Here is a 54,654-nt window from a genome sequence, read left to right as displayed (position 1 = left end):
CAGCAGTGGGTGATCACGGCCCTGCTGGCGTCACGGCCGCGGCCGGTGTCGCACCACAGCGGTGACGCACTGCCGGGGCACGTCGCCGCGGTCGACCCGGACCCGGCGCGGTTGCTGGTCGCCGCGTGCGGAATCGCCGACCAGATCCTCGCGCACGCCGTCACCGGCAGGAACCGCGTCAACTGGCTCGGCCTCGAGCTCGTCGACGACCAGCACTGGACCGTGCAGGCACTCGGCGCCGGTCTGTCCAACGGTTACACGGGCGTGGCGCTGTTCCTGGCCGAGCTCGGCGCGTTGACCGGCGCGGCCAGGTACGTCGACTTCGCCCACGACGCGCTGCGCCCGTTGCCCGCGCTGCTCGAGATGTTCGCCGCGGAACCAGAACTCGTCGAGGCGGCGGGCGGCGGGGTGCACGGCCTGGGCGGCATCTGTTACGGCCTCAAGCGTCTGACCACGCTGCTCGGCCTCGACCCGTCGCTGCTGGAACGCGCGGTGTCGGTGATGCCGCGCGAGGACTCGGTCCCCGGCGTCGTGGACGGCCTCGCGGGGTCGCTGGCCGCCATGCTCGCCGTCGGCACGCCCGCGTCACTCGCCCTCGCGGACCACTACGCCGCCGTTCTGCGCACCGCCCGGTGCAGCGCGAACGGCTTCGCGCGCGGCCAGTCCGGAATCGGATGGGCCCTGCGGCGTTACGCGGCAACGGTTCGCGACGAGTTAACGGGTGTGGCAGCAGAAGCGTTCCTGGAGAGCGACGCCATCGACCCGACGGATGCCGGGTGGTGCGCGGGGCTCTCGGGTGCTGCACTGGCACGCGACGACGAACGACTGGCCGGTCTGCTGGCGTCACGGGAACCGTTGCGGGACATGAGTCTCTGCCACGGTGAACTGGGCGTCGTCGAAGCACTGGCCGCCCACCACCCCAGCGCCGCGACCCGCCGCACGGCGTTGTTGCTGGGAGCACTGGACGAGCACGGCGCACGGTGCGCCACACCGGGTGGCGTTGCGTCGCCCGGCCTGCTCACGGGTCTGGCCGGCATCGGCCACGGCCTGCTGCGCCAGGGCTTTCCGGTGCCTTCAGTCCTGCAGCTCGAACCCGATCCGACACACTGAGGAGTGCACCCGATGAACGAGTCCCTGCACCGCACGGCCGCCCAGCCCGAGCCGGCCGAGCACGTGATCGGGGAGATGGAGCTCGCCCCGAAGACCCGCGCGGGAGCGAGGGCGCGAGCGTTGATGGGCCTGACCCTCGCGATGAGCGCGGTCTCGGCGATCACGCCCACGCTGGCCGAGACGACCGTCAGCGCCAGGTGATCCATTCGGCCTGAATGCGTCTGTGCAGCCGACACGGAGGGCTTCACACGGCCGTTAGGGTCCAGGAATGCAGACCCGAGCGCCCCACGTGGTCGGCCGCGACCGAGAGGTCGCGGCCATCACCGGGGCACTCGGACACATCCGTGAATCCCGTGGTGGCGCCCTCTTCCTGACGGGTGAGGCCGGCATCGGCAAATCCAGGCTCGCGCGGTACGCGGCGGGCCAGGCGTTCGACGAGGGCATGCGGGTGCTCAAGGGACGCGGCACGACGATCGGGCCGATGGTGCCGTTTCGTCCAATCGCGGAAGCCCTTCTGGGTCTCTTCCGCGGCGAACCACCGGACGACTCCGCGCTCGGGCCCTACAAACCCGTGCTGGGCACGCTGATCCCGGAGTGGCACGACCACCGGTCCACCACGGAGTCGGTCGTGGTGCTCGCCGAGGCGGTGCTGCGGCTGCTCGCGTCCGTCGCGCGCAAGACGCCGTGCCTGCTCGTCCTCGAAGACCTGCACGAGGCGGACGCCGAGACGCTCGCCGTCGTCGAGTACCTCGCGGACAACCTGGAGGACCAGCCGGTCCTGCTGCTCGCGACGATCCGCACCGAACCCGGCCACGCGTGGGAGCTCGTCCAGCGGATCGTGCAGCGCGGTTCCGCCGTCCTGCTCGAACTGCACCGGCTCTCGCAGGCCGAGGTCGGGCAGATGACCGCCGCCTGTCTGGAGAGCGCGCAGGTCCCGCGGGAGCTGACCGATCGCTTGTGGACGGACAGCGCCGGAAACCCGTTCCTGGTCGAGGAACTGCTGCACAGCATGGTGAGCAGCGGGCTCCTGCTGTCCGGCGAGCACGGCTGGCAGGTGCTCGGCGAGCTCAAGCTGCCGGTGCCGGCGGCGTTCGTGCGCAGCGTCGCGCACCGCACGGACAGGCTCGGTCCGCAGGGCCGCGAGGTGCTGTCGATCGCCGCGGTGCTGGGCCACCGCTTCCCGCTCTCGGTGGTGCAGAAGGTGACCGGCACCGACGACCGCCGCCTGCTCAGCCACCTGCACGCGGGTGTCGCCGCTCAGCTCGTGACGCCGGACGAGCCCGCTCCCGACTGGTACGCGTTCCGGCACCCGCTCACCGCGGATGCGTTGCTCGCCCAGCTGACGCCCGCCGAACGTGCGGACCTGTCCCAGCGCACCGCCGACGTGATCGAGGAACTGCACCCCGGACTGCCCAGCGACTGGTGCCCGCTCGTCGCGAAGCTGCGGTCCGACGCCGGATCCCCCACCCAGGCAGGCCTTCTGTTCGCCGAGGCGGGCAAACGGGCGCTGGCGGGCGGCGCGGCGGGCTCGGCCGTCACGTTGCTCGACCGCGCGCAACGCCTGCTGGCGGACGACATCACCGCACGCGCGGACGTCCTGGACACGCTCCTTCCCGCGCTGGCCGAGACGGGCGACTTCGAACGGGCGTTCGCGCTGGACGTGCCCGGGCTGCACGGCCTGGAGGGCTCACGCCGCGCCAGGCTCCACACGCGACTCGCCCGCGTCGCCCACATCGCCGGGTGGTTCACCGAAGGCGTGGAACAGGTGCGCATCGCCCGCACGCTGCTCGGACCGGACGCGCCCGACGAGCTGACCGCGCAGCTCGACGTGAACTCGGCCTACCTCACGCTGAACATCCCGAGCCCCGACCGGATCTCCTCGGCAGCGGGACTCGCGCGGCAGGCTGCTCTCGCGGCGGACCGGGCGCACCTGCCGGCGGTCGCGTGCGAGGCGTGGCAGCTCCTCGGGGTCATCGCACGCGAACAGGACCTCCACGAGGCCAACGCGTGCTTCGGCAAGGCACTCGCGCTCGCGGACACCCACCGGATGCCGATCCAGCACGTCTACGCGCTGGTGCGCCTGGCGGGCAACGACTGGCTCGAACACGGCAGCACCGCAGCGCTGGGCCGCACGCACGCCGAGGCGTACCGGGCGGGTGCGATCACGGTGGCGCACAACGTGGACGCGATCCTGGCGTTGCAGTCCGTGCTCACCGGCGACTACGCGGTGGCCGCCGAGCAGATCGACCGGTGCCTGCACACGACCACGCGCCTGCGGCTGCACGTCCTGACCCGGTACCTGTTGATGGCGAAGGCGACGCTGGCCGCGCACCGCGGCGACCGCGCCGGAACCGATGACGCCATCAGGGAGTTCGAAGCGGTCGCGAAGAGCGGCACGCAGGAGTTCCCGCTCTGCTACGGACTCGCGAGCGCGTTCTGCGCCCTCCTCGAAGAGAACCACGCGCTGGCAACGCAGGAGCTCGACCGGGCGCGCGCCCTGGAGTCGCAGAACCCCACGACGTTCCACCTCTCCGGCACGCACGGCATGGACGTGCTCCTCGGGGTGCTCGACGGCCGGTTCGACTGGCACGACTACGTCGTGCTGGCCAAGGGTTCGCCCGCCGGCATGCGGTGGAACCGGCAGTTCGCCGAACTCGCGCACGCCGTGTTGCTCGGCCGCGACAACCGGTGCAGCGAGGCCCTGGAGGCCTTCCAGCGCGCCCAGGACGCCGCGGCCATCTACCCGATGGCACGGCACCTCGGCCTGCGGCTGGTCGCACCGGAGGCCGCCGCGTGGGGCGATCCGGTGTCCTGGCTGCGTTCGGCCGAGGAGTACTTCCACCAGGCGTCGATCCCCGCGGTGGCGTCGGCGTGCCGGGGCCTGCTCAGGCAGGCCGGCGCACCCGTCCAGCAACGCCGCACCGGCACCGAACAGGTGCCGCAGCAGCTGCGCGGGCACGGCGTGACGGTGCGCGAGTTCGAGGTGTTCGTGCTGCTGGCGGACCGGATGGGCAACAAGGCCATCGGGACCCGGCTGCACATCTCGCCGCGCACGGTGGAGAAGCACGTCGCGTCGCTGATCGCCAAGACGGGTCAGCCCGACCGGGAGTCCCTCTCCGCGTACGCCGCCGCGCTGAGCCGCTGACGTTCGCGCTTGAGCCGTGCCTCGTACTCGTGGCGCCTGCCGTTGCCCAGGGCCTCCCGCGTCGCGCGTTCCACGTCACGGAAGACGTCGTAGTAGGTGTCGTCGTACTGCTCGACAACTTCGAACGTCCACCGCCCCGGCAGCACGTTGCGGCCGAGCAGCTCCCGTTGCACCCGGTCCGCGTGCTCGTGGTGGCCCGCCTCGCGCAGTGCCTCGATCGCCTCGTCCAGCATGAAGTCGGCCGATCCGGTGAGCTGGTGGAACGAGTAGAGGTGGCCGCGCGCCCGTTCGGTGGTCTCCAGCGCCTTGCTCAGCTTGCCCAGGGCTTCGATCGTCTGGTCGTCCATGCCGGAACGAATACCCCGCGGGCGTTTGCCCCTACCCTTCCCGGGTAGCCGGTGATCGACCACGTCACGACCAAACCACGAGGTGAGTTCGATGGTCGACGTCACCACCCGCACGCGGGTCCAGCAGGCCGCACTCGTCGTCGCAGCGGTGTTCGCGCTGGTCGGCGTGCTCGGATTCATCCCGGGCATCACGACGGACTACGACCAGATGACCTTCGCGGGTCACGAGTCCGGCGCGATGCTCCTCGGCGTCTTCATGGTGTCGATCCTGCACAACATCGTGCACCTCCTGTTCGGCGTCGCGGGCTTCCTGGCCGCGCGCACACCGGCGGGCGCACGGGCGTTCCTGATCGGCGGCGGCGCGATCTACCTCGTGCTGTGGCTGTACGGACTCGTGATCGACAAGACGAGCGACGCGAACTTCGTGCCGCTCAACTCCGCGGACGACTGGCTGCACTTCGTCCTCGGCCTCGGCATGATCGGACTGGGAGTCGCACTTGGCCGACGTGCCGCAGTGCGCTGACACCGTTGGCGTAGAAGAAGAGTTCCTTCTCGTCGACACGGCGTCCGGACGCACCTCGGTGCGGGCGGACGCCGTGCTGGCGCGTGTCCAGGACAGCGAGCTCACCAGGTTCCACGCCGAGCTCGCGGGCACGCAGGTCGAGGCGGCGACCGGTCCGTGCACCTCGGTCGCCGACCTGGGCGAGGCGTTGCGGCAGGCCCGCACGGCGCTCGAGAAGGCGGCCGAGGAGGTCGGTCTGGGGCTGCTTTCCCGCGGCACACCGCAGAAACCGTCGAAGCGGGAGATCGTCAGCCGCGGCAACCCGCGGTTCCGCCACGTGCTGGACACCTACGCGGGAGTCGTCGAGCACTACGAGGCCTGCGGGTGCCACGTTCACGTCGGTGTGCCCGACCGCGAGACCGGCGTGCGTGTGCTGAACCACGTCCGGCCGTGGCTGCCGACGCTGCTCGCCTTGTCCGCCAACTCACCGGACAACGGCTACGCGAGCTGGCGGATGGTGGAGCAGTCGCGCTTCCCCGGTTCCGGCGTGCCTCCGGTCTTCTCCGGCGCCGCCGAGTACGACGCCGCCGTCGCCAGGATGGTCGCTTGCGGAACGCTCGTGGACCGCGCCCAGTCGTTCTGGCTCGCCCGCCTGTCGCCGAAGCTGCCGACCGTGGAGTTCCGCGCGGCGGACGCGGCGGCGACGGTCGAGGACGCGGTCCTGCAAGCGGCCCTGTCGCGCGCTCTGGTGCACACGGCGTGCCACGGGGTGGAGTCACCCCCGGTGCGGGACGACGTGTGCGCAGCGGCCGTCTGGGCGGCTTCCCGGTACGGTCTGGACGGTGCGGCGGTCGATCCGTGGCGGGAGTGCCGGGTGCCGGCGACCGCTCTGCTCGAACGCCTGGTGGAGCACGTGACACCGGCGCTGGAGGACCGCGGCGAGCTCGCGCTCGTGCATGACCTCGTCGACCGGCGGGTATGACACCGTGGTGAAGCTTCCCCCGCCCCGAGGCCCGCTCTCGGAGACCGTCATCAGCACGCTGAGCGGCGACCCGGACGGCCGCCCGATCCCGTTCACCGACGCCGACCCTTACGGCGAGGACCTGACCATCGCGCTGCACGTGCTGTACGAGCTGCACTACTGCGGTTTCGACGGCGTGCACCCCGCCTGGGAGTGGGATCCGCAGCTGCTCGCCCTGCGCGCCCAGGCCGAGATCGTCTTCCTCGCCGCGCTGCGGTCCGATGTGGACGGCGGAGAGGACCTCGACGCGGAGTTGGACGCGTTGCTGGTCGAACACGTGCCCGGCAGCGGGGTGTCGCACCACCTGCGGGACAACGGGACCTGGGACGAGATGCGCGAGTACTTCGCGCACAGGTCTGTGTACCACCACAAGGAAGCCGACCCGCACGCGTGGGTGATCCCGAGGCTGCGCGGCAGGGCCAAGGCGGCGCTGGTGGCGGTGGAGTTCGACGAGTTCGGCGGCGGCAAGGCCGACCGGATGCACTCGCGCCTCTACGCCGACCTGCTCGAAGGCGCCGGAATGTCGTCGGGCTACCTGCACTACCTCGACGACGTGCCGGCACCGGCCATCGCGATCGTCAACATGATGTCGTTGTTCGGCCTGCACCGGTCGTTGCGCGGCGCGCTGGTCGGCCACTTCGCCGCCGCGGAGATCACCACGGCACCGAGCGCGCAACGGATGGCGCAGGCGTTGGACCGGCTCGGCGCCGATCCGCGGTGCGTCGAGTTCTTCACCGAGCACATCGAGGCCGACGCCGTGCACGAGCAGATCATGCGCCGCGACGTCATCGGGTCACTGCTGGAGCAGGAGCCGGAGCTCAAGGGGGACGTGGTGTTCGGCATCCAGGCCACGGAACTGCTGGAGGCGCGGCTCGCGGATCATCTGCTGTCGAGCTGGCGTTCCGGCGAGTCGTCGCTGCGCACGCGCTTGCGGTGGCTGGTGTCGCAGAACGGGTAGCGCTTGCTGCGGCGGCACGCGCACACCGCGACCACGAACCGGTCGCTGGTGTGCGTCACACCGTCGTCGGTGACGAGCTCGACCGGACCCTCAACGAGCACCGGACCGTTCGGCACCACCGTCACCCTGCGGGCGTTCTGGCCGGTCACCGCGGATCACCACCAGTTCCTCTTGCCGCTGACCGGGCGCGATCAGCCCGTGCCTCTCGAGAAAGTCGATCCTGCCGTTCATCACCGGGCCGAACGGCACCCAGCGCCGTTGCACGACCGCCGCTTTCAGGCCGTTGTCCCGCAGCTGCCGCACCGTCGTGTCCACTCCGCACAGTGCCGAGTGGACGATCAGCACGACCCCTCCCGGCACCAGGAGGTCGAACGTCCTGGCGCACAAAGGGTCCAGCAGCTGACGTCCGTCCACACCCGCGTCCCACGCCCGTGCCGGACCGCTCGCCGCGCAAGGGTTGGCAGCAGGCACGTAGGGCGGATTGGCGAGCACCAGGTCGAAACGCTCGTCCGCGATGACGTCCAGCGCGTTGCCGAGCCGGACCCGCATCGGCAGCCGGTGCAGGGCGGCGTTGATCCGTGCGGTCCACACCGCACGCCGGGAGACGTCCACCCCGGTCACCTCGGCGGCTCCGGCGCGGATCGCGGCGATGGCCAGCGCACCGGTGCCGGTGCCGATGTCGAGCACGCGGACACCCGCCGGGATCGCCGCGGCGCGCATCGCCTCGACGAGGAGCGCGGTGTCGTCCTGGGGCGCGTACACGCCCGGAGCTCTGAGCAGCCTCACCCCGTGAGAATCCCCCGCCGGAAGACCTTGAAACACGGCGTTTTTCCAGGCTTTTCGCGGGTACACGGGGATGTGCTGACGACTGTCTTCCGCCTGCTCGCCAAGGCCAGGCACGACCGCGCCCTGCACCCGCGGGGCCTCCAGACGACCGGCGAGCTGAGCGGCACCGACCCCTTCCCCCACAACGCCACCGTGACCGTGCGGCTCTCCAAGGGCGCGGGCACACCGCCCGGCAAGCCGGACGTGCTCGGCATCGCGCTGCGCGTGCCCACCGAGTCGGGCGACTGGGACCTGCTGATGTCCAGCACCGGCACGGGCGAGCGGACTCGGATGCTGCCGAAGTTCGTGCGGCACTGGCGCGACGCCCGGCTCGGCACGCTGGCGCCGTACCGCTACCGCGGCGAGCTGGTGTGGTTCATGGCCGTGCCGGACGACGGCGAGCCGCCGGCGCGGTTCACGATCCACTCGTCCGGGAAGGACGCCGACTGGCGCGAGGTCGCCACCGTGTCGCTGAACCCTCCGAACGGTGACTCCGCGCCGCTGGCGTTCAACCCCGTCCACAACCGGCACGCGGAGATGGAGCTGGCGCCGCGCTGGCTCGCCCTGCTGCGCGAGCAGGCCTACGAGGGGAGCAGGCGCGGCCGCCAGGAGTCATGACTTCAGCTTGTCGTACGCCAGGTTCAGCGCGTCCGAGGCCGCGACGGCGGTCAACGCGGTCGCGACGAGACGGGTGACCCTCGGTGCGAACACGAGACCGGCGGTGAGCCCGCTCGCGATCCACACCCCCGCGCAGAACGGGCACGTGAGCAGCTCGCCCACCGCGTGCTGCGCCGGGTGGTCGTCGCGAGGGCTCTCCTTGAGCTCCGCGTGGCCCGCCGGTGCCTCGTACCGGGTGAACGGAGCCCGCAGCGGACTCGTCACCGCCTCCTTGGTCAGCAACCGGCTCGCCTTGTGCGTCGCCACGCCGACGAGCGCGGTGTCGCGCAGCGAGAACCGCTCGGGCAGCCGGACGCCGGTGAGGCGCCCGGCCACCGAAACGGCGCCGGCCAGAGCCGCGTAGCTGCCGATGGCGAGGAGGTAGCCGGGCAGCGGCCTGCCCTCGCCGTAGGCCTGCCAGATCTTCCTCACGCCTTCGTTACCTCCGCGCTGACAGCGTTCGGGCCGTTGTAGTCGCGCTCCGGCAGACGCTCCAGCGCCGCCAGCACGTCCTCGCCCGCGCCGTTCTCACTGGCCTTGTCCAGCAGGTTCTGCTTGGTCACCGGGTAGTCCACGCCGGAGAGGTACTTCTGGATCTCGATGGGGTTCGGTTGGCTCATGGCGCGCGAGTACCCGTCAGGAGTCGGCTGAACCGGGCTCGGTCATGGTGCGCATCATCTTCGCCTTCACCGGATCCGGTGCGACCTTGCCCGCGACCGCCTGGACCTTGTTCTTCAGCGAACCCGCGACCACGTGGTCGTCGCCCTTCATCAGCGCGTCGAAGCCCTGCTGCGCCACCTTCGCCGGGTCGTCCTTGTCCCCCGTGGCGACCTTGGTGTCCTGCATGCCCGCACGCTCGAAGAACTCGGTGTCCGTCGGACCCGGCATGAGCGTCGTGACGGTGACGCCGGTGTCGCGCAGCTCCTCGCGCAGGCCCTGGGCGAACGACGCCAGGAACGCCTTCGAGGCCGCGTAGACCGAGTGGAACGGGCCGGGCGCGGTGGCGGCGATCGACGAGGTGAACAGGACCTTGCCCTCCTTGCGGTCCACCATGTCGCTGATCAGGCGGTGCGCGAGGTGCACGGCGGAGCGGACGTTCAGGTCCACGATCTCCAGGTTGTCGTCCACCGACGTGTCGCGCACGAAATCGCCGCCGACGCCGACGCCCGCGTTGATCGCGAGCACGTCCACCGGCCGTCCCATCGCCCGGACGTGGGCCACGAGCGCCTCCACGCCGTCATAACCACGCAGGTCGACGCGCACCGGTTCCACCCGCACGCCACCGCTGCGCAGGCTCAGCTGCGCGGCCGCGTCGGCGATCTTCTCGTTCTCCGCGGCGACGACGACGTCGAAGCCGTTGTCCGCGAGGACTTTCGCGAGTTCGTAACCTATTCCACTCGAAGCACCGGTTACGACGGCAAGCGCATTCACAGGTCTTCTCCTTCCGGTCAACACACCGGATACCCGTGGCCACCAGGTCGATGCGACATCGGCCGAAAGTCCGATGCAACCTCCCGGACCGATCAGGTGTCCTTATCGGTAGGTTGGTTGAAACGACATGGGGGACATTCGTGCGCAAAATCGTTCTCGCGCCGCTGTGCGCGCTGGTCACGGTCGCCGTGGCGGCGTGCAGTCCGTCAGGTCCGGAGAAGACCAACCCGGAGCTGGCACCGCGCGGCACCCAGATGACCAAGGTCAAGCCGACCAAGCAGGACCTGACGACGAAGCTCAGCATCTCCGGCAAGGTCGAGATGAACCCGACGTTCGGCCTCGTCGCGCCGGTCGCGGGCCAGGTGCGGTACTTCGACGTCCCGACGCCCAACGGCACGCCCACCAAGCCCATCCGGGTCGCGACGGTGTGGAAGGACGGGGCGCCGAACTACGTGGAGGCGCCGGCCGGTTCGACGTTCAGCGGACGTCTGGTCGACGACAAGGCGACGGTGACGGCGGGCATGCCGCTCGCGACGGCCAAGCACGTCGGCTACGCGATCGTCGGCGACATCGACGGCCAGCAGGCGTACAAGATCAGCGGTGCCCTGACCGACGTGACCGTACAGATCAAGAACGGTCCCGGCCCGTTCCCGTGCACCGTGCTCGGCACGATCGCCGCGCTGCCACAGGGCACGATCCCGGAGAAGCCGCCGGTCACGCCGGACAACAAGGACCAGAAGGATCCGAAGGACCAGCCGCAGCAGCCCAAGGACCAGCCGCAGACGCCGAGCTCGGCGACGGGCCTGCGCATCGTGTGCACCGCGCCCGCGGACGTGCAGATGATCAACGGCGCCAGCGCGTCGATCGAGGTCACCACCGGCAAGTCGGCGCAGGCGCTGGTCGTTCCCGTCGAAGCCGTGGCCGGTCAGCAGGGCAAGGGCAAGGTCGACGTGATGCAGCCCGACGGTTCGCGCCGCACCACCGAGGTGACCCTCGGCCTCACCGACGGCAAGGTCATCGAGATCAAGTCGGGTCTCACCGGTGACGAGGAGCTCGCGGTGCCCGGCCCGAACCTGCCGGAAGGCCAGCAGCAGGGCGGCGAGCCGAGCCAGAAGCCGACGGGACCGTGATGACCGCACCACAGGTTCAGGTCCAGGCGCCGCTGCTCCAGCTCAACGGCATCACGAAAGTCTTGAAGGGCCAAGAGGAACCGCGCACGATCCTGTCCGGGGTGGACCTGACCGTCCACCCCGGACAGAGCGTGGCGATCCTCGGCAGGTCCGGCTCCGGCAAGTCGACGCTGCTGAGCCTCATCGGGCTCTTCGACCGTGCCGACGAAGGCCAGTACTTCCTGCACGGCAACGACATCACGCGACTGCCGGAACGCAGGGCCGCCGCACTGCGCAGCGCCGAGTTCGGGTTCGTGTTCCAGCGGTTCTTCCTGCTCAAGCACCTCACCGCGGCGCAGAACGTGGCGATGGCGCTGGTGAACGGCCAGGGCTGGTCGGCCCGCCGCAAGCGCAAGCAGCAGGTGATGGAGGCGCTGGAACAGGTCGGCATCGCGCACCTCGCGAAGTCCAAGCCCGCCAGGCTCTCCGGCGGTGAGCAGCAGCGCGTCGCGATCGCCCGCGCGCTCGTCCGGCAACCGCGGGTGATCCTCGCCGACGAGCCGACCGGTGCGCTCGACACGGAGACGGGCAACCTCGTCGTCGAGGTGCTGCTCAACACGACCAGGCAGGGCTGCGGCCTCGTGCTGGTCACGCACGACCACGACCACGCGCGCAAGATGGGCCGCGTGCTGGAGCTGCGCGACGGGCGGTTCAACTGATGTTCTCCGGCAAGTTGCGGTCCGCCCTCGTCATCGGCGGACAGGGCATCCGCGCCCGCAAGCTGCGCACGTTCCTGTCGATGGTGTCGCTGTTCCTGGGCGTGCTCGCCGTCGTGACGGTGCAGGCCGGGGCCGAGATCGCCGAACGCGCGATGCTCACCGACGTCGAGCTCCAGGAGGGCAAGGACGGCACGGTCATGGGTTACATCCCCGGTGAGAAGGGCGCGCCGGGGATCGTGGAGGCCACGCTGAAAGGCCGCAGCGACGCGGTCGCGATGATCAGCTCGAAGGCGGTCATCGGCGAGCCCGGCGTGCGGCCGATCAACGAGGGCGGCATGCCGTTCGAGTACGCGGGCCAGGGCGGCGGCTACTACGGCCCCGAGGTGTACTGCGATTCCAGCGGTGTGTGCCAGGAGCAGAAGAAACCGGAGAAGAAGCCCGACGGCCAGGCGATCGAGGTCAGCATGGTCGCACTGACTGGCGACATCCGGCCGTTCAAGCCGTTCCGCCCGGTCTCCGGAAGCTGGCTCGACTTCACCACGGCGCCTTCCCTCGCACCCAGGATCGTGCTCAACGAGGAGGCCGCCAAGGGCCTCGACCGGTACCGGATCCCCGGCGAAATGATGATCGAGGGCGCCACCCACCACCTGACACCGCAGATCGTCGGCGTGGTCCAGGACGGCAACTTCCAGCCGCGCATCTACATGCGCCTCGACGAGCTCCGCACGTGGATGCCGACCGCGGTCGCGGCCAGCGAGACCGACAGGTTCCGCGGCGGCGGCACCAGCCTCGAGCTCTACCTGCAGCCGGGTTCGGACGATCTCCAGCAGCTGCTGAAGGCCAAGCTCGTCGGCGCCGGCGTCGACCAGAACCAGCTCAACTTCCGCACGGTGAACTCCAAGGAGCGCATGGAGTCCCAGCTGAAGATCATGCGGCTGATCTTCCTCGGCATGGCGTTCCTGGTGCTGCTGATCGGCGTCGCGGGCATCCTGAACGTCGGCCTCGCCACCGTCGGTGAGCGCGTCGAGGAGTTCGCCCTGCGCCGCGCGGTGGGCATGTCGCGCATGCTGCTCGCGGGCATCGTGCTCGCCGAGACGTTGCTGACGGGCCTGCTGACCGCCGCGCTGGCGATCGGCGCGGGCGCGGCGGGGCTGCAGGTGGCGCTGATGATGTTCGGCCACCGGTTCCCGTCGTTGCTGGGCACCGTTTTCCCGTGGGAGGCGGGCATGGCCGGTGTCATCGCCGGTCTGATCGCCGGTGTGCTCGGTGGCCTCATCCCGGCCATCCGGGCGGCACGGATCCCGATCGCCACAGTCATGCGGGCCTGAGTCCTTGGCCCGTTGCCGGCGAAGCCCCGGACCGCGAGAGAGGCGGGCCGGGGCTTCGTACTTCCTCAGGCCTGGTTGAACTCGTCCGGGTTCGGGCCGATGCGGCCACCGCGGTCCAGAGTGGACAGCGCGGCGATCTCCTCGTCCGACAGCTCGAAGTCGAACACCGCGATGTTCTCCCGGATCCGCGCCGGCGTCACGGACTTCGGGATCACGATCGTGCCGAGCTGCACGTGCCAGCGCAGCACGACCTGGGCCGCGGACCGCTGGTGGCGTGCGGCGATCTCGGTGACCACCGGGTCGTTCAGCAGCTCGCCGCCCTGACCCAGCGGTGACCAGGCCTCGGTCTCGATGCCGTGCTGGGCGTGGAAGACGCGCAGGTCGCTCTGCTGCAGGTACGGGTGCAGCTCGACCTGGTTGACCGCGGGCACGACGCCGGTCTCGTCGATCAGGCGGCGCAGGTGCGCGGGCTGGAAGTTGGAGACGCCGATCGCGCGGACGCGGCCCTCCTTCTGCAGCTGCACGAACGCCTTCCACGTGTCGACGTAGAGGTCGCGCGCGGGCGTCGGCCAGTGGATCAGGTAGAGGTCGAGCACGTCGAGCTTGAGCTTCTTCAACGACTCGTCGAACGCGCGCAACGTCGAGTCGTAGCCCTGGTCGGTGTTCCACAGCTTGGTGGTGACGAAGACGTCGTCACGGTCCACACCGGACTGTGCGATGGCCTCACCGACACCGCCCTCGTTGCCGTAGGCGGCCGCGGTGTCGATGCTGCGGTACCCGGCCTTCAGCGCCTCCGCGACGGCGGGCGTGGCCTCGGCGTCCGGCACCTGCCAGACACCGAAACCGAGCTGGGGCATGATGACGCCGTTGTTGAGCTTCAGGGTGTTCAAAACCAGTTCCTAACTCGTGTTACGGGATCAGCGTCGGAGCGGTGCCGCCGTCGACGCGCAACGCGGCCGAGGAGGAAACGACCACCGGCGAAGCAGTGCGAGGAGCGGGGGTTCGCCCCGAGGGCGAAAGACCGTCGTGTAGGCTCGATCAGCCGGTGCGGGGCGAAAACCAAGCCACGTACCGGCCTACCGCCGGGCTGGCGGGACGTGAAGTCTGTGGAGCTTGTGTAAGACCGATGGTCGGTACTCCGGCCCTCGCCGTGAAAGCGGGTCGGCAACGGGTGGTGAAGCAGAAAGCTCAACCCGCGAGGGGCGAATCTCCCTGCTTCAGCTGGGAGAGAAGTCAAGCCGTAGTGGACCATCTCAGTATGGGCGTGGACACGGACGACTCCCTGCTCACGAAGGTCACCCGGCACTACACGCCTCGCTCGACCATGCGGGGCGTGTAGTGCCGTGCGAGCCGCACGCCGGACATGACGTTGGTGTCGAAGAACCGCTGCCACTCGGCGTCCTCGATCTCGAACACCGGCTGGGCTCCGTAGATCCCCATGTTGTTGACGAGCACATCCACGTCCGGCAGCTGCTCGACCATCTCGGCCGCGCCTTCGGCGGTCGCGATGTCGGCCGCGATGCCGCGCACGTCACCGTGACCGCTCAGCTTGCCGACCGCCTCGGCCACGCGCTCCTCGGTGCGACCGCTGACGACCACCGACGCACCCGCCTTCAGCAGCGCCTCCGCCGTGGCGAAGCCGATGCCGGAGGTGGAGCCCGTCACGAGGGCCGTGCGTCCCGACAGATCCATGTCTCTCCCCGGTAGACTTGTTCAAGACGATTACAAGCGTACGCAATAGTTGCAGACGCTGTCTATTCGAGAAGGGTTGACCTATGTCACTGGACGACGACGCCGTCCAGGCGCGCGCGCAAGGCTGGCGCACGCTCGCGGCGTTGCACGCACGCATCGAGGACCGCCTCGAGAGAGCCCTGCAGAAGGCTCACGAACTCTCGGTCAGCGAGTACACCGTTCTGGACGTGCTCAACCGCCAGGACGGCTTCCACCTCCGGATGAACCAGCTCTCCAACGCCGTGGTGCTCAGCCAGTCGGCGACGACGCGCCTGGTCACGCGCCTGGAGGACCGCGGCCTGCTCGCCCGCTACCTCTGCCCCACCGACCGTCGCGGCATCTACACCGAGGTCACCGAGAAGGGCTGCGAACTGCTCGCGCTCGCCCGTCCGACCCACGACGAGGTGCTCTCCGCGTCGCTGGAGGAGGCATCCGGAACTCCGGAGCTCAAGCCACTCGTTGAGGCGCTCGCCAAGCTGTAGCGCGCTCGGCAAGATCACGCGCATGGATCTCCACGCCCTGATCCGCGCCGAAGCGTCCCCGGCCGAGCAGCAGCGCGCACTCACCGAACCGGTGGTGACAGCGCTCGTCGACGCCGGCGTGCACCGCCTGATCGCCCCGAAGCGCTACGGCGGCGCCGAACTGGGCCTGCCCGAGTGGAACCGCGAGATCCAGGAGCTCTCCCGGTCCGACGCCTCGACGGGCTGGACCGCGATGACGACCACGATCTCGTCGTCGCTGGCCTGGTACCTGCCCGTCGACGCCGCCGACGAGGTCTTCGGCGACCCGCGCGCGTTGATCGCGGGCACCGCCGCGCCGTTGGGGAAGGCTGTCGAGACCGACGGCGGTTACCTCGTGACGGGCCGTTGGGGCTGGGGCAGCGCCGTCACGCATTGCTCGTGGGTCATCGGTGGCACTCTCACGCCCGTTGGCCCGCGTCTGGCCGTGTATCCACGTTCGGACGTGACGATCCACGACACGTGGCACGCTGCTGGCCTGCGTGCCACGAGTTCGCACGACTTCTCTCTTGAGAACGCCTTCCTGCCGTTGCGCCGTGCCGTGTGGCCGATCGGCGTCACGCCCGGCATCGAGGGTCCGATCACGGTGTTCCCGTACTTCAGCTTCCTGGCCGCGGGCGTCGCGTCCGTGTGCCTGGGCGCGGCCCGTCGCGCGATCGACGAGATCGAGGCGCTGGCCGTGTCCAAGACCCCGCAGTACGCGACATCTCGCCTCGCCGAACAGACCGGTGTGCAGATCGAGCTCGCGGTGATGGAGGCACGGCTGTCGTCCGCGACGGCGTTCCTGAACGACGCGTTGAGCACCACCTGGGACTTCGCGCTGAACGGCTCCCCCGCACCGGATCCGGTGAAGGCGCGGCTGCGGCTGGCCTGCTCGTTCGCGGCGGGTGAGGCCACCGAGGTCGCGCAGAAGGCGTTCGCGGCGGGTGGCGGCAGCTCGGTGTTCGAGTCGTCGGTCCTGCAGCGCTGCCTGCGCGACGTGCACGTGGCCGCCCAGCACACGGTGGTGTCGCGGCGGATGTTGGAGACGTACTCGATGCTCAAGCTGGGCCTGGCCCCGGACATGTCGAGGTTCTGATGGACGCCCTCGAAGCGATCATGACCACGCGGGCGATCCGCCGGTTCACCGACGAGCCCGTCGCGGACGACGACCTGTGGACGTGCCTGCGCGCGGCCCAGCAGGCGCCGTCGGGCGGCAACGTCCAGCCGACCCGCTACCTGGTCGTCACGGAGCCTGCCCTGCGTGCCTCACTCGGTGAGCTGTATCGCCGTGCGTTCGCCCGCTACACCGAGGCGTCGCCTGACCGCCGTGACGACGCGGTCACCCGGCGCATCGGCCGTTCCGCGCAGCACCTCGCCGACAACCTCGCGTCCGTGCCGGTGATCGTGTTCTTCCTCATGCCGCGCCTCCCGTCGCTGGTGGAGGGCATCGACATCGGCCCGGTGCACGCCTCGGTCTACCCGGCGGTGCAGAACTTCTGCGTGGCGGCACGCGCGTTGGGGCTCGGCACCACGCTGACCACGGTGATCAGGGTGCACCAGGCCGAGGTGCTGGAGCTGCTGGGCGTACCTGACCGGTGGGAGATCGCCGCGATGGTGCCGCTCGGCCACCCCGCCGAGAGGTTCTCCGTGGCCGTCCGACACGACGTGGCGGATCTGACTTCGTTCAACCGCTGGAGCTAGGGTGCGTGCATGCCCGACACGCAGTACGAAGACCTGCTCCGCCACGTCCTGAAGGAGGGCGTGCACAAGGAGGACCGCACCGGCACCGGCACGCGGTCGATCTTCGGCCACCAGCTGCGCTACCCGCTCGCCGCGGGCTTCCCGCTGATCACGACGAAGAAGGTGCACTTCAAGTCGATCGCGTACGAGCTGCTGTGGTTCCTGCGCGGTGACAGCAACGTCCGCTGGCTCCAGGAGCACGGCGTGACGATCTGGGACGAGTGGGCCCCTTCGGACGGCGAGCTCGGCCCGATCTACGGCGTCCAGTGGCGCTCGTGGCCCACCCCGGACGGCGGTCACGTCGACCAGATCGCCGAGGTGCTGCGGACGTTGCGGGAGAACCCGGACTCGCGCCGCATCATCGTCTCGGCCTGGAACGTCGGCGAGATCCCGCAGATGGCGCTACCCCCGTGCCACGCGTTCTTCCAGTTCTACGTCGCCGACGGCAAGCTCTCCTGCCAGCTCTACCAGCGCAGCGCGGACCTGTTCCTCGGCGTGCCGTTCAACATCGCGTCCTACGCCCTGCTGACCCACATGATCGCCGCCCAGACCGGCCTCGGCGTCGGCGACTTCATCTGGACCGGCGGCGACTGCCACATCTACGACAACCACGTGGAGCAGGTCGAACTGCAGCTCAGCCGCGAGGCGCGCCCGTTCCCGTCGCTGCGCTTGGCCCCTGCTTCCTCGTTGTTCGACTACAGGTTCGAGGACTTCGAGATCGTCGGCTACGACCCGCACCCCGGCATCAAGGCCCCGGTGGCGGTGTGATCGGCCTGATCTGGGCGCAGGCCCCCGGTCGCGTGATCGGCCGCGACAACGCGATCCCGTGGCGCATCCCGGAGGACATGAAACACTTCCGTGAGATCACCGCGGGCTCGGCGGTCCTGATGGGCCGCCGCACCTGGGAGTCGCTGCCTCCGCGCTTCCGCCCCCTGCCGGGCCGCCGCAACCTGGTGCTCTCGCGCACGCCGCAGGAGGGCGCCGAGACGTTCTCCTCGCTGGAGAAGGCCCTGGCGGACGTGACCGGCGACGTGTGGGTGATGGGCGGGTCGGCGGTGTACGCGGCAACGCTGCCGTTCGCGGACCGGGTCGAGGTGACCGAGGTCCGTGAGACGTTCGAAGGGGACACGTACGCGCCGGTGGTGGACCGTGAGCCGGTCAGCGTCGGCGAATGGCTGGAGTCCAGTTCGGGCCTGCACTACCGGTTCGTCAGCTACTAGCCGGACCTGCATCGAAGCCAAGCGGGTCAGGCATACCGGACATACTTTTTTGGCGCGAAAAGCACGTTCGGGCCGATAGATGGCCCGAACGTGCTTTTCGCGCCAAAAAAGCGGGCGCTCACCAGCATCAGCGGCGTCTGGCGCGGGCGTGCCAGGCCTCCACGATCAGCTCCTCCAGCTCCCCCACCCCGATGTGCTCCAGCCGCACCAGGATCGCCGGATACCCGTTGAAGTGCGGCGTCGTGAAGTAGACCGAGTCGTCGGAGGCGAGCAACGCTTCCTTGGCCCCGAGGTCCGGCACCCGCGCCGCCAGGATCGGCCCCGACGGCGCCGCCGCACCCAGTGCCGCCAGGTCGAGCTTGCGCAGCGGCCGTTCCCACACGAAGAGCTTCTCCTTGACCCTCCAGTCGACGACGCCCTCCCGCACCCCCTCCGTCACGTCCGGCATGGAGGTGGCGATCCTGCGCACGTCGTCCCAGGTGGCCATCGCTCGCTCCTACAGGTGGTCCGGCGGACGCTGCTGCTCGGCCAGGAACCGTTCGAACTCGGCACCCAGCTCGTCCGCGCTGGGGAGGTCGGTGTTCCCGACAGTCTGGATGAACGCGTCGTACTGCCGCTCGAGCGCTTCCACCACCTGCGCGACCTCCTCGGACTCCGCGACCTGGCGGTGGATCTCGGCGTCGGCGGCCTGGGCCGCGTCGATCAGCGAGCCGATCGGCAACGCGAGGCCCGTCGAGCGCGCTACGGCGTCCAGCAGGGTCACCGCTGCGGTCGGGTACTGGGACTGCGCCAGGTAGTGCGGCACCTGGGCGGCGAAGCCCATCGCGTCGTGGCCCGCTTGGCCGAGGCGGAACTCCAGCAGGCCGGAGACGTTGCCCGGCACCTGCACGCGGTTGAAGAACGGCTGGTACTCGGACACCAGCTCGGGGCGTGTGGCGTGGCCGATGACGTTCAACGGCCGTGTGTGCGGCACGCCCATGGGGATGCCGTGGAAGCCCACGGTCAGACGCACGCCCCAGCGGTCGATGAGCGAGCGCACGGCGAGGATGAACGCCTCCCAGCCGCGGTCCGGCTCCGGGCCGGTGAGCAGCAGGAACGGGTGGCCGGCGCTGTCCCACAGCAGGTGCACGACCAGTTGCGGGGCGGCATAGTCCTCCCAGTGGTCGGTCGCGTAGGTCATCAGCGGGCGGCGCGAGCGGTAGTCGATCAGGCCGTCGATGTCGAAGCGCGCGACGACGCGGCTCTCCAGGGTCTCCAGCAGGTGCTCGGAGAGCAGGCGGCCGGCGGCGCCCGCGTCCATGAAACCCTCGAAGTGGTGCAGCAACACCGCGCCTGTCAGGTCCGGCACCTCCGAGTCCACCTCGTACAGGTTCTCCGGGTCCACCGCACTCCTCCTGAACAATCGTTCCTGTCTCGTCCAAAGCCAACCATGTGGACACGGGACTGATTCCGCACGGGTCGATTAGCCCATACAGACCGTGTGAGCGCATCACCTCACGGGTACCACAACGCCGTGGACAGGCGCTGGGTGATGCGTGGAGCTTTGGTCGCGGCCGTCTTCATTCTCCTCGGCGCGGCGGTGTACGTCTTCGGCCAGTTCAGGCCCTTCGGTGACGAGTCGATCGACCGCAGCCAGCCCGCGATGCTGAAGTCGGTGCGGGACCTCAGCCAGTACCACGCCGCGGCAGGCGAGTTCCAGGTCGTGCTGGACATCGAGAACGACGTCAAGTGGGTGCCTTCGGCGCTGGCGGGCGAGCGGACGTTGTTCGTCGCCGCCGGTTCGGTCAACGCCTACGTCGACCTGGGCAGCCTGAAGGACGACGGGCTGGTCGTGTCACCGGACGGGAAGACCGTGGAGCTGCGGCTGCCGAAACCGCAGCTGGACAAGCCGAACCTGCACCACGACCGGTCGTACGTCTTCAGCCAGGAGCGCGGGCTGATCAACGATCTGCAGGCCCTGGCGGGACCTCCCGACACGCAGCGGTTCTACGTGGCCGCCGAGGCGAAGCTGACCGAGGCGGCGAAGCAGTCGGAGTTGCTGAGACGGGCCGAGGACAACACCCGCGTGATGCTGACCGGAATGCTGCAGTCGTTGGGATTCCAGGTGAAGGTGATCGGCGACTGAGACCCGAACCGTCATCGCTTCCTCGACGAACGTCCAGCGGTGAGCCGACCTCACCGGGATAGGATCCGTTGGTGGAAGACGATCTGATGGCCTGGGCGCCCGCCACCGGTGCCGCGCCGGCACCCGCGATCGCGTTGCCGGGCTACAGCGGTTTCCGCGTGATCGCGCAGGGCGGCGAGGGCACGATCTACCGCGCCCGCCAGGACGGGCTGGGTCGTGACGTCGCGGTCAAGGTGCTCCAGGTGACCGACCCGGCGACGCTGAGCCGCTTCCGCCGCGAGCTGGAGATCACCGTCGAGCTCGGCCGTCAGCACCCGCACATCGTCACCGTGCTGGACACGGGCACGCTCCCGGACGGCCGCCCTTGCATCGTCATGGAGTTCTACGAACGTGGTTCGCTGCACGACCGTTTGCGCGCCATGGGTCCGTTGCCCGTGCCGGACGTCGTGGCGGCGGGCATCGCGGTGGCGGACGCGCTGGCGTTCGCGCACGGCCAGGGCATCCTGCACCGGGACGTGAAGCCGCAGAACGTCCTGGTGCTCCCGACTTCCTACGTCCTGGCCGACTTCGGCATCGCCCGCGGCGCCGACGCGGGCCACTCGGCGTCGTTGCAGATGGTCAGCTACCGGCACGCGGCGCCGCAGATGCTGGAAGGCATCGCGCCCGCGTTCGCCGACGACATCTGGTCGCTCGGCTCGACCCTGTTCACGTTGCTGGAGGGCAAACCGCCGTTCGCCTCGGACAACCCGGACGAGGACACGCTGCTCTCCTACATCGGCCGCGTCAGCAACGCCGAACCGCGGTCGCTGACGCGGTTCGACGTGCCCGCGCCGCTCGTGGCCGTCATCAACCGCTGTCTGCGCAAGGACCGCGCGGAACGGTTCGCATCCGCCCTCGAACTCCGCGACGCTCTCATGGCGGTGAGCTCGGGCACCGCACTGTCCGTTGTGGACCCCGAGGCGACGTCGATGCTGGGCGAGCGCACGTTCTTCATCCCCGACGGCCCGACGGAGGCGCCCGGTTTCGGCCCGCGCGGGTTCGTTCCCGAACCGGAACCAGAACCGGAACCCGAACAGGAGCCGGACGATTCCTGGCGGGGCAGACTCGAGGACCTGACCTACCGGCAGCACGACTTCGTGCCGCCACCACCTCCCCGCCCGCAGCCGGTGGCAGTGCTGCCGACCGTCGACCTGCCTCCCGCCGAGCCGATGACCGCCCCTGTGCGCAAAAAGGGGCGGGGCGGTGTGCTCGCGCTGCTGGCCGTGCTCGCGGTGGTGGCCGGGCTCGTCGTGGGAATGGTGCTGAACCGCAAGGAGGACCAGCAGGTCCAGGCGCCGGTGCCGACGACGCTGCCCGTGCCGACCTCGGACTCCACCGACGCGGGCCCGCCGCCCAACTCGGACCCGAAGTTCATCCCGGTGCTCAAGCGCGCCGAGTACAAGGGCAAGGCGATCGAGCTGGAGTGGAGCGATCCGAGCGGCGGTCAGGCCGAGTTCGTCGTGATCGACGTGACCGGTGCCAAGCCGTTCGCCGTGACTCGGGTGACCGGTGGTGGCACCAAGTACGTGATCGAGGACGGCGGCGGTGTCCGGCGTTGCTTCCAGATCGGGGCGATCGGCTACAACGGCGGCCGCGGCAGCTCCGCGAAGGTCTGCGCCGCCAAGAACTAGGGCCTGTATTTGCCCGGCGGACTGGCGTACGGTCCCCCGGTGCAAAGCGTTCGTCATGCAGGCCAACCGTTGTTCGCTCGTGGACGCAACCGCCGCACACTCGTGGCGTGGGCGGCCGTCCCGCTCGTCGTCGGCATCGGGATCGGCGTGCTCATCGGTGGCAACCTGCGGCCACCGACCCCCGTCGACGATTCGCCCGCGAGAACGGATGAGCCCGTGCGGCTCGACTACACCGACATGCCGTGCGACCCGGGCTCGTCCGTCCTCGTCCTGCACTCGCTGGAGGGCGCGATGCGCGTGGAGGACGTCAAAACGTTGGTGGACTACGAAACCATGTGGGTGAAGCACCGCGAGAACGAGAATCCCGCTCTGCGCGGCCAAACCGCGTTGCTGAGCAGACGCGACGACGTCTGCGACGCCATCGTGCCGGAGGACTCGCGGTTCACCCAGTTCGTGTGGGTCGGCCCGTTCCAGTCGGACATCGCACCGTCGCTGTGCGCGGCGTTGCTCAAGGTCACCTGGGAGAACTGCATTCCCGCCCAGGTGGTGCGCTGATCGTCAGCGCCGGAACAACGGTCGCGGGTCGATCGCCCACACCACCTTGCGCCACCAGGAAGCCTTGCGCCGCACCGCTTTCCTGATGTCGCGAGCGAACCGCCAGCCGTGTTGTTGCGGCGTGCTGGGCGGCGGTGCGAACGCGGCCTGGTCCACCATCACCGCGAGGTGTGTCCCGGCTTCTCCCCACTCGCGGGCGATGTCGGGCACGGTCCGGCTGGGTTTCGGTCTCAACCCCGCGAGCTGCAACGAGTCCAGCACCTCGTTCCACGCCCCCACCGGCCCTGCCGCCCTGTGCCGCAACCGTCGCGACGTCCGTGCCGCGTACAACCCGATCAGCAGCAACACCGGTGCGAACGCCCAGAGCGGAAAGCCTTGCCGCACCTCGGGAGCAGCCACGGCGTCCGGCTGCACCGCGCTCGGCTGCACGAGCGGCGGCACGGACGCCAGCGACGTCGGCGTGGGCTTGGCCGTGGTCGACGCGAGCCGGTTCAGCACCTCGCGCTTCGACGCGGCACTGGGCCCGCTTCCGTTGCCGGACACGGGATCGAACGCGACCCAGCCCCACCCGCTGAAGTACACCTCCGGCCACGCCGTGGCGTCGGCCGCGCGCACGACCCGTTCACCGTTCTGCTCCGGCACGGGCTGGAACCCGACCACCACGCGCGCCGGCAACCCGACGGCCCGCGCGAGCACCGCGTACGCCGACGCGAACTGCTCGGCCGTCCCCGCCCCGGCACCGGATTCGCCGGGGTTGCCGAAGAGGAACGTCTCCAGCCGCGCGTAGGACGACCCGACCGGCGCCTCGGCATCGGGCCGCCGGTTGAGCCGCACGACCTGTTCCAACGCCACGGCCTTCTCGTACGGCGTGCGCGCGTTCGCCGTGGCCTGCCGCGCATACTCGGCCAGCGTGAACGGCAACCGCGGCAACGCCGTGTACCGCGTGGCGTCGGCGGGAACCTGCGCCTCGGCGAGATCGGCGTCGGACGGCGTCTCCACCACCCCGCGCACCGTGTAGCTCAGCCCTGTCTTGACCCCGTCGGCCACGACCAACGACCCGGTGTCCGGATCCACCATGGCGTTGCTCAACGACACCGCCTGCGGCCTGCCCACCCCGGGCAACCACTCACCGTTGAGCCCGGTGATGGTGAGGTCCACGCTGGCGTCCTGGAACCTTCCGCCGGTCGGCAGATCCGGTGCGTCCACCACCCCGAGCGGCCCGTAGGTGCTGGCTGCCTCCCACGACGCCCCCGAGTACCGGCTGAGCGTCACCAGCCGCACGGGCACCTCGGGCCCGCGCATCCGGAACAACTCGGCATCCCCCTGCGCCGCCCACGCCGCGAGCTGCGGCAAGGGGTTCGCGATGGCGATGTCCGTGACCGGCGGCGTGACGAGCTTGCGAGGCTCAAACCCGTTGGCAGGCAACACGAACGCCAGCAACGTCAGCCCTGCCAGCGCCGTGGCGAGCACCGCGGGCGGCACGACGGGCCCGCTCCGGTCGATGATCAGCCACCCCAAGGCGAGCACCACGACCAGGACGAGCGCAGTCAGCCCATAGCGGTCTGCTCTTCCGGTGGTGAGCAAGGCCGCCGCCACGTAGAGGGTGGCCGAGCCCAAGGCGGGCACGAAGAGCGCAGTGCCGCGCTTGGTCACCGACAGGACCGTCACCGTGGAGACGCCGATGATGAGCAACAGACCCGGCACCAGGAGCTCGGGCGTCGCCGGGGCGGGGCGGGCGGCGGTCAGGAGGCGGGGGACGGTGTCGAGCAGCACCCACGTGGGGTCGCGGTCGGGTGAGGCGCCTTTGGCAGCGAAGAAGCCTGCTGCCATGGCCAGCACCATGACCGCGAGGCCGGCCAGGCCTGCGGGGACCAGTTTTTTGAGGAGCAGGGCCAGGAAGCCGGTGAAGGCGGCCAGTCCGAAGTAGAGGGTTGCGCCGTCCCAGGCTTGGGAGAGCTGGAGGGAGGCCACCAGGAGGAGCGCGGACACCCAGGCGTACTTCACGGGGTCACCGCCGGGTTCTGCGGGTGGGCTGGTCGGGAGTGGGTTGCCGCTGGGGTGGCAGGCACGCAGGTCGGGGCGGCCGCAGGAACCAGTTCGGCTGGCACGTCCGAAGACACCGCAACCTGTCCAGCCGCCGGCACCGCGCCAGCTCGCCCGCGTCTCATCGCGCCCGCCGCACCGACGTCCACCGAGCCGGACCAGCTATCAGCTGCGCGGCGCCGCAGCGCGTGCTTCATCGCGCCACCACCGCGTTCCACGAGTCGACCAGGTCCTCCGCCTTCGCCCCGCTGATCACCAGCACCGAACCCGCGGCGCTCACCGGGCGCTTCTCGTCCACCACGAGCATCGTGCCGAACGCTGCCCTACCCGCCTCCAGCACCAGGGCGGGGACCGGCTCGCCGCTCACCACGGCCACCACGTCCAGGTCGCGGACCGGCACGGTCGGGCGGCCGTCGACGGTGTGCAGTTCCAGGTCGGCCAGGGCGGCGAGGATCGGGGCCGCGTCCTGGGTTTCTTCCAGGTCGGTGCTGCCGGAGGACGTCAGCAGGCGCACCGGGTGGCCCTGTTCCAGGGCCGAGGTGATCAGGGACGCGGCCACCTCCACCGCCTCCTCGAAGCGCTGTTCCTCGGCGTACGAGGAAGTGTTGTCGTCCAGCAGCACTGCCAGGTGCGGGCGGGCCGGGTCGGCGTCCTCGCGGATCATCAGGGTTCCTGTGCGGGCGGAGGTCGCCCAGTGCAGGCGGCGGAGGTCGTCGCCCGGCACGTACTCGCGCAGGCCCACCAGGTCTGTGCCGCCGCGCTCCACGCGTTCGTCGGCGCCCACCTGGCCTCGGCGGGCTCCGGAGGGCAGGCCGCGCACCGGCAGGACGCGGGGGACAACGCGCACCTGCACCACTTCGCCCAGCACCGTTCGAGCTTGGGCCAGGCCCGCCAAACCCTTGCGGCGCAAGGTGAGCGGGCCCACGTCGAACACGCCGCGCCGTTCGGTCGGGATGGCGTAGTCGACGGACTCCACGGCGCCGGGCTTGAGCAGCGGCACGTCCACCGTCATCGGCGCACCCGCGACCAGGTCCACGGCGTCCAGCGCTACCGGCCAGCGGCCGACGGCCGACAGCTCCAGGCGGCCGCTGCACCGCGCCAGGCGTGGCACGGTGCGCGGGCGGACCGTGCGCGACACCGACAGCGGTGACGCGATCAGCACCGAGACCGCGGACGCGATCACCAGGCCCACCAGGGCCAGGCCGAACGCCGTCATGCCCGGATAGCGCCACCACAGCCCGACGCCGAGCATCAGCAGGCCCAGCACCGCGGTTCCGGTGCCGCGCAGGGTGAGTCTCATTGCGCCGCGGGCTTGGGCACCGGCACGCGCGAGAGCACGTCGGCCAGCACCTCGGACGTCGTCACGCCCGCCAGCACGCTTTCCCGCGTCAGCACCAGGCGGTGGGCCAGCACCGGGTCCGCGATGTCCTGGACGTCCTGCGGCACAACGAAGTGCCGGCCCTTCGACGCCGCGTACACCTGCGCGCACCGGACCAGCGTCCGCAACCCGCGCGTCGACGTGCCGAGCCGCAGCCGTTCGTCGGTGCGCGTGCCCACGCCCAAAGAGGACACGTACTGCAGGATCGGGTCGGCCACGTGCAGCAACGACAGCCGGCCGCTGAACGCGCTCACCTCGCGCGGTGACGTCACCGTGTGCACGTCGGCGATCCGGCCCGCGCCGCTGCCGGGGCGCAGCACGTCCAGCTCGTCCTCGACCGACGGGTAGCCGATCGAGGTGCGCAGCATGAACCTGTCCAGCTGCGCCTCGGGCAACCGGTAGGTGCCGTCGAGGTCGATCGGGTTCTGCGTCGCCACCACGAGGAACGGGTCGGGCACCGCGTGGCCGACGCCGTCGATCGTGACGGTCCGCTCCTCCATGACCTCGAGCAGCGCTGACTGCGTCTTGGCCGCCGCGCGGTTGATCTCGTCGGCCAAGACGATGTTCGCGAACACAGGACCCGGCCGGAACCGGATCTGGCCCGTCTGCGGGTCGTAGACCGAGGTGCCCGTGACGTCGGACGGCAGCAGGTCCGGCGTGAACTGCACACGCCGCGAGATGCCGCCCAGCGCACCGGCCACGGCTCGTGCCAGCGTCGTCTTTCCCGTGCCGGGCACGTCTTCCAGCAGCACGTGGCCGCCCGCGAACATCGCCACGAGCACCAGGTCGATCACGTCGCGTTTGCCGCGCACCGCGCTCTCGACCGCGTCGCCGAGACGGGTGTGCAGGTCGCGGAAGGCCGAAACCTCACCGGTGTCGATCACTTTTCCTCTTCTCTGCGAACACCGATGCGCAACAGGAACGCGCACGCCAGCAGGCCCAGTCCACCCGCACCCATCGGCGCGGTCTCCGCTCCGGCGGGTGCCATCCGCGGGATGCAGCCGGGTTTGCCCTGGCACTCGTCCAGGATGAAGAGCGCGTTCTTCGGTGCGGACTCGACCTGACCACCGCCGGACGCCCCGTAAGCGCGCACGACGATCGTGTTGGTGCCCTCTTCCAGGTCGATCTGCGCGGTGGTGGCGGTGCACGGGATGCCCACCGAGTAGCCCTGCGTCTTGTTGACGACCTCGCAGCGCCCGTTGTGGCTCGCCCAGTCCGCCGGCGGCGCCATGTTCACCGTGCGCCTCGACGCCATCCGCCCACCGGTGATCGACGTGATCACCGTGGCACCCGCCGTCGGCAACGACGGCGGTGGCGGAGGTGGAGGAGGCGGCGGCGGTGTGGTCGTCGTCGTGGTGGGCGGAGGCGGAGGCGGCGGGTTGTTGGGCGGTGGGTTGTTCGGCGGCGGGTTCGGCGGGGGCGGGTTGTTCGGCGCTGTCACGGTGAACGACGCCATGCCCGCGGCACCGGCCGTGGTCGCCGTCGACGCGCGCACCGTCACGTCCAGCCTGCCGCTCGTGCAGAACGTGGAACCCGTGCACGGCAACGACAGATCAGCGGACGTACCGGCCGACTGGACCGACACCGAACCACCGCTGAACGATCCGGAACCCGTCACGGTGTAGCCCACGATCGGGTCGGTCGAGGAGACCGCGCTCCAGCTCACCGTCACGGTGACCGCGGCGGAGCTGCGCCCCTTCTCCCGCACCGTCACACCGGCGGGCGCGGCCGGCGCGGACCCACCCGGAGAGGACGGCGGCGTGGACGAGCTCGGCGGCGTCGACACCTCCGGTGGATTGCCCCCGTTGTTGTTGTTATTGCCCGGATTGCGCGGCGGCTTCACCGGCTCGTGGGGGTTCGGCGGCGGAGGCGGCGGCACCGAGGGCGGCGGCGAGCGGTCCGGGTCCTTCACCGGCACCTCGGGGCTGCGGATCGTCAACGACCGGGTCGCGCCGTCGGTGTCGACCAGCACACCCGTCGAGGAGCCCGGCACGTTCACGAACAACCGGCCGTCGTCGAACACCAGCTCGGGATCGGAACCACCGGACGTGCGCACGTCGTCACCACCGCGGCGGCCACCGCGGTCGAGGACGATGACCTTGCCGGATCCCTTGCACGGCACGTAGACCTTGTCGCGGAACACCGCGGGACGCCCCGGCTTCGGACACCCCATCGCACCCACGTCGACGCGCAGCACCTGCCCGTCGACGACGAGCACGACCACCGACGAGTCCGGCACCGACGCGGGCACGAGGTCCGTCGGCGACATCTGCGCCGCGATCACCTCGGCATCGGTGCGGTCCGTCGACCGCGAGACGTCCTCTCCCGTGCCGTCGCGCACGACGACACCACCGTCGAGACCGATCAGCGTGACACCCTGGTCGTGCGGCACCAGAACCGTGCGCGGCCCGGCACCGGTGACCTGGCGCTGCGTCCGTTCCTGGAACCGCTCCTCGTCGTCGGACCAGTCGAGCGACCGCAACGTGCCGCCGTGGTCGACCACCCACAGCACGCCGCGCTCGTCCACGACGGCGTCGGCGAGCGGTTGCCCGGCCTCCCACTTCTGCCCGATGTCGGCCAGCGTCAACGGATCCGCGGTGTGCACGGTGCCGGCGGCGCGGTCGACGACGAACACCATCCCGTTCGCCACCAGCACCTTGCTCGTCGCACCGGGCGGCGCCTGCCGGCGACCGGACGCGAGCAGCGTCGCGAGATCGATGACGGTGATCTCACCGGTACGCCGGTTCAGCACGATCAGCCGGCCGTCCTCCTGCGCGATCTCCAGCTGCGAGTCGGGCCCGCTGATCTGCAGCCGCGTCTGGGGTTTGCCCGACACCGGGTTGACCTGGACGACCTCACCGCGCTGGTCGTCGCCCAGCCACGTGAGCCCGTCCGACACCTCGACGGAGGTGCGGGAGATGCCCTGCCCCAGCGCGGCGCCCGCGAGCACCAGAACACCCAGAAGTGCCGCGACGAAACTCGCCGATTCCCGCCCTCCACCGGAGACGATCCTTCTCATCCGGTGCCACCAAGCCATGCGCGCCTCCCTCGCCCGCCGGGGATGCTAACCCCCGGCTATGACAACTTCGGACGGTGCACGGTTCCCGGATCGCCCGGTCAGCCGACTGGCAGACATAGGTGAATGTAATGACGAGGTCTGACAGTTTCGGAAACCGAATGGCGCTGGGCCGAAGTGATCAACCCGCAGGGCAGGTCGGCGTAGCGCCTCCACCGACTGCGAGGTGGTGGCTACTTGAATATGGTGGATCACCCGGACGAACTGGGAGGTGGCCGGTGATCCCCACCAGACGCCCGTGGCTGACCACGTGGGGCGAGGTCGTCGCATCGCTCGCCGAGCTCGATCCCGCCGACATGGTCTGCTTCGGCAGCGGCCCGAACTCCCCGGACGATCCGTGCATGGTCGTCGACACGGTCGAACTGGACGAAGACGAGGACGTACCGCCCGAGGCGGCCGGACGTGGCTGGACGACCGTCCTCATCACGGACCAGATCGAGGACGTCGTCGACAACCTGGAGCAGCAGATCCCGAACCCCGATCTCGCCACGATCCTCCGCGCGACCGCGCACTACGTCGACCACGACGCCTTCATCGAGCTGCCGGAGGAGGCGGCCGATGATCCCCAGTAGACGCCCGTACCTGACCACGTGGGCCGAGGTCGTCACATCGCTCGCCGAGCTCGACCCCGACGACATGATCTGCTTCGACAGCGGCCCGAACTCACCCGACGACCCCTGCCTGATCGCCGACACGGTCGAACTGGAAGAGGACGAGGACGTTCCACCCGAGGCAGCCGAACGAGGCTGGACCACCACCCTCATCAAGGAAGAACTCCAAGGCGTCGTCGGCAACCTGAAGGGACAGATCCCGAACCCGGACCTGGCCACGACCCTCCGCGCAGCCGCGCACTACGTCGACCACGACGCCTTCATCGAGCTGCCTCAGCCTCTAACTGAATAGAGTGGATTCACACCCACATCTACTCACGTATCGGCAGAGTGGACTCATGGAGATCCCCGGCACGGGCCTTGCCAGGCAGGCGCTCACCACCGCGCTCGACACCACGGCGGCCGTCGCTGCCGTCCCCGGCCGCGTGCTGGGCCTGATCAGCGAGGTCGAGCAGCTGGTCCGCAAGGTCAACGGCACGATCGACGCCGTCGACGGCGTCGTGCGCAAGGCGGACGAGCTGGTCGGCCGCACCGCCAACGTCGTGGCCGACGCCGAGAAGGCCGTCGACGAGGTCCGCGCGATCACCGCCAGTGCCAGCGACGTCGCGGAACGGGCGGGCCAGGTCGTCACCACCGCGGGCCACACCGCGCACACCGCCAACGAGCTGATCGGGATCTACGAGCCGATCGCCAAGCAGGCCCAGCCGCTCGCGAAGCGGTTCGTGGACGAGCTGTCCCCGCACGAGGTCGAGGCCGCGATCAAGCTCGTCGACGAGCTGCCGGTGCTGACCGAGCACCTGACCAGCGACATCCTGCCGATCCTGGCGACGCTCGACCGGGTCGGTCCCGAGGTGCACCAGCTGCTCGAGGTCACGAGCGACATGCGCCAGGCGATCCTCGGGATCCCCGGCTTCGGGTTCATGCGTCGACGCGGCGAGAAAAAAGAGGAAGAAGAAGGTGTGAGGTCTCCCGAAAACGGGTAACCGGGCCGCCATGACGGCTCACGCGCGCGAAGATCAACTCACCTGGTGGCTGCTCAGCGGCATTTTCGGGCTCCTGTCCGCGACGAACGTCGGACTGGCGATCACCGAACACACGGCCTGGCCCTACGCGCTCGCGGCGTTGCTGCTCGCCGCGAGCGCGTGGAGTGCCAGACACGCTCTCAGACCTTCCCCGTCTTCTGGTGCGTCAGGTTCGACGGGGCTCCGAACCGGAAAGGCCGCAGCCGATAGGTCGCGGTTTTCTCGTCTGGGAGTGTGATCAGCCCGAACGAGGTGACGTCCGGATCGAGCCGCGCCGCGACCCGGTAGTCGGTCGCGCCCGCCGGCTTGAGCTCGATCAGGTACCCCTCCTCGTCCGACGCGCGGTCCTCCCACGTGAACAAGATCCCGTTCGCGTGCTTCACCTCCGCCCTCGGGTTCCCCGGCGCCGCCTCGGGTGAGGACACGGCGTGCGTGCCGCCGCCCGTCCTGCGCGGTTCCGCCCACTGGTGCCCGTCGCTGTCCGGCACCTCCTCACCCGGCGGCAACGTGACGTCCACAGTCGTCGAAGCAGGCCCGTGGTACGGCCGGACCCGGTAGTAGAACTGGGTTTCCGGGATCAGGTCCGGGTGTTCGTAGGAGTTCTTCGACGGTGGCGTGAACTCCAGGACCACGTAGTCGCCGTCGGCCGCGTTCGCGTACTCGACGACCTGCCCGGCCGCTCCCGCCTCCGGACGCCAGTGCAGCGTCACGTCGACCGGCGAGGTCAGCTCGGAGGTCAGCACGGGGTCCCGCTGTTCCTGGCCGCAGGCAGCCAGGAACAGCAGTCCCACCAACGACAAGCGACGAATCACTTGCGCCAGAACCGGATGTTGCTCCACACGACCGTGGCAGGTCCCTGCCCGCTGGCCGTCCGGTACGCACCGAACTTGTCGTAGAAGTTCCCGCCGGAGCTCGAGACCGAGTGCTTCTGCGAGCCGTTGATGTACGTCCGGTGAGTGCTGCCCACGACGTGCACGGTGTTCACGCGCACGGTCGTGCCGACGGTCGCACCGGTGGCGATGGTGTTGCCACCGTGCACCGCGTAGAGCCGGCCGCCGCGTTCGACGGCCAGCATGAAGTACGGACCCGCGCCGGGGTCGTCCTTGAACGTCTGCTTGAGACTGATGCGGGTGCCACCGAGACTCGTGATCCGGAAGCTGCCCTCGAACTGTCGCGTGCCGCCGGTGTAAGTGGCGTACCGGCGTTCCGCACGCTGGTCACCGCTCGCGGTCGAGCAGGTGAGCCGGAACGTGAGGTCGCTGACCGTCCCGCACCCGCGCTGCTGCACGGAGAACGACGGCGAGTAGCTCGTCCACGGACCGGATTCCACCTGCGCCTGTGCGGGCGAACCCGACACGAGCAGCCCGGTTGCCAGAGCGATCCCCGCGACGATGCGGAGTCGTTTGGACATACCGATACCTCCTCAAGGCGTGCTGAAGACAGCACGTGTTCTCAGGGGGCGGTAGCGGCACTGTATCGGATAATGATCCGGTGTTCGACCTCCATCGTCTGCGGCTGCTGCGCGAACTCTCCCAGCGGGGCACGCTCGCCGCCGTCGCGCAGGCGCTGAACTACAGCCCGTCCTCGGTGTCGCAGCAGCTCTCGTTGCTGGAGTCCGAGGTCGGGGTGCCGCTGCTCGAACCGGTCGGGCGGCGGGTGAAGCTCACCCCGCAGGCCGAGATCCTGGTGCGGCACACCGAAGAGGTGCTGACGCGGCTGGAACGGGCCGAGTCCGAGGTCGCCGCGTCGCTGCACGAGATCACCGGGACGCTGCGGGTCGCCACGTTCCAGACCGCGGCGCTGGCGCTGATCCCGGCGACGCTGGCGCGCATGAGAGACGAGCACCCCTCGCTTCGGATCGAGTTCCAGGTGCTCGATCCGGCGGAAGCGCTTTCCGCCTTGAACGCCCGCGACTTCGACCTCGTCTTCCTGGAGGAGTGGCCCGACCAGCCGGAGGCCCGGTTCGCCGGGCTCGAGTACCGGGAGGTGTGCCGGGACCCGATCCGGCTCGCCGTCCCGAGTGGACTGCCGGAGTCCGAGATCGAGTCCTATCCGTGGATCATGGAACCCACCGGCATGCCGCAGCGGACGTTCAACGTGAACTGGTGCCGCCACAACGGTTTCGAGCCGGACGTGCGGTTCTCCTCCACCGACGTCCTGGTGAAGCTGCGGTTCGTCGAACGGGGCCTCGCGGTCGCGCTGCTGCCGGACCTGGTCTGGTACGACCGCGAGATCACCGTCGACCTGCACGAGCTGCCGGTGCCGCAGTCCCGGCTGCTGTTCACTGCGGCACGGGCAGGGCGAGGTCAGCATCCCGCTGTGCGGGCTTTCCGGGAGACGCTGGCGCTTTCCGTAGCGCCGCTCCGACCCCGGCCGTGATCACCAGCGCGATGCCGCACAACGAGATCACGCTCAGGTGCTGGCCGAGCATGATCGCGCCGGCGAGCGCGGCCGCCGCGGGTTCGAGGGCCAGCGCGACGCCGAACGTGCTGGCCTGCAACGTCTTGAGCGCCCTGATCTCCAGGGTGTAGGGGATCGCGGACGCCAGCAGTGCCACCAGCGTGCCCAGCAGCAGGACCTCGGGCTCGAACAACGCGGCACCGGCCGTGGAGAGCCCGTACGGCAACGTGAGCGCCGCCGCGATCAGGCTCGCACCCGCGAGACCACCGGTGCCGAGCCCCGCCGTCGCGAGCTTGCGCCCCGCCAGGACGTAGAAAGCCCAGAACACGGCCGCGAACAGGGCGAGCGCCACGCCGATCAGGTCGAGTTTCGCGCCGGTGTACTCCCGCACGCCCAGAACTACCACGCCCAGCAACGCCAGCCCGACCCACACGAAGTCCCGCGCTCTCCTGCTCAGCACGGCCGCGAGCCCCAGCGGCCCGAGGAACTCGATCGTCACCGCCACACCGAGCGGGATCCGGTCGAGCGCGAGGTAGAACGTTCCGTTCATGCCGGCCATGGTCATCCCGAGCACGAGCGTCTCCTGGCGGAACTTCGGACGGACGATCACCGCGAGCATCAGCGCCGCGATGCCGAGCCGCAGCGCCGTGGCGCCGGGCGCGCCGATCTGCCCGAAGAGCTGACTCGCGAACGCCGCGCCGAACTGCAGTGAGATGACCGAACCGAGGACCAGGAAGACCGCCATGCCCACAGCCTCGTTGACCAGGTCTCTTCGGTACAGCGAATGTTTCCGAGCGATATCGTTCGGTTTTCCCGACCATTTAGACTGACCGGTGCGATGAGACGCAAACCCTCCTCCCCTCTCCCCCAGCGCAACGGCCTGGACGCGGCGCGGCTGAAGCTGCCGCCGGAAGGTTCGTGGCCGTCCCTGCGCGCGCACCTCGTGGAACGGCTACCGCGCGTGGCGCCCGAACGCATAGAAGAGATGCTGCGGGAGGAACGGATCTGGAGCGTCTCCGGGCCGTTGGGCGTCGACGCGCCGTTCGTCCCGGACAGCTACATCTGGTTCCACCGCGACCTGCCCGTCGAGGTCCCGGTGCCGTTCGACGTCGGTGTGGTGTACCAAGACGAGAACATCGTCATCGCCGACAAACCGCACTTCCTGGCCACGATCCCGCGCGGCCAGCACATCATGCAGACGGCGCTGGTCAAGCTGCGCGACTCGCTGGGCCTGCCCGACCTCTCCCCCGCTCACCGCCTGGACCGCGTGACGGCCGGGCTGGTGCTGTTCGTGGTGCGCCGGGAGCTGCGCGGCAAGTACCAGACGATGTTCCGCGATCGGTTGGTGCGCAAGGAGTACGAGGCGATAGCACCGCACGACCCGGCACTGGAGCTGCCGCGCGTGGTGCGTTCGCGGATCATCAAGGAACGCGGGATCATCACGGCGTTCGAGGTCGACGGCGAACCGAACGCCGAAACCCACGTGTCGCTCGTCGAGCACCGCGACGGCCTGGGCCGCTACCGGCTGAACCCGCACACCGGCCGCACCCACCAGCTGCGGCTGCACATGTCCGGGCTCGGCGTGCCGATCGTGAACGACGACTTCTACCCCGTGCTGCGGGAACGCCCGCTGGACGACTTCTCGTCACCGTTGCAGCTCCTCGCCCGCACGTTGTCCTTCACGGACCCCGTCACGGGCGAGGAACGCTCCTTCACCTCGGGCCTGGAGCTGTCCGCCTGGTCATGAGACGTGCGTGCGCCGGCCGTCGATCGGCTGCGGCTCCCAGATCCCGTTCATCCGCTCGAGCAACCGCCGGGCGAGCGCGCTCATCGCGGGGTGGGTCTCGGTGAACCCGGCCACCACCCGCGCCCGGAACATCAACCGGCCGCGTGCGGTCGTGCTGTACCAGAACCAGTCCTCGTCGACGACCCTCGCGAGGTGGTCGGTGCCGTCCCGCTCGGCCCGCTGCACCAGCGCGTCACCCTGCACCAGCCACCGCACGCAGGCGTCCTCCAACGGCTCCTCCCAGCCGCGCTCCTCGAAGTACGCCCGCTCGGCGGCCTCCCGCAGCTCCTTCGGCGTCTCCGACACGGTCGCGCAGGTCGGAAAACCCATCCGCAGGTACACCACCTCGGTGAGCCCGTCGCCGAGCATCGCGCCCTCGAAGTCGACGAACCTGGCCCCGCGGTCGGTGTACATGTCGTTGCCAGGACACGGATCGCCGTGCAGGAGGTCGAACCTGCCGGTGTCGGTGAAGGCGAGCTCGCTCTCCGCGTCCCCGATCTCTACCTCCAGCGCACGCACGAACCGCAGGAACGGCTCCGGGTCAGGAACCTCCTGGCGCGGCAGCAGTCCCGCGTGCTCCGGGCCCGTCGCCTGGTGCAGCCGGGCGAGGCCGCGCGCGTAGTCGATCACCCAGTCCTCGCCGAACGCATGGGACGCCAGGCGCTCCATCACGATCGTGCGGGTGTCCGGGTCGACGTCGAGAACGCGCGGCACCATCCCGGTGTGCTCGGCCAGTCGCAGCGCGGTGACCTCGCGGGTGAAGGCGGCCGCATCGCCAACGACCTGCTTGACGATGCGGTCACCGTCGGCCCACACGCGGGACCGCACTCCGCTTTTCAGTCGTTCCATCAGGCCAGTGTGACCGCGTACAGCTCCACTCGTGGATCATCGGGCAAAGTCACCGAGCGAACCGTCTTGGCCGCGTCCAGCCGCAGCGACTGGCCGAACAGGCGCACCGGCGGTCCGTCGACGCCCTGTCCCGCCTTGATCCGGTGCGGCATCTCCAGCACCACCGGACCGCCGCCCGCCCAGTCCGGCACCGACGCGGCGACCTCGGCCGACGTCCCGTCCGTGTACCAGACGGTGAAGGCGGCCGAGACCGGCCCGTTGTGCGACGCGCCCACGACGTGCAGCCAGGAGAACTGACCGGCGGGCAGCAGCAGGCCCTGACCACGGGCCTCCACGAAGTTGGGCGCGGTACCGGAGGGATCCGGTGCCTGGTAGGTGATGCCGCCCCACGTCACGGGCCCCGCCGCGGGCAGCAGTGCCGCGTCGTAGCTCCACCCGCCGCCGTCGAAGTTGCCGGAGGCGGAGTCGCCGACCGTCGCCGTACCGTCGTGGTTGCGTTCCGCGGCGATGTCCACCGAACACGTCGAGAACGCGCACACCGCGGCCGGTTTGACCTCGACCACCGCCTTCACCGTCACCGACTCGACCGCGACCGAGATCTCGTACGAGCCGGGAGCCAGCCCGGCCGGCACCGAGACCGTCAGCGGCACGGTCTTCTGCGTCGGCAGGTGCCGCGACACGATGACGAACGGCCTGGCGCCGCTCACCTTCCACCCCGCGGGAGCCGTGACCTGGGGCCGGACGGTCGTCGCGCCCGGCGACTGGGCGAGGACGTCGAGCTGCAACGTCAGCGACTGCGGGGAGTCCGAGGTCGGCAGCACGATCTCGGAGTTGCGCAACGATGCGGACAACGCCCGGCGCGAGTCGGCGTTGCCGTCGTTGAGCGACGGCGGCTCGTTGGAACGCCCGGTGCCCCACGACGAAGGCTTCGACGACACCTCGTGAACCAGCTTTCCACCGCGCTGCAACGAGGACCAGGACAGCCAGGTCTTGCGGACGTCACGGCCGCCGAACGAAACGCTCTTGATGTACCGGTTGGTGTCGGACACTCCCGGTGCCGTCACGGTCAACGTCCCGCCCTGCGACCCGTACTGTCCGATTCGGACGGTCGCGGACTCGAACTGCGGCGAGGACAGCGCCAGGAAGTCCGCGCCGTTGAACGTCGGGTAGAGCCCCAGCGACGAGAAGACGTACCAGGCCGACATCGTGCCCAGGTCGTCGTTGCCGGTCATGCCGTCCGGACCGGTCGTGAACAACGTCATCGCCGCCCGCACGACCGTCGCGGTCTTGGACGGCGTGCCCGCCCACAGGTACATGTACGGCGCGAGCAGGTCCGGTTCGTTGTTCGGGTTGTAGGTCGGCTTTCCGTAGTAGTCGTACGGTTCGGTGATCCAGTCGTGCCGTGCGGTGCCTGCGGGATCTGCCAGCAGCTTCTCGTAGGCGAAGAACGAGTCGAGCCGCTTCTCCGTCTCACGCCGTCCGCCCATCAGCGACACCAGGCCGGCGGGGTCCTGCGGCACGAGCCACTGGTACTGGAAGGCACCGCCCTCGTGGAACTGGTGCGAGGCGTCCACCGGGTTGTACGGCGTGAGCCACGTGCCGGCGACGGTCCGCGGCCGGAAGTGACCGGTCGAGGCGTCCCACAGGTTGCGGTACCACTGACCGCGGTCGGCGAACAGGCGCGCGTCGGACCGGTGCCCGAGACCGCGAGCCATCAACGCGAGCGACGCGTCCGCCGACGAGTACTCCAGGGTCGCCGACGCCGGGTGCACGCAGTCGTTGTCGCCGCCCTTGTGCGCACAGTCCTTCCCGAGCTCCAAGCCGGAGGGGATGTACCCGCGATCGTTGTAGTAGGTGACGCCCGACCGCCCGTTGTAAGGAGAATCAGCCGGAGGCAACGACAGGGCGTTCTTGCGCAACAGCTGGTACGTCTCCTCCTCGTGCCCGCGCAGCAACCCCTTCGACCACGCCTCGACCAGGAACGGCGTCACGGGGTCACCGGTCATGATGTTCGTCTCGGAGGACGCCAAAGCCCAGCGCGGCAACCATCCTCCATCACGACCACTGGCCACGACGGACAGTGCGACGTCACGTGCGACCTTCGGTTCCAGCATCTGCAGCAGCTGATTTTGTGGTCTGTACGTGTCCCACAACGAGAAGTTCTGGTACGGCGTGTACCCCGACGCCGTGCGCACCTTCCCGTCGAAGCCCATGTACCTGCCATCGATGTCACCGGCGAGGTTCGGGTGCAGCACCGAGTGGTACAGCGCGGTGTAGAACGCGACCTGCCGTTCGCGCGGGCCACCGGAGACCTTCACGGCGTCCAGTTGCTTCTTCCACACCTCCTTGGCACTCGCCACGACGGCGTCGAAGTCGTGGGAAGGAGCCTCCGCCGCGAGGTTCTTCCGCGCACCCTCGATGCCGGTGTAGGACAGGCCGACCTTCAGCACCACGTCGCGGTCGGCGGTGGCGTCGAACGTGACCCACGCGCCGTTCCCACCGGTGCCGGACGCGTCCCGGCTGCCCGGCGTGGGAACGCTCCCCCGCCACGAGCCGAACGATGCGAACGGCCGGTCGAACGACGCCGTGAAGTACACGGTGTGCTCGTCCTTGCCCGCGCAGAACCTGCCGTTGCGCACCCGTCCCTCGATGGTCCGGTCACCGACGACGTGGATCTCGGAGTCGAGCACGGTCTGGTTGGACCGGCCGGTGTTGAACAGGACGTTGGCGGCCGCGCTGGAGGGGAAGGTGTAGCGCTGCCACCCGGTCCGTGGCGTGGCCGTGACCTCGGCGTTCACCCCGTACCGGGACAGCCCGACGCGGTAGTAGCCGGGCTGCGCGGCTTCGTCCGAATGACTGAAAGCCGACTTGTAAGCGTTGATGTCAACGTTGTCAACGGACCCGACTGTCGGCATGACCGGCAGCTCGCCCATGACGCCGCAGCCCACGCCCGACAGGTGTGTCTGCGAGAACCCGTAGATGGAGGTGGCCTTGTAGTCGTACCCGCCCTGACCTCCTGTGTCAGGGCTGACCTGCACCATTCCGAACGGCACCGAGGCGCCGGGGAAGGTGTTGCCGAAGTTCTGCGTACCCACGAAGGGGTTCACCAAGGACGAGGGGTCCGGATCGGCCTGTGCCGCTTGAGCAGGAACTGTCAGACCCAGTAACAGCCCGGCTACAACCAGTGTCCGCATGGGGGCAGTATTGCGTGATCGCCGTCACCCCGACACCCATCGGAGGTCGGGGTGACGCGCTCTGGCTCGAACACGAGTAAGCAGGGAAACATGCCCGTACAGCTCAACCACACCATCGTCCACGTCACCGACCAGGAGCGTTCGGCGCGCTTCGTCACCGAGATCCTCGGCCTGCCGGAGCCGGTCCGCTTCGGCCCGTTCCTCGTCGTCGAGGTCGCGAACGGCGTCTCGCTCGACTACCTGACGAGCTCCGGCCCGATCACCTCGCAGCACTACGCGTTCCTCGTCACCGAAGACGAGTTCGACCAGATCTTCGGCCGGATCCAGGAGCGCGGACTCGACCACTGGGCCGACCCGTTCCACAGCCGGCCACAGGAGATCAACCACAACGACGGCGGGCGCGGCGTCTACTGGGACGACCCCGACGGCCACGCGCTGGAGATCATCACGCGCCCGTACGGTTCCGGCTCCTAAAAGGTATAGACCACCCCTTGTGCCGCGTACCCCGTTGCTGCCACCGTGAGAGCGGTAACACACAGTGGGCGCGCAGATGCTCCGAGGAGTTGGTCCCATGTTCTCCACACGCGCCGCCGCCCTGATCGTCGCGTTGCTGGGCGTCTTCACGCTCGTGCAGCCGGCGACGGCGGCGCCGTTCATCGTCACCGAGGCGCAGTTCAACCGGATGTTCCCGTCCCGCAACAGCTTCTACACCTATGGCGGCCTGAAGTCCGCGATGAGCGCGTTCGGCTCGTTCGCGAACCAGGGCAGCGACACCGTGAAGAAGCAGGAGCTCGCGGCGTTCCTCGCCAACGTCTCGCACGAGACCGGCGGGCTCGTGCACATCCGCGAGATCAACCAGAGCGGTGACTACTGCGACGAGAGCAAGCCCTACCGCTGCCCCGCGGGCACCAGGGCCTACTACGGCCGCGGGCCGATCCAGCTGTCGTGGAACTTCAACTACCACTCGGCGGGCCAGGCCCTCGGCATGGGCGACGACCTGCTGAGGAACCCCGACAAGGTGGCGACCAACGCGACCACGTCGTGGAAGACCGCGATCTGGTACTGGATGACGCAGAACGGCCCCGGCACCATGACCCCGCACAACGCCATGGTCAACTCGCACGGTTTCGGTCAGACGATCCGCAGCATCAACGGATCCCTGGAGTGCGACGGCCGCAACCCCGGCCAGGTGCAGAGCCGCGTCTCGAAGTACCAGCAGTTCACCGGGATCATCGGTGTCGCGCAGGGCTCGAACCTGTACTGCTGAACAGGTCTAGACCCTTGACTGGTCTGGACCACTGGTGCCAGTCTCAGCACAGTTCACATCCTTGATTCCTCGGGCGCGCAGACTCCAGGAGTGGGTGACCTTTGCTGAGAAAACGCATCTTGGCGTCTCTCGCGGCAGGTGTGATGGCGGCGGCGCTGGCCGTCATCACGCCGACCGCGTCTTCACAGGCGGAAGTGTCCGCACAGGCGTGCACGTACACCGACTGGGTGCAGGGTCAGTGGTACGTCACGGGATCCATCGTGAGGTACGAAGGCAACTTCTACATCGCCGAACACGACAATCCCGGTTACAGCCCAACGATCTCCACCTGGTACTGGGAACCGACGAGCTGTGACGGTGGTGGAGGTGGCGGCGGCGGCACCTGCACGTACACCGACTGGGTACAGGGTCAGTGGTACGTCACCGGCGCCATCGTCAGGTACGAAGGCAACTTCTACATCGCCGAACACGACAATCCCGGTTACAGCCCAACGATCTCCACCTGGTACTGGGATCCGTACAACTGCAACGGCGGCGGTGGAGGCGGTGGTGGCGGCGGCAGCTTCGTCGTCAGCGAAGCCCAGTTCAACCAGATGTTCCCCAGCCGCAACGGTTTCTACACCTACAGCGGTCTCGTCCAGGCGATGAGCGCGTTCCCCGCGTTCGCGAAGACCGGCAGCGACACCGTGCAGAAGCAGGAAGCGGCGGCGTTCCTCGCCAACGTCTCGCACGAGACGGGCGGTCTGGTGCACGTCCGCGAGATCAACCAGGGCAACGACCTCTGCGACGAGAGCAAGCCCTACGGCTGCCCCGCCGGGACGTTCGGCTACTACGGCCGCGGTCCGATCCAGCTGTCGTGGAACTTCAACTACTACTCGGCGGGCCAGGCCCTCGGCATGGGCGACGAGCTGCTGAGGAGCCCCGACAAGGTGGCGACGGACGCCGCGATCTCGTGGAAGACCGGGCTCTGGTACTGGATGACGCAGACCGGCCCCGGCTCCATGACCGGCCACAATGCCATGGTCAACGGTGCGGGCTTCGGCCAGACGATCCGCAGCATCAACGGATCCCTGGAGTGCGACGGCCGCAACCCGGCACAGGTGCAGAGCCGCGTGTCGAGCTACCAGCAGTTCGCCGGGATCCTCGGCGTGCCGACCGGAGCGAACCTGTACTGCTAGAAGAACCGGCGCGCCCCGGGTGGATCCGTCCGCCTGGGGCGCGTTCGGCTTCAGGCCGCGAGCTGTTCCTTCACCTGGGCGAGCGACGGGTTGGTGAGCGCGGACCCGTTCGGGAAGTGGACGGTCGGCACCGTGCGGTTGCCGCCGTTCACGCTCATCACGAAGTCCGCCGCGCCGGGCGTCTCCTCGATGTTGATCTCGACGTACTCGATGCCCTCGCGGTCGAGCGAGCTCTTCAGGATCCGGCAGTAGCCGCACCACGAGGTCGAGTAGACGGTCAGCTGGTCGGGAGCCATCAGCGGCACTCCTCGTCGAGGTTGGACAGCGTCATCAGTGTGAACGCACGCCGAGGGGTGCTTCATGCCGGGTTGCGGCCCACATCACTCCGCGGACCGCGCCACTCGGACGGCCCAGCGAACGGCGATCGTCAGGCAATCGTCAGGTCAATTCGGCACACGGTGGGTGAGCATGGTTCGCGCACGGCCGAAAACTTCGGGGCGTGCAATTAGCCGTGCCCCAATTCAATCATTGCCGGAAAATTCAGTCACCCATTCGGCGGCCCTTCGCAACACAGGGTTTCCGATATCGTCTGGATTCCGCCGCCGGTACCACACTTCAGAAAGAAAGGCTGGCCATGCTGAAAACGGTGCTGGCTGCTGCCCTCCTACTCTCCGCTGTGGTGACCGCGCCCGCAGCGCAAGCGGCCGACGTTCCTGATTTCGTGATGATCGACGTGGTCACCGTGAACGGTTCCGGCTGCCCCGCCGGCACCGCGGCGATCGCGGCGGCGGACGACCGCACGGCGTTCACGGTCACCTACAGCGACTACCTGGCCGAGGCCGGGCAGGGGTCCGATCCCACAGACTTCCGCAAGAACTGCCAGCTCAACATCAGAGTGAGCTACCCGCAGGGCTTCACGTTCGGCATCGCCCAGGCGGACTACCGCGGGTTCGCCAACCTGCAGCAGGGTGCGACGGGCACCGAAAAGGGCAGCTACTACTTCCAGGGCATGTCGAACGGCACGAGCCGCACGCACAACTTCTACGGCCCGAAGAGCGACAACTGGCAGGCCACCGACCGCGCGACGGTCTCGGAAATCATCTACGCGCCGTGCGGGGAAGTCCGCCACCTGAACATCAACACCGAACTGCGTGTGAACGCGGGAACCTCGAAGCTGAACAGCTTCATGACGATGGATTCCACGGACAGCAGCGTGAGCACGAAGTACCAGTTCTCCTGGAAGCGTTGCTGACCAGGCACCAATTGCCGCCGCCCGTTCTCGGTTGAACTTCAGACGGAAAGGTGCCCCATGCTCAACACACTGGCCGCGGCCGCGCTCGCGATGTCGACGATCATCATCCCGCCCGGTGGCGCCCCCGGTGACACGCCTCCGCCGGACCACATCACCATCGACGTCGTGACGATCAACGGCTCGGGCTGCAGAGCCGGAACGGCCGCTGTCGCCGTGAGCCCGGACAACAAGGCGTTCACCGTCACCTACAGCGAGTTCATGGCGCAGGTCGGTCCGCAGGCCCTGCCGACCGACTTCCGCAAGAACTGCCAGCTGAACCTGCGCGTCAACGTGCCGCAGGGCTTCACCTACGGCATCGCGTCGACCGACTACCGCGGTTTCGCGCACCTCGAGCGCGGCGCCACGGCCCTGGAGAAGGCCAACTACTACTTCCAGGGCATGTCGCAGACGGCGTTCAAGCAGCACAACTACGCCGGTCCGTTCAGCGACGACTGGCAGGCGACCGACACGAACGAGATCGCCGCGATCGTCTACCACCCGTGTGGCGAGAAGCGGAACTTCAACATCAACACGGAGCTGCGGGTCAACCAGGGCACTTCGGACAAGACGAAGACCAGCTTCATCGCGATGGACTCCACCGACGGGTCGATCGAGACGACCTACCACTTCGCGTGGAAGGTCTGCCCGCCGCCGAGGCCGTAGTTCCTCACCCCGGTGCCGGGCGTCCCGTTCAGGGGCGCCCGGCATCTCCCCGTTCCCGGCGGGCGGACGACGTGAGGCGGTCGGCGAACGCGACGACCAGGTCGCGGAGCTCGTCGGGGTGCTCGACGACGAACGGCCGGTCGAGTGCGGCGAGCACCGCAGGCACCCAGTCGAGCCGCTCCGCCCGCACCTCGACGCGCCGCCAGCGTTCGGTCGCGGGCTCGTGTTCTTCCAGGCTCGCAACGGTTTCCGGAAGACGGGCGCGGATCTGCGCCACCGTCCCGCGGATCCGCAAGGTCACCTCGTGCCGGTACTCGGCCGTGGCGAACCCCGACACCACGCGCTGCGCCGGATCGGGACCCGCCGGCGCCGAGAACGAGCCGGGCAGGGTCCGCGCGTCGTCGATGCGGTCGAGCCGGAACGTCCGGTCCTCCCCGATCTGGGCGTCCTCACCCGTGACGTACCACCGTCCCGCGTGGGCGACGACGCCGTACGGGTGCAGCGTGCGTTCGCTGCGGTGTCCCTCGCGGTCGGTGTAGCGGATCGAGACCGGCCGGAGGTGGCGCACCGCGTCGGCGATCGTGAGCAGCACCCCGGCGTCCGGGGTGTCGAACTCGCCGGGCTGGTCCGTGAAGGCGAGAGCCGCCAGGAGCGTGTCGAGCCGGCGGGCGACGTGCGCGGGGAGCACCCGACGGATCTTCGCCGACGCCGTCTCGCTCGCCGTGCGGTCCGTCATCAGCCCCGTCCGGCGGCCCGCGACCAGGCCGAGCAGCACGGACAGCGCCTCGTCGTCGCTCAGCATGAGCGGAGGCAGGCGGTAGCCGGGGGCGAGCCGGTACCCGCCGTAGCGGCCGCGCACCGACTCCACGGGCACGTCGAGGTCGATCAGCTGATCCACGTACCGGCGCACGGTGCGCCCTTCGACACCGAGCCGGTCAGCGAGCTCGGCCACCGTCCGGGTGCCGCCGGACTGCAGCAGCTCCAGGAGCGTCAGGACGCGGCCGGTCGGTCGAGGCACATCCGCAGCCTAATACCGGACCGATTCTGTCCACTATTTCTCCTAGCCTGCGCACAGGCCTCACAACAAGGAGAGTTCCGATGGACTTCGTCTCGATCCGCATCATCACCGGCGACGTGGCACGCCTCGTCGACTTCTACGAGCGCGCCACGGGGGCGCCGGCGACGTGGGCCACCGAGGACTTCGCCGAGCTCAGGATCGGCGGCGCCACCCTCGCCATCGGCAGCACCCGCACCGTCGGGCTGTTCGCGCCGGGATCGGCCCGTCCGGCGGAGAACCACAGCGTGATCACCGAGTTCCTCGTCGACGACGTGGACCGCGTGCACGAGAACCTGACCGGGTTCGTCACCGACTTCGTCACGGAGCCGACCACGATGCCGTGGGGCAACCGGTCGCTGCTGTTGCGCGACCCCGACGGCAACCTGGTCAACTTCTTCACCCCGGTCACCCCGGCGGCCGTGCAGAAGTTCGCCAGTGGCGCGACACAGAACGTTGGCGAGTAATTCACGCTCAGCAGGACACCTCGTGGCAGCGTTCTGCGCCGCGCCACTAGCGCCTGTATCGAAGTCCGCACCGAGCCCCTGCTGTTTGGCGCGAAAAGCACGTTCGGGCCGATAGATGGCCCGGACGTGCTTTTCGCGCCAAAAAAATGTCCGGTAGGCCTGAGCCGCTCTGCTTCGATACAGGCGCTAGATGAGGAAGCGGTACGCCGTCGTGCCCGGAGCCACGTGCTGGATCTTCAGCGGGGACTCCTTCATCCGCGCCCACAGCAGGTCGTAGTCCTCGCGGCGGCCGAGCTCGATGCACACCAGCGCGGCGCCGGTCTCCCGGTTGTCCCGCTTGATGTACTCGAACTGCACGATGTCGTCGTCCTTGCCGAGCACGTCGTCGAGGAACCGCCGCAGCGCGCCCGGCTCCTGCGGGAACTCGACGAGGAAGTAGTGCTTGAGGCCGCGGTGGACCATCGAGCGCTCGACGACCTCGGCGTAGCGCGAGACGTCGTTGTTGCCGCCGGAGAGCAGGCAGACCACCGTCGAGTCCGGCGCGACGGTGATCTCCTCCAGCAACGCCGCCGACGCGAGCGCGCCCGCGGGCTCCGCGATGATGCCGTCGATCTGGTACAGCTCCAGCATCTCCGTGCACACCGCGCCCTCGGCCACGGTGAGCAGCTCGGCGCCGCTGTCGCGCACCATCGGGAACGTCACGTCGCCGGCCCGGCGCACCGCGGCACCGTCCACGAACGAGTCCACCTCGGGCAACGTCACCGGGTGGCCGGCCTGGAGAGCGGCCATCATGCTCGCCGCGCCCGCGGGCTCCACGCCGATCACGCGGGTGCGGGGGAAGCGTTCGGAGAACCACGTGCCGACGCCGGAGAGCAGGCCGCCGCCACCGACGGGCACCACGACGACGTCCGGTGCGCCGCCGAGCTGCTGGACGATCTCCAGGCCGACGGTGCCCTGGCCCGCGACCGTGCGGGGGTCGTCGAACGCCGGGACCAGCGTCGCGCCCGTGCTCAGCGCGTACTCCTTCGCGAGCGCGGCCGCGTCGTCGTACGTGTCGCCGTCCACGACCAGCTGCACCATGCCCTGCCCGAGGGCGGAGATGCGGTCGCGCTTCTGGCGCGGGGTGGTGCGGGGGACGTGCACGCGGCCCTCGATGCCGAGGCGGCGGCACGCGTAGGCCATGCCCTGGCCGTGGTTGCCGGCCGACGCGCAGACCGCGCCACCGAACGCGAACTCGGTCTGGCACAGCAGGTTGAACGCGCCGCGCAGCTTGTACGAACGGCCGACCTGGAGGTCCTCGCGCTTGAACCAGACGCGCGCGCCGGTCCTCTCGGACAGCCGCTGGTTCACCTCGAGCGGCGTCGTGCGTGCGACTCCGCCGAGCCGGGCTGCGGCGGCGGACACCTCATCAGCGAAGGACATGTCAAAACATCTTCCGTGAACGACTCGGGTCTTGCACGCGTACCCCTAGAAAGACAGGGGAGGTGCTCGTGTTTCGCCTTGTGGGCGTTCTGACGCTGCTCATGATGGTCTCCGCGGTTCCCGCGCACGCCCATGGCGCGCCCACCGACCCGGCGAGCAGGGCTTTTCTGTGCTCGCCCGGTCAGTCAGGAGCATCATCCTCGCCGTGCCGCAGCGCCATTCAGGCGGGGTTGCCGTCCAAGGAGTGGGACAACATCCGGCTGCCGAACGTGGCGGGGCGCGACGCCCAGCGCGTTCCGGACGGCAAGCTGTGCAGCGCCGGGCTCGCCAAGTACGCGGGGCTCGACCTCCCCAGCGCGGAGTGGCCCGCCACGAAGCTGAAGAGCACGGACTTCACGTACCGGGCGACGATCCCGCACCAGGGCTCGTTCCGCTTCTACGTGACGCGTGACGGCTACTCGCCGACGGCACCGCTGCGGTGGGCGGACCTGGAGCAGTTCCTGACCGTGCCCTCTCCCCCGCTCGTCAACGGCGCGTACGAGTTCACCGTGCAGCTGCCGAAGAACAGGACGGGACGGCACCTGATCTACACGGTCTGGCAGAACACGGACACGCCCGACACGTACTACTCGTGCACGGACGTGGAGATCGCGGCGGCGGTCAAGCCGGTGACCCCCGCACCCGCCCCGGTGGCGCCACCGGCACCGGCCGCGCCGCCCGCGCAGGTCGCGCCACCGGCCTCCACCACCACAACGACGACGACCACCACCGCGCCGCCGTCCTCGAAGCAGAGCACCCCGCGACCCGTTCCCGTTGCGTCGAGTGCCGAACAACCTCCTTCCAGCGCAACACGTTTCGGCCTGTCCGCCGTGGTGGCGGCACTGGGCGGGCTCGCCGTGCTCGGCGGGATCATGTTGTGGCGCAAAAGAATTCTGTGAACGTCCCGGTCCCCAATAGGTCTGGACCATCCCTACGATGATCTTCGGGCGCGCAACCCCTGCGATGTGAAGGTGCGTGCCCGCATGGCTCGAAAACTGTTGACACTGCTGGCTTTGGCAGGAGCGACGCTGTTCCCGGTCGGCATCTCGGCCACCGGCCCGGCACAGGCCGCCCCGTTCAATGTGCTCGGCTTCTACTACGGCACCAACGACCTGGCGCACATCTCGTTCGTCAAAGAAGCGAACCCGTGGCTCGCGCGTGCCGCCCAGGAGAACGGCTTCACCTACGAGGCCACGACCGACTGGAACCGGCTGAACACCCTCACGCCGTCTCAGGCCCAGGTCGTGATCTTCCTCGACGACCTGCCGAGCGGCACGCAGCGCGCGGGCTTCCAGCGGTACATGGACGCGGGCGGCGCGTGGCTGGGCTTCCACGTCAGCGCCTTCACGCAGAACGCGAACGAGTGGTCCTGGTACCACAACACGTTCCTGGGCAAGGGGAACTTCGTCAACAACACGTGGGGCCCGACCACCGCGACGCTGAAGGTCGAGACCCGCTCGCACCCGTCGACCCTGCGCCTGCCGGAGAAGTTCACCTCGTCGGTCAGCGAGTGGTACAGCTGGTCGCGTGACCTGCGCACGAACCCGGACATCCAGATCCTGGCGAGCGTCGACCCGTCGAGCTTCCCGCTCGGCACCGACCCGAACCAGCAGTGGCGCAGCGGGTACTACCCGATCATGTGGACGAACAAGAACTACAAGATGATCTACGCGAACTTCGGCCACAACGCGATGGACTACGCGAACAACCGGCCGCTGTCGTCCACGTTCGCCAGCGCCACCCAGAACACGTTCCTCATCGACAGCCTGCTGTGGCTCGGCGGTGGCGGCACCCCGCAGCCGCAGCCCGACTGGAAGACGGTCACCAACCGCGGCAACGGCAAGTGCGTCGACGCCCGGTCCGCCGGTCTCGCGAACGGCACGGTCATCCAGCAGTACTCGTGCAACGGGACCACCGCGCAGAACTTCCGCGCCGTGGCCACGACCGACGGCTACTCGCGCCTGGAGTACCGCAACGACCCGGCGAAGGTGCTCGACGTGAGCGACGTGTCCACAGCGGACGGTGCCGGCATCCACCTCTGGGACCACGTCGGCGGCACCAACCAGCAGTGGCGCGTCACTACCGGCACGGACGGCTACTCGACGCTGACGGCGCGGCACTCCGGCAAGTGCCTCTCGGCGGTGGGCAGCACCGACGGCGTCCAGCTGGTCCAGGCGACGTGCAACGGCTCGGCGGCGCAGAGCTTCAGGATCGGCTAGTGCCGGGCTGAGGCCACGTCACCGTCACTCGTTCGCCCGGTCTCCCGTCCGCGGAGGCCGGGTGGGCGAGGAAGCCGTACATGTCGTTGAGCTGGTGCAGCGCCTGCGCCGCGTCCCGCCACACCGGGCAGGGCCACGCGCGGTGCCGCCCGTACCAGGCGCGGCACGACCGGCAGCGGTGCTTCTCGTTCGGCTCGTGCATCTTCAGCAGGCCCCGCCACCACGGCAGGGCGGCGCGCAGCTGCTCGCGCAGCTCGAAGACCTCGTTCGGCGAGTCCGTCCGGGCGAGCTGGTCCATGGTCTTGTAGACGACGTCGATCACCGTCCGGTGGAAGGACTGCTGCCGTTCCGCGAGCGCCATGGCCGAACTCCTCCTCCCCCGCCGGTTGAGACGGACTCGCCAGGAGTCTATGTTGGCCGTTGACGGGCTTTCAACTGGCGAAAATCCCGTCACCCAGATAGCCCTTTCCATCGGTGGAGACGGCGCGCGACAGGGGGAGCCGCTATGGCCGGGGAACGGTCGCTGGCCGACAGGCTCAACCACCTCTTCGCGCTGCACACCGCGCGCTCGGGCCAGGAGTACAGCAACGAGCAGGTCGCGGCGGCCATCGCCGAGGGCGGCGTGACCATCTCCCAGAGCTACATCTGGCAGCTGCGCAAGGGCAAGAAGGACAACCCGACCTTCAAGCACCTGCAGGCGCTGGCGGGCTTCTTCGGCGTGCCGGTGAGCTACTTCTTCGACGACGAGGTCACGGACCGCGTCGATGCGCAGCTCAAGTCGTTGCAGGAGGAGCAGCTGCGGCTCAACGAGATCGCGTCCGGCAGCGAGGCGCAGCTCATGGCGATGCGTGCGGGAGAGCTGTCGCCGGACCGCCGCCGGCTGGTCATGGAACTGCTGGACGTCGTCTACCGACAGGAACAGGCCGAGCGCGGCAAAGGATGACGCGGCGTCCGGACCAGCTCGAAAAGCTCGCGGCTTCGTTGCGCTGAGCTTAGGGTCCGGGTGTGGACCTGCCCGTGATGCCGCCGGTGAAGCCGATGCTCGCGAAGTCCGTGCCCGAGCTGCCGCGCGGGGACGGGTTGTCCTACGAGCCGAAGTGGGACGGCTTCCGCTGCATCGTGTTCCGCGACGGCGACGAGGTGGAGCTGGGGTCGCGCAACGACAAGCCGCTCACCCGCTACTTCCCCGAGGTCGTCGAGCTGCTCAGGGAGGCGCTGCCGCCGCGGTGCGTGGTGGACGGCGAGATCGTGCTGGTCACGCCGGACGGGCTGAGCTTCGACACCCTCCAGCTGCGGCTGCACCCGGCGGCGTCGCGGGTGCGGAAGCTCTCCGTCGAGACCCCGGCGAGCTTCGTGGCGTTCGACCTGCTGGCGTGCGGCGACTCCGACCTCACCGCGCTGCCGCTGGCCGAGCGGCGGACTCGGTTGGAGGAGGTGGTCACGGAGGTGCCCGGCGTCTACCTGACACCGTCCACGACGGACCCGGACGTGGCGCAGGACTGGTTCACCCGGTTCGAGGGCGCGGGGTTCGACGGCGTGGTGGTGAAGCCGCTGGACGGCGTCTACGAGCCGGACAAGCGCGTGATGTTCAAGGTCAAGCACGAGCGGACCGCCGACTGCGTGGTCGCGGGCTACCGACTCCACAAGGACGGCGAGACGGTCGGGTCGCTGGTGCTCGGCCTCTACCAGGACGGCGAGCTGCACAACGTGGGCGTGGCGAGCAGCTTCACCGCGGCCCGCCGCCGTGAGCTGGTCGACGAGCTCAAACCGCTGCTCAACCCCGCCGAGCACCCGTGGAACGCGTGGGCGACGTACGAGGGACCGGGCATGAACAGCCGGTGGAACCCCGAGAAGCAACTTCAGGTCGTGTTGCTGGAACCGTCACGTGTGGCCGAAGTGCGCTATGAGCACGTGCAGGGCGGGCGGTTCCGGCACACCGCACGGCTCGTGCGTTTCCGTCCGGACAAAGAGCCGTCGCAGTGCACTTACGAGCAGTTGGAGGAGGTGCCGCCGGCCGAGCTGGACGCGCTGTTCGGTGAGGCGGAGCGACGCAGGACAATCGACGGGTGAAAGTGATCAGGCGGGACGGCACACACGAGATCGAGATCCAGCGGTCGCGGTTCCTGTGCCACGTCGCCCGTGTCTCCTCTGAGAGAGAGGCGGCGGAGTTCTTCGCCCGTGTGCGCAAGGAGCACTGGCAGGCCACGCACAACTGCACGGCCTTCCGGACCGCGGACACCCAGCGCTCCTCCGACGACGGCGAACCGGCCGGGACCGCGGGCGTGCCGATGCTGGAAGTGCTCACACGGCGCGATCTGGTCGACACGGCCGTTGTCGTCACCCGCTACTACGGCGGCATCAAGCTCGGTGCCGGTGGCCTCGTCCGTGCGTACGGCCGGGCGGTGTCCGAGGCGATCGATGTGATCGGCACGCTCACCCGCGAACGGCACGAGAGCGTTCTTCTCGCCGTGGACCACGATCAGGCCGGAAAGCTGGAGAACGCGTTGCGCGCGGCCGGGTACCACGTCGCGGACACCGAGTACGGCCACGACGTCACCTTCACGGTGCTCACGAGGGAGCCGGAGGCGTTCGAGGTCTGGCTCGCCTCGCAGACCGGCGGCGCGGTGACCGCCATCCGCGGCGAGCCGGTGGACCTCGACCACTAGAACGTGCCGGGCGGCGCCTGGGAGTGCCCTACCGGCAGATCTGCCGGTAGGCCACTTCTGGGGCTACGTGCAGGGAACCACGTCCGGATCAGCGCCCGCCTTGGGCACCCACCGCACGTTCGCGAAGGACGCCTGGAAGGTGCCTTCGGTGTAGACCAGGAACGGCGTGTTGACGTTCTCCAGGTCCAGTCCCTTGTCGGCGAAGCAGTTGACCGCGATCTTCACCGTGGCCTTCTGCCCGATCGGCAGGTTGCGGAACGCCTGCGTGGCGTCGAGCTCAGCCAGGCACGGGTAGTTGCAGTGCGCGCTGACGACCGTCCGAGCGGCCGGGGCCTCGTGCACGATCACGTCGAACTCGAGGGCCGCGTTGGCGTTGCCGTAGCCGCGCAGGTCGGTCCCGGTCGGGCTCTGCAGGTACACCTGCCCCGGTCCGGCGCCGGTCCACGTCGTCTTGAGCGCGTCCTGCTGGACGTTGACGTCGGACTGCACGACGTTGATGTTCGCCTGCGAGGCCTGGCCGTCGGGGCCGATCTCGAGACCCCAGTTCTCCGGCGAACCGAGGTAGCTCTTGTACGGCGCGACGTCCGTGCGGTTGAAGATCTCGAGGTCCTCGGTCGCCGTGCCCCCGCCACCACCGGAGCAGCTGCCGCCGGGGCTCGTCTCGTCGAGCTTGCCGACGTTGCCGGTCTGCCAGTCGCGCAGGCCGTAGCCGAGCTTGAACAGCGGGTCCTGGCTCGGGTCGTTGAGCGGCGTCTGGCAGGCGCTGCGCGGCCACGAGTAGGACAGCTTGCCGCTGAACCCGTTGTGGCGGCCCCTGATCAGCAGGTCCGCGATGCCCTGGCCCTCGGTGCCCGGCAGCCAGGCGGCCACGAACGCGTCGGAACGGTTGATCTCCTTGTTCATGTACATCGCGCGGCCACCGACGTAGACGGTGATGACCGGCTTGCCCTTGCCGGACACCTTGTCCAGCACGGCGAGGTCCTGCGGGTACAGGCGCGCGGTCTCGAGCGTCCGCTTGCCGATGTCGCCCACGCCCTCCGCGTACGGCGTCTCACCGATGACGGCGATGACGGCGTCGAAGTCCGCGGGGTTCACGTTGTCCGCGGTCTCGGCGAACGTGACGTTGGCGGCGCCGAGCGTGTCCTGGATGCCCTTGAGGATGCTGGTGGCGTTGGGGAAGTCGGCGTTGGTGTTGCCGGTGCCCTGCCAGCTCAGCGTCCAGCCACCGGTCTGGTTGCCGATGTTGTCGGCGCTCTTGCCGACCACCAGAACCTTGCTGCGCTTGGAGAGGGGCAGCACCCGGTTGTTGTTCTTCAGCAGCACGGCGGACTCCCGCACGGCCTCGCGGGCGAGTTCCTTGTGCAGCAGCGCCTTCTGGTCACCGGCGTGCTCACGCTGCGAGGGCTTCGGCGCGTCGAACGTGCCGGCGCGCAGCTTGACGCGCAGGATGCGGGTCACCGCGTCGTCGATGCGGGCCATGGGGATCACACCGGTCTCGACCTGCGTGATCGTGTTGGCGATGAACGCCTTCCAGTCGTTGGGCACCATGATGATGTCCATGCCGGCGTTGATCGCCTGCGGGCAGCTGGCGTTCGTGCAGCCCGTGACCTGCCCGATGCCGTTCCAGTCGGAGACGAGCAGGCCGTCGAAGCCCATCTTCTCCTTGAGGATGCCGGTCTGCACGTACTTGCTGCCGTGCACCTTGCCCTCGTTGATGACGTCGTTCGTCCAGCTGTTGAACGAGATCATCACAGTCTGCGCACCCGCGGCCAGAGCACCGTAGTAGCCCTGCCCGTGAAGGTTGATCATCTCCTGCTCGGTGGACGGGTTGACCCCCTGGTCCTTGCCACCGGTCGTACCGCCGTCACCGAGGAAGTGCTTGGCGGTGGCGATCACGCCGTCCTCGCCGATGCGCCTCTTCGCGTTGTCCTGCAAGCCCTTGATGGCCTCGAACCCGTAGGCCCGAGTGATGCGCGGGTCCTCGGAGAACCCTTCGTACGTCCGCCCCCAGCGGTCGTCGCGCACCACGGCCAGCGTGGGCGAGAACGCCCAGTCCTGCCCAGTGGCCCGAATCTGCTCGGCCGTGGCCTCGTTGATGTCGCGGACGAGGCACGGGTCGTGCGCCGCACCAAGACCGATGTTGTGCGGGAAAACCGTTGCGCCGTAGACGTTGTTGTTGCCGTGCACCGCGTCAATGCCCCAGATGACGGGAATCTTGGTGCGGGTGGCCTTCGACGCGTCCCAGTAGGCGTCGGCCATGGCGAGCCAGTCCTGCGGCGTGGCCTTCTTGTTGCCGTTGGGCCAGCTGCCACCACCGTTGAGAACAGACCCGAACCCGTACGTGGTCACGTCCTGCGGCGTGATCGCACCGATCTCGGGCTGCGTCATCTGGCCGACCTTCTCGGCCAGCGTCATGTCCTTGAGGATCGCCTTGATCCTCGCCTCGTCCCTGCGGTCACCCTTGAGCTGGCTCTCGACCTTCGGCCAGTCCTTGAGCGTGGGCAGGGACTTCTCGATGCGGGCGCACCCGTGCTCAGTCCTGGGCTGCCCGATGACAGTCTGCTTCGGTCCGTGCTGCGCTTCCGGCGCTTCCTGCGCGGCGGCCGATGTCGCGCTGGCGGCGAGCGTCAGCCCCAGCACTGCGGCGAGAGTGCTTCTCCATTGCATGCCGCAGATCCTCAACTTTGTGTTACGTCTGCGTCAATGGGAACGCTCTCACGAGTTTTTCCCGGGACTTGGCGGGAGGAAGCTCCCATACCGGGCTGGCGGGTGCGCGTGGGCGCTGGGGTGGTGGGCTGGTTGGGGGCGCGGATGGGGCGGTCGGGTGGCGCCCGGTCGAGTGACCCAGGGGCGAGGTGGGCCGTTGGACCGCGTTGCCGGACTGCGGCGGCTGGGCCGGGTGGCCGGACTGGAGTGGCCGGGCCGGGGTTTGCGGGGTGTGGGCGGCCGTTGCGCGTGGGGTCGGTTCGCGTTGACCGGTTCCGGGTGGCACCGCGCGGGTCAGCTTGGAGTGGTTCGGCGCGGGTTCCAGCGGGGTGGTCGCCTGCCGTATGCCGTGCCACCTCGCGTTGATGGTTACGTGGGTCGTAGGACGAGCTTTGGTTGCGTCATCGCCGCTTCGCGACGATTGCGATTGGGGCTTGACTTCGAGGCCCTTGCGAGGCGCTCATCGGCCTTAAAAAGCCGGGCATAAGGAGCCCGGCCGATCCAACCAGCATAGCACCTCGCACCCAAAGTCAAGCCCCAATCGCAAGCGTGCGTGGTCCCGTTTGTTGGTCGGCTTCCGTCATTACCGCTTGCCTGCGTTGGGATTGCCCGATTCGGCTCGGCTTCACC

The 54,654-nt window shown here is 69.2% G+C and carries 58 protein-coding genes (1 of these 58 only partly in view); 34 read left to right on the top strand and 24 right to left on the bottom strand.

The window, feature by feature from the left end; genetic code table 11:
- The 3 genes from ACFOWZ_RS32180 to ACFOWZ_RS32170 form a co-directional block, all read left to right on the top strand.
- A protein-coding gene (locus ACFOWZ_RS32180; protein WP_382377701.1) for a type 2 lanthipeptide synthetase LanM family protein crosses the window boundary here: on the top strand, window positions 1–1,110 show its 3' portion. Its footprint begins 1,485 nt before the window's first position; only the last 1,110 of its 2,595 coding nucleotides appear in the window; its start codon lies off the left edge, out of view; the stop codon is at window positions 1,108–1,110.
- Window positions 1,111–1,122: 12 nt separating this feature from the next.
- A complete protein-coding gene (locus ACFOWZ_RS32175) occupies window positions 1,123–1,311 on the top strand; it encodes a hypothetical protein (protein ID WP_030472766.1) in 189 nt (62 codons plus the stop codon).
- Between the two features lie 67 nt (window positions 1,312–1,378).
- Window positions 1,379–4,255, top strand: coding sequence for an AAA family ATPase (locus ACFOWZ_RS32170; protein WP_382377700.1), 2,877 nt, complete (start codon window positions 1,379–1,381; stop codon window positions 4,253–4,255).
- Here the strand turns inward: ACFOWZ_RS32170 and ACFOWZ_RS32165 are convergent.
- On the bottom strand, window positions 4,204–4,602 hold the full coding sequence (locus tag ACFOWZ_RS32165) for a hypothetical protein (protein ID WP_382377699.1): 399 nt from the start codon (window positions 4,600–4,602) through the stop codon (window positions 4,204–4,206). The two genes, ACFOWZ_RS32170 and ACFOWZ_RS32165, sit on opposite strands and share 52 nt — an antisense overlap.
- Window positions 4,603–4,693: 91 nt before the next feature.
- Between ACFOWZ_RS32165 and ACFOWZ_RS32160 the strand changes: the two genes are divergently transcribed.
- Genes ACFOWZ_RS32160 through ACFOWZ_RS32150 form a run of 3 tightly spaced genes read left to right on the top strand, consistent with a single transcriptional unit; the run spans window position 4,694 to window position 7,083 of the window.
- A complete protein-coding gene (locus ACFOWZ_RS32160) occupies window positions 4,694–5,125 on the top strand; it encodes a DUF4383 domain-containing protein (RefSeq protein ID WP_382377698.1) in 432 nt (143 codons plus the stop codon).
- Complete coding sequence (locus ACFOWZ_RS32155) at window positions 5,109–6,086, top strand: carboxylate-amine ligase (protein ID WP_382377747.1); 978 nt, start codon at window positions 5,109–5,111, stop codon at window positions 6,084–6,086. Before ACFOWZ_RS32160 ends, ACFOWZ_RS32155 begins: the two co-directional genes overlap by 17 nt.
- A complete protein-coding gene (locus ACFOWZ_RS32150) occupies window positions 6,061–7,083 on the top strand; it encodes an iron-containing redox enzyme family protein (RefSeq protein ID WP_382377697.1) in 1,023 nt (340 codons plus the stop codon). The genes ACFOWZ_RS32155 and ACFOWZ_RS32150 overlap by 26 nt, the downstream gene beginning before the upstream one ends.
- Here the strand turns inward: ACFOWZ_RS32150 and ACFOWZ_RS32145 are convergent.
- Both ACFOWZ_RS32145 and ACFOWZ_RS32140 read right to left on the bottom strand, forming a co-directional pair.
- Window positions 7,005–7,232, bottom strand: coding sequence for a CDGSH iron-sulfur domain-containing protein (locus ACFOWZ_RS32145; protein WP_382377695.1), 228 nt, complete (start codon window positions 7,230–7,232; stop codon window positions 7,005–7,007). The genes ACFOWZ_RS32150 and ACFOWZ_RS32145 overlap by 79 nt on opposite strands.
- Entirely contained in the window at window positions 7,174–7,869 is a 696-nt protein-coding gene (locus ACFOWZ_RS32140; RefSeq protein ID WP_382377693.1) for a HemK2/MTQ2 family protein methyltransferase, read from the bottom strand. The genes ACFOWZ_RS32145 and ACFOWZ_RS32140 overlap by 59 nt, the downstream gene beginning before the upstream one ends.
- A 72-nt stretch (window positions 7,870–7,941) precedes the next feature.
- On the opposite strand from ACFOWZ_RS32140, the gene ACFOWZ_RS32135 reads away from it, so the two are divergent.
- Window positions 7,942–8,526, top strand: coding sequence for a hypothetical protein (locus tag ACFOWZ_RS32135; protein ID WP_382377691.1), 585 nt, complete (start codon window positions 7,942–7,944; stop codon window positions 8,524–8,526).
- Here the strand turns inward: ACFOWZ_RS32135 and ACFOWZ_RS32130 are convergent.
- The 3 genes from ACFOWZ_RS32130 to ACFOWZ_RS32120 are packed head-to-tail and all read right to left on the bottom strand — an operon-like array spanning window position 8,521 to window position 9,996.
- The gene (locus ACFOWZ_RS32130; RefSeq protein WP_382377690.1) at window positions 8,521–8,997 is read right to left on the bottom strand and encodes a DUF1360 domain-containing protein; all 477 of its coding nucleotides are present in this window, start codon (window positions 8,995–8,997) and stop codon (window positions 8,521–8,523) included. The two genes, ACFOWZ_RS32135 and ACFOWZ_RS32130, sit on opposite strands and share 6 nt — an antisense overlap.
- Window positions 8,994–9,185, bottom strand: coding sequence for a DUF2795 domain-containing protein (locus tag ACFOWZ_RS32125; protein WP_382377689.1), 192 nt, complete (start codon window positions 9,183–9,185; stop codon window positions 8,994–8,996). The genes ACFOWZ_RS32130 and ACFOWZ_RS32125 overlap by 4 nt, the downstream gene beginning before the upstream one ends.
- 16 nt (window positions 9,186–9,201) lie before the next feature.
- Window positions 9,202–9,996: an SDR family NAD(P)-dependent oxidoreductase gene (locus ACFOWZ_RS32120; protein WP_382377688.1), complete on the bottom strand. Its 795-nt coding sequence runs from the start codon at window positions 9,994–9,996 to the stop codon at window positions 9,202–9,204.
- Between the two features lie 140 nt (window positions 9,997–10,136).
- Between ACFOWZ_RS32120 and ACFOWZ_RS32115 the strand changes: the two genes are divergently transcribed.
- From ACFOWZ_RS32115 to ACFOWZ_RS32105, 3 genes are read left to right on the top strand one after another with little or no spacing between them, the layout of a single operon-like run.
- Window positions 10,137–11,126, top strand: a complete 990-nt coding sequence (locus ACFOWZ_RS32115; RefSeq protein WP_382377687.1) for an efflux RND transporter periplasmic adaptor subunit — start codon at window positions 10,137–10,139, stop codon at window positions 11,124–11,126.
- Entirely contained in the window at window positions 11,126–11,824 is a 699-nt protein-coding gene (locus tag ACFOWZ_RS32110; protein WP_382377686.1) for an ABC transporter ATP-binding protein, read from the top strand. Before ACFOWZ_RS32115 ends, ACFOWZ_RS32110 begins: the two co-directional genes overlap by 1 nt.
- Window positions 11,824–13,152, top strand: coding sequence for an ABC transporter permease (locus tag ACFOWZ_RS32105; protein WP_382377685.1), 1,329 nt, complete (start codon window positions 11,824–11,826; stop codon window positions 13,150–13,152). The genes ACFOWZ_RS32110 and ACFOWZ_RS32105 overlap by 1 nt, the downstream gene beginning before the upstream one ends.
- Window positions 13,153–13,217: 65 nt before the next feature.
- On the opposite strand, the gene ACFOWZ_RS32100 is transcribed toward ACFOWZ_RS32105, so the two are convergent.
- Together ACFOWZ_RS32100 and ACFOWZ_RS32095 are read right to left on the bottom strand one after the other, a co-directional pair.
- The gene (locus tag ACFOWZ_RS32100; RefSeq protein WP_382377746.1) at window positions 13,218–14,009 is read right to left on the bottom strand and encodes an aldo/keto reductase; all 792 of its coding nucleotides are present in this window, start codon (window positions 14,007–14,009) and stop codon (window positions 13,218–13,220) included.
- A 448-nt stretch (window positions 14,010–14,457) separates the two neighbouring features.
- Entirely contained in the window at window positions 14,458–14,844 is a 387-nt protein-coding gene (locus ACFOWZ_RS32095) for an SDR family NAD(P)-dependent oxidoreductase (RefSeq protein ID WP_382377683.1), read from the bottom strand.
- Between the two features lie 83 nt (window positions 14,845–14,927).
- Here ACFOWZ_RS32095 and ACFOWZ_RS32090 point away from each other — a divergent pair, with 83 nt between their 5' ends.
- From ACFOWZ_RS32090 to ACFOWZ_RS32070, 5 genes are read left to right on the top strand one after another with little or no spacing between them, the layout of a single operon-like run.
- A complete protein-coding gene (locus ACFOWZ_RS32090) occupies window positions 14,928–15,365 on the top strand; it encodes a MarR family winged helix-turn-helix transcriptional regulator (RefSeq protein WP_382377682.1) in 438 nt (145 codons plus the stop codon).
- A gap of 22 nt (window positions 15,366–15,387) precedes the next feature.
- On the top strand, window positions 15,388–16,479 hold the full coding sequence (locus tag ACFOWZ_RS32085; protein WP_382377681.1) for an acyl-CoA dehydrogenase family protein: 1,092 nt from the start codon (window positions 15,388–15,390) through the stop codon (window positions 16,477–16,479).
- Window positions 16,479–17,084: a nitroreductase family protein gene (locus ACFOWZ_RS32080; RefSeq protein ID WP_382377680.1), complete on the top strand. Its 606-nt coding sequence runs from the start codon at window positions 16,479–16,481 to the stop codon at window positions 17,082–17,084. The genes ACFOWZ_RS32085 and ACFOWZ_RS32080 overlap by 1 nt, the downstream gene beginning before the upstream one ends.
- Before the next feature lie 9 nt (window positions 17,085–17,093).
- On the top strand, window positions 17,094–17,891 hold the full coding sequence (locus ACFOWZ_RS32075; RefSeq protein ID WP_382377678.1) for a thymidylate synthase: 798 nt from the start codon (window positions 17,094–17,096) through the stop codon (window positions 17,889–17,891).
- Window positions 17,888–18,343 (top strand): dihydrofolate reductase, encoded by a 456-nt coding sequence (locus ACFOWZ_RS32070; protein ID WP_382377677.1) that lies wholly within the window; start codon window positions 17,888–17,890, stop codon window positions 18,341–18,343. Before ACFOWZ_RS32075 ends, ACFOWZ_RS32070 begins: the two co-directional genes overlap by 4 nt.
- Before the next feature lie 127 nt (window positions 18,344–18,470).
- Here the strand turns inward: ACFOWZ_RS32070 and ACFOWZ_RS32065 are convergent, their stop codons facing one another.
- Window positions 18,471–18,830, bottom strand: a complete 360-nt coding sequence (locus tag ACFOWZ_RS32065) for an MmcQ/YjbR family DNA-binding protein (RefSeq protein ID WP_030472786.1) — start codon at window positions 18,828–18,830, stop codon at window positions 18,471–18,473.
- Between the two features lie 9 nt (window positions 18,831–18,839).
- Complete coding sequence (locus tag ACFOWZ_RS32060) at window positions 18,840–19,727, bottom strand: proteasome assembly chaperone family protein (RefSeq protein ID WP_035913404.1); 888 nt, start codon at window positions 19,725–19,727, stop codon at window positions 18,840–18,842.
- Between the two features lie 129 nt (window positions 19,728–19,856).
- Here ACFOWZ_RS32060 and ACFOWZ_RS32055 point away from each other — a divergent pair, with 129 nt between their 5' ends.
- The 3 genes from ACFOWZ_RS32055 (at window position 19,857) to ACFOWZ_RS32045 (ending at window position 22,693) form a co-directional block, all read left to right on the top strand.
- The gene (locus ACFOWZ_RS32055; protein ID WP_382377674.1) at window positions 19,857–20,468 is read left to right on the top strand and encodes a DUF4230 domain-containing protein; all 612 of its coding nucleotides are present in this window, start codon (window positions 19,857–19,859) and stop codon (window positions 20,466–20,468) included.
- Between the two features lie 71 nt (window positions 20,469–20,539).
- A complete protein-coding gene (locus ACFOWZ_RS32050; protein ID WP_382377673.1) occupies window positions 20,540–22,138 on the top strand; it encodes a serine/threonine-protein kinase in 1,599 nt (532 codons plus the stop codon).
- A 69-nt stretch (window positions 22,139–22,207) separates the two neighbouring features.
- The gene (locus ACFOWZ_RS32045) at window positions 22,208–22,693 is read left to right on the top strand and encodes a hypothetical protein (RefSeq protein WP_382377672.1); all 486 of its coding nucleotides are present in this window, start codon (window positions 22,208–22,210) and stop codon (window positions 22,691–22,693) included.
- Window positions 22,694–22,696: 3 nt separating this feature from the next.
- Here the strand turns inward: ACFOWZ_RS32045 and ACFOWZ_RS32040 are convergent, their stop codons facing one another.
- From ACFOWZ_RS32040 to ACFOWZ_RS32025, 4 genes are all read right to left on the bottom strand, one after another.
- Complete coding sequence (locus tag ACFOWZ_RS32040) at window positions 22,697–24,697, bottom strand: transglutaminaseTgpA domain-containing protein (protein WP_382377671.1); 2,001 nt, start codon at window positions 24,695–24,697, stop codon at window positions 22,697–22,699.
- Window positions 24,698–24,929: 232 nt separating this feature from the next.
- Window positions 24,930–26,036 carry a DUF58 domain-containing protein gene (locus ACFOWZ_RS32035; RefSeq protein ID WP_382377670.1) on the bottom strand — a complete coding sequence of 369 codons (1,107 nt, stop codon included), beginning with the start codon at window positions 26,034–26,036 and terminating at the stop codon, window positions 24,930–24,932.
- Window positions 26,033–26,998 (bottom strand): AAA family ATPase, encoded by a 966-nt coding sequence (locus tag ACFOWZ_RS32030; RefSeq protein WP_382377669.1) that lies wholly within the window; start codon window positions 26,996–26,998, stop codon window positions 26,033–26,035. The genes ACFOWZ_RS32035 and ACFOWZ_RS32030 overlap by 4 nt, the downstream gene beginning before the upstream one ends.
- A complete protein-coding gene (locus ACFOWZ_RS32025) occupies window positions 26,995–29,133 on the bottom strand; it encodes a hypothetical protein (protein ID WP_382377668.1) in 2,139 nt (712 codons plus the stop codon). Before ACFOWZ_RS32025 ends, ACFOWZ_RS32030 begins: the two co-directional genes overlap by 4 nt.
- A 275-nt stretch (window positions 29,134–29,408) precedes the next feature.
- Between ACFOWZ_RS32025 and ACFOWZ_RS32020 the strand changes: the two genes are divergently transcribed.
- Genes ACFOWZ_RS32020 through ACFOWZ_RS32010 form a run of 3 tightly spaced genes read left to right on the top strand, consistent with a single transcriptional unit; the run spans window position 29,409 to window position 30,784 of the window.
- On the top strand, window positions 29,409–29,762 hold the full coding sequence (locus ACFOWZ_RS32020; RefSeq protein WP_382377667.1) for a DUF7716 domain-containing protein: 354 nt from the start codon (window positions 29,409–29,411) through the stop codon (window positions 29,760–29,762).
- A complete protein-coding gene (locus ACFOWZ_RS32015; RefSeq protein WP_382377666.1) occupies window positions 29,749–30,093 on the top strand; it encodes a DUF7716 domain-containing protein in 345 nt (114 codons plus the stop codon). Before ACFOWZ_RS32020 ends, ACFOWZ_RS32015 begins: the two co-directional genes overlap by 14 nt.
- A 46-nt stretch (window positions 30,094–30,139) precedes the next feature.
- Complete coding sequence (locus tag ACFOWZ_RS32010; RefSeq protein ID WP_382377665.1) at window positions 30,140–30,784, top strand: hypothetical protein; 645 nt, start codon at window positions 30,140–30,142, stop codon at window positions 30,782–30,784.
- A gap of 179 nt (window positions 30,785–30,963) precedes the next feature.
- Here the strand turns inward: ACFOWZ_RS32010 and ACFOWZ_RS32005 are convergent, their stop codons facing one another.
- Window positions 30,964–31,614: a fibronectin type III domain-containing protein gene (locus ACFOWZ_RS32005; RefSeq protein ID WP_382377664.1), complete on the bottom strand. Its 651-nt coding sequence runs from the start codon at window positions 31,612–31,614 to the stop codon at window positions 30,964–30,966.
- Window positions 31,615–31,631: 17 nt separating this feature from the next.
- Window positions 31,632–32,234, bottom strand: coding sequence for a hypothetical protein (locus ACFOWZ_RS32000; RefSeq protein ID WP_382377663.1), 603 nt, complete (start codon window positions 32,232–32,234; stop codon window positions 31,632–31,634).
- An 80-nt stretch (window positions 32,235–32,314) separates the two neighbouring features.
- On the opposite strand from ACFOWZ_RS32000, the gene ACFOWZ_RS31995 reads away from it, so the two are divergent.
- A complete protein-coding gene (locus ACFOWZ_RS31995; RefSeq protein ID WP_382377662.1) occupies window positions 32,315–33,202 on the top strand; it encodes a LysR family transcriptional regulator in 888 nt (295 codons plus the stop codon).
- Here the strand turns inward: ACFOWZ_RS31995 and ACFOWZ_RS31990 are convergent.
- A complete protein-coding gene (locus ACFOWZ_RS31990) occupies window positions 33,105–33,968 on the bottom strand; it encodes an EamA family transporter (RefSeq protein WP_382377661.1) in 864 nt (287 codons plus the stop codon). The genes ACFOWZ_RS31995 and ACFOWZ_RS31990 overlap by 98 nt on opposite strands.
- A gap of 93 nt (window positions 33,969–34,061) precedes the next feature.
- On the opposite strand from ACFOWZ_RS31990, the gene ACFOWZ_RS31985 reads away from it, so the two are divergent.
- Window positions 34,062–34,970, top strand: coding sequence for an RluA family pseudouridine synthase (locus tag ACFOWZ_RS31985; protein ID WP_382377660.1), 909 nt, complete (start codon window positions 34,062–34,064; stop codon window positions 34,968–34,970).
- Here ACFOWZ_RS31985 and ACFOWZ_RS31980 read toward each other — a convergent pair.
- Both ACFOWZ_RS31980 and ACFOWZ_RS31975 read right to left on the bottom strand, forming a co-directional pair.
- Window positions 34,965–35,858, bottom strand: a complete 894-nt coding sequence (locus tag ACFOWZ_RS31980) for a phosphotransferase family protein (RefSeq protein WP_382377658.1) — start codon at window positions 35,856–35,858, stop codon at window positions 34,965–34,967. The genes ACFOWZ_RS31985 and ACFOWZ_RS31980 overlap by 6 nt on opposite strands.
- Window positions 35,858–39,052, bottom strand: a complete 3,195-nt coding sequence (locus tag ACFOWZ_RS31975) for a GH92 family glycosyl hydrolase (RefSeq protein WP_382377657.1) — start codon at window positions 39,050–39,052, stop codon at window positions 35,858–35,860. Before ACFOWZ_RS31975 ends, ACFOWZ_RS31980 begins: the two co-directional genes overlap by 1 nt.
- Window positions 39,053–39,142: 90 nt before the next feature.
- On the opposite strand from ACFOWZ_RS31975, the gene ACFOWZ_RS31970 reads away from it, so the two are divergent.
- The 3 genes from ACFOWZ_RS31970 (at window position 39,143) to ACFOWZ_RS31960 (ending at window position 41,497) form a co-directional block, all read left to right on the top strand.
- Entirely contained in the window at window positions 39,143–39,526 is a 384-nt protein-coding gene (locus ACFOWZ_RS31970; protein WP_382377656.1) for a VOC family protein, read from the top strand.
- A 97-nt stretch (window positions 39,527–39,623) separates the two neighbouring features.
- Window positions 39,624–40,319 (top strand): chitinase, encoded by a 696-nt coding sequence (locus ACFOWZ_RS31965; RefSeq protein WP_382377655.1) that lies wholly within the window; start codon window positions 39,624–39,626, stop codon window positions 40,317–40,319.
- A 143-nt stretch (window positions 40,320–40,462) separates the two neighbouring features.
- Window positions 40,463–41,497, top strand: a complete 1,035-nt coding sequence (locus ACFOWZ_RS31960) for a chitinase (RefSeq protein WP_382377745.1) — start codon at window positions 40,463–40,465, stop codon at window positions 41,495–41,497.
- Window positions 41,498–41,547: 50 nt separating this feature from the next.
- Here ACFOWZ_RS31960 and ACFOWZ_RS31955 read toward each other — a convergent pair whose 3' ends face one another.
- The gene (locus ACFOWZ_RS31955; RefSeq protein ID WP_030472806.1) at window positions 41,548–41,793 is read right to left on the bottom strand and encodes a mycoredoxin; all 246 of its coding nucleotides are present in this window, start codon (window positions 41,791–41,793) and stop codon (window positions 41,548–41,550) included.
- Between the two features lie 338 nt (window positions 41,794–42,131).
- Here ACFOWZ_RS31955 and ACFOWZ_RS31950 point away from each other — a divergent pair, with 338 nt between their 5' ends.
- Window positions 42,132–42,749 carry a DUF4360 domain-containing protein gene (locus ACFOWZ_RS31950; protein ID WP_382377744.1) on the top strand — a complete coding sequence of 206 codons (618 nt, stop codon included), beginning with the start codon at window positions 42,132–42,134 and terminating at the stop codon, window positions 42,747–42,749.
- Between the two features lie 57 nt (window positions 42,750–42,806).
- A complete protein-coding gene (locus tag ACFOWZ_RS31945) occupies window positions 42,807–43,451 on the top strand; it encodes a DUF4360 domain-containing protein (RefSeq protein ID WP_382377653.1) in 645 nt (214 codons plus the stop codon).
- 28 nt (window positions 43,452–43,479) lie between these two features.
- Here the strand turns inward: ACFOWZ_RS31945 and ACFOWZ_RS31940 are convergent, their stop codons facing one another.
- Window positions 43,480–44,469: a helix-turn-helix transcriptional regulator gene (locus ACFOWZ_RS31940; RefSeq protein WP_382377652.1), complete on the bottom strand. Its 990-nt coding sequence runs from the start codon at window positions 44,467–44,469 to the stop codon at window positions 43,480–43,482.
- Between the two features lie 80 nt (window positions 44,470–44,549).
- Here ACFOWZ_RS31940 and ACFOWZ_RS31935 point away from each other — a divergent pair, with 80 nt between their 5' ends.
- Entirely contained in the window at window positions 44,550–44,972 is a 423-nt protein-coding gene (locus ACFOWZ_RS31935; protein ID WP_382377651.1) for a VOC family protein, read from the top strand.
- 186 nt (window positions 44,973–45,158) lie between these two features.
- Here ACFOWZ_RS31935 and ilvA read toward each other — a convergent pair whose 3' ends face one another.
- Complete coding sequence (gene ilvA, locus ACFOWZ_RS31930) at window positions 45,159–46,394, bottom strand: threonine ammonia-lyase IlvA (RefSeq protein WP_382377650.1); 1,236 nt, start codon at window positions 46,392–46,394, stop codon at window positions 45,159–45,161.
- A gap of 68 nt (window positions 46,395–46,462) precedes the next feature.
- On the opposite strand from ilvA, the gene ACFOWZ_RS31925 reads away from it, so the two are divergent.
- Together ACFOWZ_RS31925 and ACFOWZ_RS31920 are read left to right on the top strand one after the other, a co-directional pair.
- Entirely contained in the window at window positions 46,463–47,332 is an 870-nt protein-coding gene (locus ACFOWZ_RS31925) for a lytic polysaccharide monooxygenase auxiliary activity family 9 protein (protein WP_382377649.1), read from the top strand.
- Between the two features lie 84 nt (window positions 47,333–47,416).
- Window positions 47,417–48,652: a ThuA domain-containing protein gene (locus tag ACFOWZ_RS31920; protein ID WP_382377648.1), complete on the top strand. Its 1,236-nt coding sequence runs from the start codon at window positions 47,417–47,419 to the stop codon at window positions 48,650–48,652.
- Here the strand turns inward: ACFOWZ_RS31920 and ACFOWZ_RS31915 are convergent.
- Window positions 48,639–49,013: a hypothetical protein gene (locus tag ACFOWZ_RS31915; protein ID WP_382377647.1), complete on the bottom strand. Its 375-nt coding sequence runs from the start codon at window positions 49,011–49,013 to the stop codon at window positions 48,639–48,641. The genes ACFOWZ_RS31920 and ACFOWZ_RS31915 overlap by 14 nt on opposite strands.
- A 144-nt stretch (window positions 49,014–49,157) precedes the next feature.
- Here ACFOWZ_RS31915 and ACFOWZ_RS31910 point away from each other — a divergent pair, with 144 nt between their 5' ends.
- The 3 genes from ACFOWZ_RS31910 (at window position 49,158) to ACFOWZ_RS31900 (ending at window position 51,318) form a co-directional block, all read left to right on the top strand.
- Window positions 49,158–49,595, top strand: coding sequence for a helix-turn-helix domain-containing protein (locus ACFOWZ_RS31910; protein ID WP_382377646.1), 438 nt, complete (start codon window positions 49,158–49,160; stop codon window positions 49,593–49,595).
- Window positions 49,596–49,657: 62 nt separating this feature from the next.
- On the top strand, window positions 49,658–50,722 hold the full coding sequence (locus ACFOWZ_RS31905) for an ATP-dependent DNA ligase (RefSeq protein WP_382377645.1): 1,065 nt from the start codon (window positions 49,658–49,660) through the stop codon (window positions 50,720–50,722).
- Window positions 50,719–51,318 carry a YigZ family protein gene (locus ACFOWZ_RS31900; protein ID WP_382377644.1) on the top strand — a complete coding sequence of 200 codons (600 nt, stop codon included), beginning with the start codon at window positions 50,719–50,721 and terminating at the stop codon, window positions 51,316–51,318. Before ACFOWZ_RS31905 ends, ACFOWZ_RS31900 begins: the two co-directional genes overlap by 4 nt.
- A gap of 63 nt (window positions 51,319–51,381) precedes the next feature.
- Here the strand turns inward: ACFOWZ_RS31900 and ACFOWZ_RS31895 are convergent, their stop codons facing one another.
- Window positions 51,382–53,985 carry a glycoside hydrolase family 3 N-terminal domain-containing protein gene (locus ACFOWZ_RS31895; protein WP_382377643.1) on the bottom strand — a complete coding sequence of 868 codons (2,604 nt, stop codon included), beginning with the start codon at window positions 53,983–53,985 and terminating at the stop codon, window positions 51,382–51,384.
- Window positions 53,986–54,654: the final 669 nt, after the last annotated feature.

Origin of the sequence: Lentzea rhizosphaerae, assembly GCF_042649515.1 — a bacterium.
Taxonomy (GTDB): Bacteria; Actinomycetota; Actinomycetes; order Mycobacteriales; family Pseudonocardiaceae; genus Lentzea; species Lentzea aerocolonigenes.
This window is presented reverse-complemented; position numbering and strand designations above follow the sequence as displayed.

Excerpts from the sequence above, each read along its gene's own strand:
- ACFOWZ_RS32175 (WP_030472766.1), top strand. The coding sequence starts at position 1,123 with ATGAACGAGTCCCTGCACCGCACGGCCGCCCAGCCCGAGCCGGCCGAG.
- ACFOWZ_RS32170 (WP_382377700.1), top strand. The coding sequence starts at position 1,379 with ATGCAGACCCGAGCGCCCCACGTGGTCGGCCGCGACCGAGAGGTCGCG.
- ACFOWZ_RS32165 (WP_382377699.1), bottom strand. The coding sequence starts at position 4,602 with ATGGACGACCAGACGATCGAAGCCCTGGGCAAGCTGAGCAAGGCGCTG.
- ACFOWZ_RS32160 (WP_382377698.1), top strand. The coding sequence starts at position 4,694 with ATGGTCGACGTCACCACCCGCACGCGGGTCCAGCAGGCCGCACTCGTC.
- ACFOWZ_RS32150 (WP_382377697.1), top strand. The coding sequence starts at position 6,061 with ATGACCTCGTCGACCGGCGGGTATGACACCGTGGTGAAGCTTCCCCCG.
- ACFOWZ_RS32125 (WP_382377689.1), bottom strand. The coding sequence starts at position 9,185 with ATGAGCCAACCGAACCCCATCGAGATCCAGAAGTACCTCTCCGGCGTG.
- ACFOWZ_RS32110 (WP_382377686.1), top strand. The coding sequence starts at position 11,126 with ATGACCGCACCACAGGTTCAGGTCCAGGCGCCGCTGCTCCAGCTCAAC.
- ACFOWZ_RS32105 (WP_382377685.1), top strand. The coding sequence starts at position 11,824 with ATGTTCTCCGGCAAGTTGCGGTCCGCCCTCGTCATCGGCGGACAGGGC.
- ACFOWZ_RS32100 (WP_382377746.1), bottom strand. The coding sequence starts at position 14,009 with ATGCCCCAGCTCGGTTTCGGTGTCTGGCAGGTGCCGGACGCCGAGGCC.
- ACFOWZ_RS32095 (WP_382377683.1), bottom strand. The coding sequence starts at position 14,844 with ATGGATCTGTCGGGACGCACGGCCCTCGTGACGGGCTCCACCTCCGGC.
- ACFOWZ_RS32090 (WP_382377682.1), top strand. The coding sequence starts at position 14,928 with ATGTCACTGGACGACGACGCCGTCCAGGCGCGCGCGCAAGGCTGGCGC.
- ACFOWZ_RS32085 (WP_382377681.1), top strand. The coding sequence starts at position 15,388 with ATGGATCTCCACGCCCTGATCCGCGCCGAAGCGTCCCCGGCCGAGCAG.
- ACFOWZ_RS32080 (WP_382377680.1), top strand. The coding sequence starts at position 16,479 with ATGGACGCCCTCGAAGCGATCATGACCACGCGGGCGATCCGCCGGTTC.
- ACFOWZ_RS32075 (WP_382377678.1), top strand. The coding sequence starts at position 17,094 with ATGCCCGACACGCAGTACGAAGACCTGCTCCGCCACGTCCTGAAGGAG.
- ACFOWZ_RS32065 (WP_030472786.1), bottom strand. The coding sequence starts at position 18,830 with ATGGCCACCTGGGACGACGTGCGCAGGATCGCCACCTCCATGCCGGAC.
- ACFOWZ_RS32035 (WP_382377670.1), bottom strand. The coding sequence starts at position 26,036 with ATGAGACTCACCCTGCGCGGCACCGGAACCGCGGTGCTGGGCCTGCTG.
- ACFOWZ_RS32025 (WP_382377668.1), bottom strand. The coding sequence starts at position 29,133 with ATGAGAAGGATCGTCTCCGGTGGAGGGCGGGAATCGGCGAGTTTCGTC.
- ACFOWZ_RS32015 (WP_382377666.1), top strand. The coding sequence starts at position 29,749 with ATGATCCCCAGTAGACGCCCGTACCTGACCACGTGGGCCGAGGTCGTC.
- ACFOWZ_RS32010 (WP_382377665.1), top strand. The coding sequence starts at position 30,140 with ATGGAGATCCCCGGCACGGGCCTTGCCAGGCAGGCGCTCACCACCGCG.
- ACFOWZ_RS32000 (WP_382377663.1), bottom strand. The coding sequence starts at position 32,234 with ATGTCCAAACGACTCCGCATCGTCGCGGGGATCGCTCTGGCAACCGGG.
- ACFOWZ_RS31990 (WP_382377661.1), bottom strand. The coding sequence starts at position 33,968 with ATGGCGGTCTTCCTGGTCCTCGGTTCGGTCATCTCACTGCAGTTCGGC.
- ACFOWZ_RS31985 (WP_382377660.1), top strand. The coding sequence starts at position 34,062 with ATGAGACGCAAACCCTCCTCCCCTCTCCCCCAGCGCAACGGCCTGGAC.
- ACFOWZ_RS31980 (WP_382377658.1), bottom strand. The coding sequence starts at position 35,858 with ATGGAACGACTGAAAAGCGGAGTGCGGTCCCGCGTGTGGGCCGACGGT.
- ACFOWZ_RS31975 (WP_382377657.1), bottom strand. The coding sequence starts at position 39,052 with ATGCGGACACTGGTTGTAGCCGGGCTGTTACTGGGTCTGACAGTTCCT.
- ACFOWZ_RS31970 (WP_382377656.1), top strand. The coding sequence starts at position 39,143 with ATGCCCGTACAGCTCAACCACACCATCGTCCACGTCACCGACCAGGAG.
- ACFOWZ_RS31965 (WP_382377655.1), top strand. The coding sequence starts at position 39,624 with ATGTTCTCCACACGCGCCGCCGCCCTGATCGTCGCGTTGCTGGGCGTC.
- ACFOWZ_RS31960 (WP_382377745.1), top strand. The coding sequence starts at position 40,463 with ATGGCGGCGGCGCTGGCCGTCATCACGCCGACCGCGTCTTCACAGGCG.
- ACFOWZ_RS31955 (WP_030472806.1), bottom strand. The coding sequence starts at position 41,793 with ATGGCTCCCGACCAGCTGACCGTCTACTCGACCTCGTGGTGCGGCTAC.
- ACFOWZ_RS31950 (WP_382377744.1), top strand. The coding sequence starts at position 42,132 with ATGCTGAAAACGGTGCTGGCTGCTGCCCTCCTACTCTCCGCTGTGGTG.
- ACFOWZ_RS31945 (WP_382377653.1), top strand. The coding sequence starts at position 42,807 with ATGCTCAACACACTGGCCGCGGCCGCGCTCGCGATGTCGACGATCATC.
- ACFOWZ_RS31935 (WP_382377651.1), top strand. The coding sequence starts at position 44,550 with ATGGACTTCGTCTCGATCCGCATCATCACCGGCGACGTGGCACGCCTC.
- ilvA (WP_382377650.1), bottom strand. The coding sequence starts at position 46,394 with ATGTCCTTCGCTGATGAGGTGTCCGCCGCCGCAGCCCGGCTCGGCGGA.
- ACFOWZ_RS31920 (WP_382377648.1), top strand. The coding sequence starts at position 47,417 with ATGGCTCGAAAACTGTTGACACTGCTGGCTTTGGCAGGAGCGACGCTG.
- ACFOWZ_RS31915 (WP_382377647.1), bottom strand. The coding sequence starts at position 49,013 with ATGGCGCTCGCGGAACGGCAGCAGTCCTTCCACCGGACGGTGATCGAC.
- ACFOWZ_RS31910 (WP_382377646.1), top strand. The coding sequence starts at position 49,158 with ATGGCCGGGGAACGGTCGCTGGCCGACAGGCTCAACCACCTCTTCGCG.
- ACFOWZ_RS31895 (WP_382377643.1), bottom strand. The coding sequence starts at position 53,985 with ATGCAATGGAGAAGCACTCTCGCCGCAGTGCTGGGGCTGACGCTCGCC.